The organism is Kitasatospora sp. NPDC048407 (assembly GCF_043200475.1).
In the GTDB taxonomy this organism is placed as follows: domain Bacteria; phylum Actinomycetota; class Actinomycetes; order Streptomycetales; family Streptomycetaceae; genus Kitasatospora.
This window is the reverse complement of sequence record NZ_JBICXW010000031.1, coordinates 1-55,024: the sequence shown is the minus strand read 5'-3', so window position 1 is coordinate 55,024 and position 55,024 is coordinate 1. Positions and strand designations below refer to the sequence as shown.

Sequence of the window (55,024 nt, the reverse complement as noted above, 5' to 3'; positions counted from 1 at the left end):
GGGCGGCACGTTCAACCACAACTGCGTGCAGGTGGTGGGGGAGGGGGAGTGCGAGCCGCGGCCGCACACCGATTCGCGGTCGCTGTGCCGGTACGCCGCCGTGCTGTACCTCAACCCGAACGTGCCGAAGCGGTGCGGGACGAGCTTCTACCGGCAGAGCCTGCCGGGGGGCCGGCTCGGCGGGAACACCGTGGTCGCCCCGCACAACAATCTGGTGGACGCGCTGGGCACCCGTTTCGTCCCGCCGGACTCGTTCACCGAGGATCTGGCCGTCCCGCACCGCTACAACCGGCTGCTGCTGTACACCGCCAACCTGATGCACACCGCGACCGGGTACTACGGCTCCACCCTGGACGAGAAGCGGATGACCTGCGTGTTCTTCTGGATGGCGTGACGCGCCGTCAGCCCGTCGGGCGGGCGTGATCTTCGACACCTGCGCGGTGTGACGCTCTTGCCGCCGGGTGGTGGCCGGATCTACGGTGGGCGGGCCGTGGTGTTCGGGAAGCCGGTGCACTGTGCTCGTCACAGGAGTCCGGAGCGGCCCTCGCCACTGTGATCGGGGAGTCGTCGGCTCCCACCTCGTGCCACTGGCCGCTCGCGGCCGGGAAGGCCGGGCGCCGACGCCGAACACCCCGTCAGCCAGGAGACCGGCCACGGCATCTCACGAAGTGATCCACGAGGTGCTGGAGCGTGATGCGCGGATGACCGCGTCCGATTCGACCATGCCCGGAAACGTCCCGGGCTCCCCTCTTCCTGCTTTCCGCTGGCGGCGCGAGGACACCTTGCGCACCGCCGGCCTGATGGCGGTGATCCTGGCCCTGCACGTGGCGGCGTTCGGGACACTGCTGTTCCTGGTGGTGCCGGAGAAGTACCAGGTGGGTACCCAGGTGTTCGGCGTGGGCCTGGGCATCACGGCCTACACGCTGGGCATGCGGCACGCCTTCGACGCCGACCACATCGCGGTGATCGACAACACCACCCGCAAGCTGATGGCGGACGGCCGCCGGCCGGTCTCGGTGGGCTTCTGGTTCGCGCTCGGGCACTCCTCGATGGTGGTGCTGATGGCTGCGCTGGTGGCCGGCGGGGCGGCGCTGGCGGGCACCCTGATGGACGAGGGTTCGACGACCCATCAGGTGCTGGGCACCATCGGCACCACCGCGTCGGGGGCGTTCCTGTACCTGATCGCGGCGCTCAACCTGGTGGCGCTGCTGGGCATCCTGCGGGTGTTCCGGGCGATGCGGGCCGGTGAGTACGACGAGGCCGAGCTGGAGAAGCACCTGGACTCGCGGGGCTTCCTGGCCCGGATCCTGGGCCGGGCGACCCGTTCGATCACCCGGCCCGGGCAGATGTTCCCGGTGGGCATGGTGCTGGGCCTGGGCTTCGACACCGCGACCGAGGTGACCCTGATGGTGATGGCGGGTTCGGGTGCGGCGTCCGGCCTGCCCTGGTACGCGATCGTCTGCCTGCCGCTGCTGTTCGCGGCCGGGATGAGCCTGTTCGACACGCTGGACGGCACGTTCATGAACTTCGCCTACCAGTGGGCGTTCTCCAACCCGGTCCGCAAGGTGTACTACAACCTGACCATCACGGGGCTGTCGATCGCGGTGGCCTTCGTGATCGGCACCATCGAGCTGGTCGCGGTGCTGCACGACAAGTTCGGCCTGGACGATCCGGTGTCCGACTGGATCGCCGGACTCAGTCTGGACAACGTCGGCTTCGTGATCGTCGGCCTGTTCGTGGTGGTGTGGGCGGCGGCGATCGGCTACTGGCGGATCGCCCGGCGGTCCAAGGCCTTCGCGGGGGCAGGGGCCTGAGAACGCGCGGCCTGACGGACAGTCAACCTGCGGCCAGGATCAGCGTTCCGGCGACGGCCAGTCCGGCGCCGACCACCTGGACCCGCAGCAGCCGTTCCTTGAGCAGGCCGCGCGCCATCAGCGCCGTCACCACGGGGTGGAGCGAGGCCGGCACCGCCGCCACCGCGACCGAGCCCAGGTGGGTGGCGGCGGCGTACAGGCCGTTCGCGGCCACGTCGGCGACGCCGACGGCGGTCAGTGAGGGCAACGAGCGGGCCGCGCCGCGCAGTTCGACCGGCTCCCGGCGGCCGGCGGCGGCCGGCAGGCCGATGCCGATCACCGCGTTGGCCAGTCGTTGCACGCACAGCGTCAGCAGCAGTCCGCCGACGGCGCCGGCGTGCGCGATCAGGGCGAGCACCGCGCCGAACGCGAACGCGGCGGAGAGGGTGAGGGCGAGGGCCCGGCGGCTCACGGCCGGTCCGCCGCGCTGCGGGCCGCCGGCCAGCGCGACCCCGGCGATCGCCACCAGGATCCCCCAACCCCTGGACGGCGCCCGGCCGTTCGCCGAGGAACAGTCCGACGCCGATCGGCACCAGCACGCCGACGGTGGCCAGCGGTGAGACCACGCCCATCGGCCCGAGCGCCAGTGCCTTGTAGAAGGCGAGCAGCGCGACCGGCCCGATCATGCCGGCCGCGACGGCGTACCAGAGCGCGGGGCCCGGGTCGGCCCAGCCGCCGGTGGCGGTGACGGCCAGGACGAGGACCAGGGCGGCGGCGGTCTGCGAGAGGACCACGACGCCGAGCGCGAACATGGACGCCCTCGCGGCCCGCTCCGGCGTCAGCCGCGGCACGGTGGTCCAGATCGAGCAGGCCCGCACCAACCCCGGTGTCGGCACCGTGGTCCGGCTCGCCGACGCCCTCGGCGTCTCGATCGCCCGGCTGCTCGACTACGACGAGACCTCGGTGGTGCGGATCATCCCCGCCGAGGACGCCGTGCGGCTGTGGAGCGGCCCGGACGGCGGCAGTGGCGTCCTGCTGACCGGCATCGGGGCCCCCGGCCCGCTGGAGCTGTGGACCTGGCACCTGCGCCCCGGCGAGACCCACGCCTCGGACCCGCACCCGGCCGGCAAGTGAGCGAAGGGCCCCGGGAAGCTCCCGGGGCCCTTCGCCGCATGTCTGTCAGAGGCCGTACCTGCGCCGGTACAGCTCCACCCGGCCCGCGGTGTCCAGCAGGCGGGCCTTGCCGGTGTAGAACGGGTGGCTCGCGGAGGACGTCTCGACGTCCACCACCGGGTACGCCCGCCCGTCCGTCCACTCGACCGTCCGGCCGCTGGTGGCCGTGGATCGGGTCAGGAACGACAGGCCGCCCGTCTTGTCCCGGAACACCACCGGACGGTACTCGGGGTGCACTCCCTGCTTCATCTGCTCCTCCTTCGCCATGCCCTCAACAGCCTTCGAACGCCTCAACTGCCCTGTGGTCAGCGGGTTTCGCGGAACTCCACGTGCCGCCCGGCCACCGGGTCGAACTTCCGCAGGACGATCCGGTCGGGGTTGTTCCGCCGGTTCTTGCGGGTCACGTAGCTGAAGCCCGTGCCCGCCGCCGACCGGAGCGTGATCACCGGTCGCAGCTCGCTGCGCGCCATCTCGAACCTCCACGCTCGGCAACGATTGCCGTTTTCATGTGGCCACAACACGCCCCTGCCCCGCCGCATTCCCGCCCCGATCGGGCCCGTTCCGACGGGCGGCCCCCGGGCCCCGTTCGTAGGCTCGGAGACATGTCCGACGCGTACGCCGCCCGACGCGAACGCCTCCGCGAGTACTGCAGCGCCTCCGGAGCCGACGCCGCGCTGATCACGCGCGCCGCCAACGTCCGCTACCTCACCGGCTGCCCGCCGTGCGGCGCCGCGCTGCTGCTCACCCGCGAACGCGCGGTGCTGGCGCTGCCGCAGGACGTGCCGCCCGAGGAGTCGGTGGAGCGCGAGGTGGACGAGGAGGTCATCCGGCTGACGGCGCCCGCCGAGACGGACGCCGCGGTGGCCGCCGCCGAGGCCGCCGCCCGGCTGCGGGTGCGGGACCTCGCCGTCGAGGAGCACGACCTGACGGTCGCCCGGCACCGCGCCGTCGCCGAGCAGGTCGAGCCGGCCCGGCTGCTCGACTTGGACCGGGCGGTGGAGCGGCTGCGGGTGGTCAAGGACGAGCACGAGCTCGCCGACCTGCGGATCGCCGCCGAGATCGCCGACCAGGCGCTCGGCGAGCTGCTCGAATCGATCCTGGTCGGCCGCACCGAACGCCACCTGGCGATGGAGCTGGAGCGCCGGATGATCGACCACGGCGCCGACCGGGCCGCCTTCCCGGTCTCCGTCGGCACCGGCAGCCACTCCGGCCTGGAGCGCCACCAGCCCACCGACCGCCGGGTCGAGGAGGGCGACTTCCTCACCGTCGCGCTGGGCGCGCAGTACCGCGGCTACGGCATCTCCACCGCCCGCACCTTCGTGATCGGGGCCGCCCCCGCCGCCTGGCAGGTCGAGCTGCACCGCCTGGTGTTCCGCGCCCAGCGGGCCGGCCGGGAGGCGCTCGGGCCGGGCGTCGAGCAGCACGTCCCGGACGACGCGGCCCGCTCGATCCTGCAGGCCGCGGGCCACGCCGAGCACGCCGTCCACCCGCTCGGGCACGGCATCGGCCTGGAGATCAGGGAGGCGCCGCGCCTCGGGTCCGCCGACATGGGTAAACTGGACAATCGCGTGCCGGTCACCGTCGGTCCAGGAGTGCATCTCCCGGGCCGGGGCGGCGTCCGGATCGAGGACACGCTCGTGGTGCGGCCTCCCGAGGAGGGCGGGCCCGAGCTGCTCACCATCACCACCAAGGAGCTCCTCGCGCTGTAGCCCGAACGGGCCGTGGCGGCGCACTGCTTGGTGTTCTTTGACAGCGGACATATCAGGAGTAAGTGCGCCCGTGGCTTCCACGAATGATCTCAAGAACGGCATGGTCCTCAAGCTGGACGGCGGCAAGCTCTGGTCCGTCGTCGAGTTCCAGCACGTCAAGCCCGGCAAGGGCCCGGCCTTCGTTCGCACCAAGCTGAAGGAGGTCCTCTCCGGCAAGGTCGTCGAGAAGACCTTCAACGCGGGCGTCAAGGTCGAGACCGCCAACGTCGACAAGCGGACGATGCAGTACTCGTACCGTGACGGCGAGACCTTCATCTTCATGGACATGGACACCTACGACCAGGTCCCGGTCGACGCCGCCACCGTCGGCGACGCCGCCAAGTACCTGCTCGAGGGCTTCGAGGCCCTGGTCGCGCAGAACGAGGGCGTCCCGCTGTACATCGAGCTCCCCGCCGCGGTCGAGCTGGTCATCTCCGAGACCGAGCCGGGCCTGCAGGGCGACCGCTCCACCGGTGGCACCAAGCCCGCCACCCTGGAGACCGGTGCCGAGATCCAGGTGCCGCTGTTCGTCACCACCGGCGAGAAGGTCAAGGTCGACACCCGCGACGGCAGCTACCTCGGCCGGGTCAAGTAATCGTGGCCTCTGCTCGCACCAAGGCCCGCACCCGGGCCTTTCAGATCCTGTTCGAGGCGGACCACCGCGGTGTGGCCCCCGAGCGGGTGCTCGCCGACTGGGTCGCGCGCTCGCGCGACCCCCGTCCGGACGAGGGCATTCCGCAGGTCGCGGAGTACACCATGCAGCTGGTCGAGGGCTACTCGCAGCACGCGCGCACCATCGACGACCTGATCTCCACCTACGCGGTGGGCTGGACGCTCGACCGGATGCCGATCGCGGACCGCAACGTGCTCCGGCTCGGTGCGTACGAGCTGATCTGGGAAGACGGCACCCCCGACGCGGTCGTCCTGGACGAGGCCGTCGAGATTGCCAAGGAGTACTCCACGGACGAGTCGCCGGCCTTCGTGAACGGCCTGCTCGCCCGCTTCCTGGAGCTCAAGCCGACCATTCGTCGCTGAGCTCGCACTGCCTGTTCGAAGGCCGTCGGACCTGTTGGTCCGGCGGCCTTCGCGCGTAAGCTACCGGCAAGTAATGTGTTTTGGCGTCTGCGCAGAAGGGCCTCAGCCATGCCGGAGACCACCAGCGAGTTCGACCGGGGCATCGCGCTCACCCCGCACCCGGACGAACCCGGCCGCTACGACGGCGAACTCGGCGACGGCTGGCAGATCGGCGGCGGCGTCAACGGCGGGCTGCTGCTCGCCTTCGCCGCACATGCCCTCGCCCTGGAGGTCGGGCCCGGCCACCCGCACCCGCTGACCGTCAGCGGCACCTACGTCTCGCCGTCCCGCCCCGGGCCGGCCACCGTCCGCACCGAGATCATGCGCCGCGGCCGCACCCTGGCCACCGGCAGCGCGATCCTCTCCCAGGACGGCGAGGAGCGGCTGCGGGTCACCGCCGCGTTCACCGACCTCGGCGCGCTCGACGACGAGGTCGCCACCACCGCGCTGCCGCCCGTGCTGCCCGCCCCCGATCAGTGCGTCGGCATCGAGCTCGCGCCCAAGGAACTCATCGCCCAGGCCGCCCTGTTGGAGCGCCTCGATCTGCGCCTGGACCCGGCCACCGTCGGCTGGGCGCTCGGCCAGCCGTCCAAGGAGGGCCGCATCCAGGGCTGGTTCCGGCTCGCCGACGGCCGCCCCGCCGACCCGCTCTCGCTGCTGCTCACCGCCGACGCGCTGCCCCCCGTCACCTTCGACCTGGGCCGCCCCGGCTGGGCCCCCACCATCGAACTGACCGTCCACCTGCGCGCCCTGCCCGCCGACGGCTGGCTGCGGGTCTCGCACGCCACCCGCAACCTGGCCGGCGGCTACTTCGAGGAGGACTGCGAGATCTGGGACGAGGACGGCCGGCTGGTCGCCCAGTCCCGTCAGCTCGCCAAGACCCCGCGCTGACCCGGCCCCGGATCGCCCGCGCAGGTCAGCGGCGCGGGTCGACCAGGATCTTGACGGCCGTCTCGTTGTGGTGGATGAGGGTCTCGAAGCCTTCGGTGACGAGGTGGTCCAGCCCGATCGTCTTCGTGATGAACGGCGCCAGGTCGATCCGTCCCTCCTGCACCAGCCTGATGGTCTGCGGGTGGGAGTTGACGTAGGCGATGGTGCCGCGCAGATCGACCTCCTTGAGGACGAGCCTCTGCATGTCGAGCGACGCCGGCTTGCCCCAGATCGAGATGACGGTGATCACCCCGCCCGGCTTGATCGCGTCGAACAGCGTGTCGAGGACGGCGTTGACGGACGTCGCCTCGAACGCGACGTCCGCGCCCCGGCCGGCGGTGAGGCGGCGGACCTCCTCGACGACGTCGGTGGCGGCCGGGTCGATGACGTGGTCGGCGGCCTTGGAATCCAGCGCCTTCTGCCGCCGCAGCGAGCTGAGTTCGGAGACCGCGACCTCGACGCCCATCGCCTTGAGCACCGCGCAGGTGAGCAGCCCGATCGGTCCGGCGCCGCCGACCAGGGCGAAGTCGCCGGCCTTCGCGCCCGAGCGCTGGAACGCGTGGTACCCGACCGACAGCGGCTCGATCAGGGCCGCCTGGTCGAGCGGGAGGTCGCCGACGGGGTGCACCCACCGGCGTTCGACGACGATCTTCTCGGCGAGTCCGCCGCCGCGCCCCGCGAGGCCGATGAAGTTCATGTCGGGCGACAGGTGGTAGACCGGGTTGTTCTCGCCGGTGTCGACGTCGGGGCGCAGGATGTAGGGCTCGACGACCACGCGGTCGCCCGGTTTCAGGTCGTCGACGCCCTCGCCCACCGCGTACACGACGCCGGACATCTCATGGCCGAGCGTCACGGGGGCACTCTCGCCCGAGATCGGGTGCGGGTGGCCGGCGGGCGGGACGAAGATCGGTCCGTCGAGGTATTCGTGCAGGTCGGTGCCGCAGATCCCGCAGTAGGCGACGTCGATGCCCACCGTGCCCGGCCGGACGGCGGGCTCCGCGATGTCCTCGATCCGGATGTCGCCGCGGTCGTAGTAGCGTGCAGCCTTCACTTGAAACCGCTCCTTCGGCTGGTTTCGGCTCACTGCCGCGGTCTCGCGCCCGGCCGTGAGCCGGGGCCTGCCGCAGCGCGGCCCCATGCGGTCAATAGTCAAAACCTTGCGCCATCGGGCCCGGATCGGCCTCCCGGGCCGCCCCGCGCCCGCCGAAGTCCCATCTCGGCGGGGCGCGCGCCGGACTTGACGGTCAGTTGCAGAGTTGTGACAGCCCGTGTGTGTGGGACGAGTGTGGGAGGGGAGAAGTCGGTCAGCAGTTGCTCGACCGAGATCCCCGGGAGCCACCGATGTCCAGGAACAGCCGTCGGCCGCGCCGTTGCGGTGCCGAGTCCTCGCGCCGCAGCGACGAGGCGTTCGTCACCGGGATCCTGACCGACGAGGCCGACTTCGCCCGGGCGCGGGAGTGGCAGCTCACCGACGCGCCGGACTACGAGACCTACCTGCGCGAGACCGCCGACCTGCTGGCCGAGGCCGTGGAGTGCTACGGGACGGTCCGGGCCCGGATGTTCCACCCCGCGGACTTCGCGGACTACTGCCTGCTGCACGGCGTCGACCCGGGGGAGCAGGCCGCCCGGGACGGTTACCTGGTCAACCCGCCGCTGCAGACCCAGCTGGTCACCTACCGCGGCGAAGAGCTCGCCGACTTCGTGCCCCGGCTGGTCCGGGCCCGCGAGGGCGGTCTGACGCTGCGGCACGCGGATCTGGTGATGGACGGCGCGCTGTGCGCCGCCGTGGGGGTACCTCCCAGCCCCCTGGGCTGGGGGAAGACGGCCGCCGATCCGCGGGTGCGCTGGACGTACCAGCAGGCGTCCGAGGTGTTCCGCCGGGTGATGGTCGGCGCCGGCTGCGGGGCGTACGAGTTCCGGGTCGCGGTGGACGCCCCCGGCGGGGCGCTTGAGGCGCACGCCCGGGTGCTGCACTGGGAGGACGGCGCCGTCCGGATCAACGACGAGGACCTCGACCTGATCACGGCGGTGCTCTGCGCGGGCCTGTACGGCGAACTGCCCGGCGTCGCGGTGCTGCACGGGACGCAGGGCTCCGGCTCGCTGTGCGGCGAGTACCGGCAGGTCGCCTGGGCCTGGCGCAGCACCGGCTTCGACTGGACGCCGGCGGAGGTGGCGATGCACGGTGTCCCGGCCGGTCCGGGCTTCAGCCTGGGCACCGTGGTCTGAGCGTGCGACAGCGGGGCGGGCGGCCGGAGAACCGGCCACCCGCCCCGCTGTGACGTTTCTTCAGTGCGAACGCTCAGGGAGCGGAGATCAGCTCGCGTCGTCCTCGCGGACGGCGCGCCGCGCGTCCGGGTTCAGCACGCCCCAGCTGATCAGCTGCTCGGTGAGGATCGAGGGGGACTGGTCGTAGATGACCGCGAGGGTGCGCAGGTCGTCCTGGCGGATCGAGAGGATCTTGCCGTTGTAGTCGCCGCGCTGCGACTGGATGGTCGCGGCGTAGCGCTGCAGCGGGCCGGCCTTCTCGGACGGGACCTGAGTCAGCCGCTCGAGGTCGAGCACCAGACGCGGCGGCGGCTCGGCCGCGCCGCCCGGGGTGCCGCCGGGCAGCAGCTCCTGCACCGGGACGCCGTAGAAATCGGCCAGCTCGGCGAGGCGCTGCACCGTCACGGCACGGTCGCCGCGCTCGTAGGAGCCGACCACGACGGCCTTCCAGCGGCCCGTGGACTTCTCCTCCACACCGTGCAGGGAGAGATTCTGCTGAGTGCGGATCGCCCGGAGCTTGGCCCCGAGCTGCTTTGCATAGTCGCTGGACATGGATCTCCCCGGACGAGATTGCTTCGCGTGCGCTGAATGGGACGCTGAATGGGAGCCACGAGGCCCGCAGTGGAGCACGTTCGTAACTCACTGTGAGGTTACGTAGAGTGAGGGTGGCGCGTCAAGCCGAATGGGGCACTCGTGCGAACGCGTGCCGAACGGGCCGAGATCAGCGCACTGCTACGATGAGCAAGGTTCTGGCTGCGGCCGGAAACCCTTCCCGACATCCTTTAAGACCCGTCCAGTGAGGCGGGGAAGGAGGTCCGCTTCGGCATGACCACACCCAGTTCTGCTCCCCGCGCCCCGCACCAGGTGCTGGACGCCACCGACGTCGCCCGGGTCGTCACCCGGATCGCCCACGAGATCGTGGAACGCGCCAAGGGCGCCGAGGACGTCGTACTCCTCGGCATCCACACCCGCGGCGTCCACCTGGCCCGCCGGCTGCGCGCCAAGCTCACCCAGATCACCAGCCGGGAGATCCCGTTCGGCACGCTGGACATCACCATGTACCGGGACGACCTGCGGCTGAAGCCCGCCCGGGCCCTGGAACACACCGAGATCCCCGCCGACGGCATCGACGGCAAGCTGGTGATCCTGGTCGACGACGTGCTGTTCTCCGGCCGCACCATCCGGGCCGCCCTCGACGCGCTCGGCGACATCGGCCGCCCGCGCGCCGTGCAGCTGGCCGTCATGGTCGACCGCGGACACCGCGAACTCCCGATCCGCGCCGACTACGTGGGCAAGAACCTGCCCACCTCGCTGCGCGAGGCCGTGCAGGTCCAGCTCTCCGAGACCGACGGCCGCGACGCCGTCCTGCTCGGCGACCGCGACTACGCCGCCCGCAGTTCCCAGGCTCTTGCCGCCGATCCCCAGCTCCCGGAGTAAAACCGCGTGAAGCGCCACCTCGTCTCCGCCGCCGACCTCAGCCGCGACGACGCGCTGCTGATCCTGGACACCGCCGAGGAGCTCGCCCAGCTCTCCGGACGGGCCGTCAAGAAGCTCCCCACGCTGCGCGGCCGCACCGTCGTCAACCTGTTCTTCGAGGACTCCACCCGCACCAAGACCTCCTTCGAGGTCGCCGAGAAGCGGCTGTCCGCCGACGTCATCAACTTCTCCGCCAAGGGCTCCTCGGTCTCCAAGGGCGAGAGCCTCAAGGACACCGCGCTGACCCTGCAGGCGATGGGCGCCGACGCCGTGGTGATCCGCCACCACGCCTCCGGCGCCGCCGCCCGGCTGGCCGGCTCCGACTGGCTGCACGGCAGCGTCATCAACGCCGGTGACGGCACCCACGAGCACCCCACCCAGGCGCTGCTCGACGCGTTCACCATGCGCCGCCACCTCAACCCCGGCCCCGGCCGCGACCTGGCCGGCCGGAAGATCGCCATCGTCGGCGACATCCTGCACAGCCGGGTCGCCCGCTCCAACGTGCACCTGCTGACCACGCTCGGCGCCGAGGTCACCTTCGTCGCCCCGCCGACGCTGCTGCCGATCGGCATCGAGACCTGGCCCTGCCAGGTCTCCTACGACCTGGACGCCGTGCTGCCGAAGGTCGACGCCGTGATGATGCTGCGGGTGCAGCGCGAGCGGATGAACGCCGCGTTCTTCCCCACCGAGCGCGAGTACTCGCGCCGCTACGGCCTGGACGGGCTGCGCCTCGCCACCATGCCGGAGCACGCCATCGTGATGCACCCCGGCCCGATGGTCCGCGGCATGGAGATCACCGCCGACGTCGCCGACTCGCCGCGCTGCACCGTGGTCGAGCAGGTCGCCAACGGCGTCTCGGTCCGGATGGCCGTCCTTTACCTGCTGCTCGGCGGCGCCGTTTTCGCCGATGGCCCAGCCGACGCAGCCCGCACCACCGAAACCCCGGAGGCCGCCCAGTGACCACCTACCTGATCCGCAACGCCCAGATCCTCGGCGGCGCCCCCCAGGACATCCACCTCGTGGACGGCGTCTTCGCCGCCATCGGCGAGCACCTCGACGTGCAGGCCGACATCGAGATCGACGCCACCGGCCTGATCGCCCTGCCCGGCCTGGTCGACCTGCACACCCACCTGCGCGAGCCCGGCCGCGAGGACGCCGAGACCGTGCTGACCGGCACCCAGTCCGCCGCCATGGGTGGCTACACCGCGGTGCACGCGATGGCCAACACCTTCCCGGTCGCCGACACCGCCGGCGTCGTCGAGCAGGTCTGGCGGCTCGGCCAGGAGTACGGCTACTGCGACGTGCAGCCGGTCGGCGCCGTCACCGTCGGCCTGGAGGGCAAGCAGCTCGCCGAGCTCGGCGCGATGCACGACTCCGCCGCCGGGGTGCGGGTGTTCTCCGACGACGGCAAGTGCGTGGACGACGCGGTCATCATGCGCCGCGCGCTGGAGTACGTGAAGGCCTTCGACGGCGTCGTCGCCCAGCACGCCCAGGAGCCGCGGCTGACTGCCGGCGCCCAGATGAACGAGGGCCTGGTCTCCGGCGAGCTCGGCCTCGGCGGCTGGCCCGCCGTCGCCGAGGAGTCGATCATCGCCCGGGACGTGCTGCTGGCCGCGCACGTCGGCTCCCGGGTGCACATCTGCCACCTGTCCACGGCCGGCTCGGTGGAGATCGTCCGCTGGGCCAAGGGCAAGGGCTGGAACGTCACCGCCGAGGTCACCCCGCACCACCTGCTGCTCACCGACGAACTCGTCCGCAGCTACGACCCGGTGTACAAGGTCAACCCGCCGCTGCGCACCGCCGCGGACGTCGAGGCGCTGCGCGGCGCGCTGGCCGACGGCACCATCGACGCCGTCGCCACCGACCACGCCCCGCACCCGGCGGAGGACAAGGACTGCGAGTGGGCGGTCGCCGCGATGGGCATGGTCGGCCTGGAGACCGCGCTGTCGGTCGTGCAGCAGACCATGGTCGAGACCGGCCTGCTGAACTGGGAGGGCGTCGCGGACCGGATGTCGCACCGCCCGGCCCGGATCGGGCGGCTGACCGGCCACGGACGTCCGGTCTCGGTGGGTGAGCCCGCGAACCTGGTGCTCTTCGATCCCGCGTACCGTGGTGTCGTGAACCCCGACACCTTCGCCACCCGCTCCCGCAACAGCCCCTTCAAGGGCATGGACCTGCCCGGACGGGTGCACGCCACCTTCCTGCGCGGCGAGGCCACCGTCCTCGCGGGCGAACTGGTCGAGCGCTGATGCTGCTCGCCACCGAGAAGGGCCATGTGACCAACTGGCCCGGGTACATCGGTGCGACGGTCGGCCTGCTGATCCTGGTCGCGCTGGTCTACTGGCTGATGCGCCAGGGCTGGAACTGGCGCCGGACCCTGCAGTCCGACCTGCCGGAACTGCCCGCGGTGCCCGCGCAGCCGGGTGAGACCCTGCTGGCCGCCCCCGGCCGGTACCACGGCTCCACCACCGCCGGGAACTGGCTGGACCGGGTCGTCGCGCACGGCCTGGGCACCCGCAGCCTGGCCGAGCTCACCCTCACCGAGCACGGCCTGCTGGCCCGCCGCCCCGGCGCGGACGACCTGTGGATCCCCGCCGAAGCCCTCACCGGCGCCCGCACCGACTCCGGCATCGCCGGCAAGGTGGTCCCCTCGGGCCTGCTGGTGGTCGGCTGGACGATCGGGGAGCGGGAGTTGGAAAGCGGCTTCCGGCTGGACGCCGCCGCCGAGCACGACGCCTGGGTCGAGGCCGTCGAGGCACTGGTAACACGTACGAGCACGAAGAAGACGGAAGAGGCCGCGAAATGACCGCACCTGCCCCCACCACCACGCGCACCAGGCGGGAGCGAGTGCCTGCCGTGCTCGTCCTGGAGGACGGCCGGACGTTCCGCGGCCAGGCCTACGGCGCGGTCGGCGAGACCTTCGGCGAGGCGGTTTTCAACACCGGCATGTCCGGCTACCAGGAGACCCTGACCGACCCGTCGTACCACCGCCAGGTGGTCGTCATGACGGCCCCGCAGATCGGCAACACCGGCTGGAACGACGAGGACGACGAGTCGCAGCAGATCTGGGTGGCCGGCTACGTGGTTCGCGACCCCTCCCGGGTCGCCTCCAACTGGCGCGCCAAGCGCTCGCTGGACGAGGAGCTGGAGCGCCAAGGCGTCGTCGGCATCAGCGGCATCGACACCCGCGCGCTCACCCGCCACCTGCGCGAGCGCGGCGCGATGCGGGTCGGCATCTTCTCCGGCCCGGCCGTCGAGGACCAGGCCGCGCTGCTGGCCAAGGTGCAGCATGCCCCCGAGATGAAGGGCGCCGATCTGTGCGCCGAGGTCGCCACCAAGGAGACCTACGTCGTCCCCGCGATCGGTGAGAAGAAGTTCACCGTCGCCGCCCTCGACCTCGGCATCAAGGGCATGACCCCGCAGCGGATGGCCGAGCGCGGCATCGAGGTGCACGTGCTGCCGGCCAACTCCACCGCCGAGGACATCTACGCGGTGCAGCCCGACGGCGTGTTCTTCTCCAACGGCCCGGGCGACCCGGCCACCGCCGACCGGCAGGTCGAGGTGCTGCGCGAGGTGCTGGCCAAGAAGACCCCGTTCTTCGGCATCTGCTTCGGCAACCAGATCCTCGGCCGGGCCCTCGGGTTCGGCACCTACAAGCTCAAGTACGGCCACCGCGGCATCAACCAGCCGGTGCAGGACCGCACCACCGGCAAGGTCGAGGTGACCGCCCACAACCACGGCTTCGCCGTGAACGCGCCGCTGGACAAGGTGAGCGACACCCCCTTCGGGCGGGTCGAGGTCTCCCACGTCTGCCTCAACGACGACGTGGTCGAGGGCCTGCAGGCACTCGACATCCCCGCCTTCAGCGTGCAGTACCACCCCGAAGCGGCAGCCGGCCCGCACGACGCCGCCTACCTCTTCGACCGTTTCGTCGAGCTCATGCGAGACGACAATCAGCACAGCGTGAAGCTCATGGAGGCCCAGCGTGCCTAAGCGCACCGACATCAAGTCCGTCCTGGTGATCGGCTCCGGCCCCATCGTCATCGGCCAGGCGGCGGAGTTCGACTACTCGGGTACGCAGGCCTGCCGGGTGCTCAAGGCCGAGGGCCTGCGGGTCATCCTGGTCAACTCCAACCCGGCGACCATCATGACCGACCCGGAGATCGCCGACGCCACCTACGTCGAGCCGATCACCCCGGAGTTCGTCGAGAAGATCATCGCCAAGGAGCGCCCCGACGCGCTGCTGCCGACCCTCGGCGGCCAGACCGCGCTGAACACCGCGATCTCCCTGCACAGCGCCGGCACCCTCGACAAGTACGACGTCGAGCTGATCGGCGCCGACGTCGAGGCGATCAACAAGGGCGAGGACCGCGAGCTGTTCAAGGGCGTGGTCGAGGCCGTCAACGCCAAGATCGGCCACGGCGAGTCCGCCCGCTCGGTGATCTGCCACTCCATGGAGGACGTGCTCGCCGGCGTCGACACCCTCGGCGGCTACCCGGTCGTGGTCCGTCCGTCCTTCACCATGGGCGGCGCCGGCTCCGGCTTCGCGCACGACGAGGAGGACCTGCGCCGCATCGCCGGCCAGGGCCTGACCCTCTCGCCGACCACCGAGGTGCTCCTGGAGGAGTCCATCCTCGGCTGGAAGGAGTACGAGCTCGAGCTGATGCGCGACAAGAACGACAACGTCGTGGTCGTCTGCTCGATCGAGAACTTCGACCCGATGGGCGTGCACACCGGTGACTCGATCACCGTCGCCCCGGCGATGACCCTCACCGACCGCGAGTACCAGATCCTGCGCGACATCGGCATTGCCGTGATCCGCGAGGTCGGCGTCGACACCGGCGGCTGCAACATCCAGTTCGCCGTCAACCCCGTCGACGGCCGGGTCATCGTCATCGAGATGAACCCGCGTGTGTCGAGGTCGTCGGCGCTGGCGTCGAAGGCCACCGGCTTCCCGATCGCCAAGATCGCCGCCAAGCTGGCCGTCGGCTACACGCTGGACGAGATCCCCAACGACATCACCGAGCAGACCCCGGCCTCCTTCGAGCCGACCCTGGACTACGTGGTCGTCAAGGTGCCGCGGTTCGCGTTCGAGAAGTTCCCGTCCGCCGACGCCACGCTGACCACCACCATGAAGTCGGTCGGCGAGGCCATGGCGATGGGCCGCAACTTCCCCGAGGCGCTGAACAAGGCGCTGCGCTCGCTGGAGAAGAAGGGCTCGCAGTTCAGCTTCGTCGGCGAGGTGGGGGAGAAGGACGAGCTGCTGGAGAAGGCTCAGATCCCCACCGACGGCCGGATCAACACCGTCATGGAGGCGATCCGGGCCGGCGCCACCCCCGAGGAGGTGTTCGAGGCCACCAAGATCGACCCGTGGTTCGTCGACCAGCTCTTCCTGATCCACGAGATCGCCGTCGAGCTCGCCGAGGGCGACAAGCTCGACCCGGAGCTGCTGCGCCACGCCAAGCAGCACGGCTTCTCCGACCAGCAGATCGGTGAGATCCGCGGCCTGAAGACCGACGTGGTCCGCGAGGTGCGGCACGCGCTCGGCATCCGCCCGGTGTTCAAGACCGTCGACACCTGCGCCGCCGAGTTCGCGGCCAAGACCCCGTACTTCTACTCGTCCTACGACGAGGAGAACGAGGTCGCGCCGCGCACCAAGCCCGCCGTGATCATCCTGGGCTCCGGCCCGAACCGGATCGGTCAGGGCATCGAGTTCGACTACTCCTGCGTGCACGCGTCCTTCGCGCTCGCCGACGCCGGGTACGAGACCGTGATGGTCAACTGCAACCCGGAGACCGTCTCCACCGACTACGACACCTCCGACCGGCTGTACTTCGAGCCGCTCACCCTGGAGGACGTGCTCGAGATCGTCCACGCCGAGCAGCAGGCCGGCCCGCTGGCCGGCGTCATCGTGCAGCTCGGCGGCCAGACCCCGCTGGGCCTGGCGCAGGCGCTCAAGGACAACGGCGTGCCGGTCGTCGGCACCTCGCCCGAGGCGATCCACCTCGCCGAGGAGCGCGGCGCGTTCGGCCGGGTGCTGAAGGACGCGGGCCTGCCCGCCCCCAAGCACGGCACCGCCTTCTCCTTCGACGAGGCCAAGGCCATCGCCGACGAGATCGGCTACCCCGTCCTCGCCCGCCCGTCCTACGTGCTCGGCGGCCGCGGCATGGAGATCGTCTACGACGAGGCCTCGCTCGCCTCCTACCTGGAGCGGCACGCCGGCCTGATCTCCGAGCACCCCGTGCTGATCGACCGCTTCCTCGACGACGCCGTCGAGATCGACGTGGACGCCCTGTACGACGGCGAGGAGCTGTACCTCGGCGGCGTCATGGAGCACATCGAGGAGGCCGGCATCCACTCCGGTGACTCGGCGTGCGCGCTGCCGCCGATCACCCTCGGCGGGTACGACATCAAGCGGCTGCGCTCCGCAACCGAGGGCATCGCCAAGGGAGTTGGCGTCCGCGGACTGATCAACATCCAGTTCGCGCTGTCCGGCGACATCCTGTACGTGCTGGAGGCCAACCCGCGCGCCTCCCGCACCGTGCCGTTCACCTCCAAGGCGACCGCCGTGCCGCTGGCCAAGGCCGCCGCCCGGATCTCGCTCGGCGCCACCATCGCCGAACTGCGCGCCGAGGGCCTGCTGCCGCGCGAGGGCGACGGCGGCACGCTGCCCGCCGACGCGCCGATCTCCGTCAAGGAGGCCGTGATGCCGTGGTCGCGCTTCCGCGACGTGCACGGCCGCGGCGTGGACACCGTGCTCGGCCCGGAGATGCGCTCCACCGGCGAGGTCATGGGCATCGACCGGGTCTTCGGCACCGCCTACGCGAAGTCCCAGACCGGCGCGTACGGCGCCCTACCCACCAGCGGCAAGGTGTTCGTCTCGGTCGCCAACCGCGACAAGCGCAACCTGGTCTTCCCGGCCCGCGCGCTGGTCGAGCTCGGCTTCGAACTGCTCGCCACCACCGGCACCGCCGAGGTCCTGCAGCGGGCCGGCATCCCCGCCACCGTGGTGCGCAAGCACTCCGAGGGCGAGGGCCCGAACGGCGAGAAGACCATCGTCCAGCTGATCCACGAGGGCGGCATCGACCTCATCATCAACACCCCGTACGGCACCGGCGGCCGGATGGACGGCTACGAGATCCGCACCGCCGCGGTCTCCCGCGCCGTCCCCTGCCTGACCACCGTGCAGGCGATGGGCGCGGCCGTGCAGGGCATCGACGCGCTGCACCGCGGCGAGGTCGGCGTGATGTCGCTGCAGGAACACGCGGCGCTGATCAACTCCGGCCGCCAGTAGGTCGACAACCGTGGGGGGCACACCGCACGCCGGGTGCCCCCCACGTCCATGCCCGAGCCCAGCCAGCCGTCGGAGGCCCCACGTGTACAAGCTGCTGTTCAACCTGCTGTTCAAGAAGATGGACCCGGAGAAGGCCCACCACCTGGCGTTCTTCTGGATCAGGCTGGCCAGCTCGGTGCCCGGCCTGCGCTCGCTGGTGCGGGCCGTGCTCGCCCCGCGCGACCCCAAGCTGCGCACCACCGCCCTCGGCCTGGACCTGCCCGGCCCGTTCGGCCTCGGCGCGGGCTTCGACAAGAACGGCATCGGCATCGACGGCCTGTCGATGCTCGGCTTCGACTACGTCGAGATCGGCACCATCACCGGCGAGCCCCAGCCCGGCAACCCCGCGCCGCGCCTGTTCCGCCTGATCGAGGACCGCGCGCTGATCAACCGGATGGGCTTCAACAACCAGGGCTCCGCCCGGGTCGCCGCCCGCCTGGCCGGCCGCGCGCGCACCAGCAGTACCCCCGTGGTCGGCATCAACATCGGCAAGACCAAGGTCGTTCCCGAGGACCAGGCGACGCCCGACTACCTGAAGAGCGCCAAGGCGCTGGCGCCCTACGCCGACTACCTGGTCGTCAACGTCTCCTCGCCGAACACCCCCGGGCTGCGCAACCTGCAGGCCGTGCAGATCCTCGGCCCGCTGCTGTGGGACGTCCGCAAGGCCGCCGACGAGGTCACCACCCACCACGTGCCGCTGCTGGTGAAGATCGCCCCCGACCTCGCCGACGAGGACATCGACGAGATCGCCGACATGGCGCTGCACCTCGGCCTGGACGGCATCATCGCCACCAACACCACCATCGGCCGCGAAGGCTTGAAGACCCCCGCCGCGCGGATCGAGGAGATCGGCATGGGCGGCCTGTCCGGCGCCCCGCTGAAGGCCCGCTCGCTGGAGGTGCTGGAGCGGCTGCGCAAGCGCACCGAGGGCCGGCTCGCGATCATCTCGGTCGGCGGCATCGAGACCGCCGAGGACGCCTGGCAGCGCATCCTGGCCGGCGCCGACCTGGTCCAGGGCTACTCCGCGTTCATCTACGAAGGCCCGTTCTGGATGCGCAAGGTCCACAAGGGCCTGTCCGCGCGCCTGCGCGCCGCCGGCTACGCGTCCATCGGCGAGGCGGTCGGCAAGGGCATCCGCTGAGCCCGTTCCTCGAAACGGGCAGCCGACCACATTCTTGAGACTGAGGAAAGACACCGATGACTGACATCACGCCGTTCGGCACCCGCCTGCGGACCGCCCTGGACACCCGCGGCCAGCTCTGCGTCGGCATCGACCCGCACGGCTCGCTGCTCACCGCCTGGGGCCTGAACGACGACCTCGCCGGCCTGGAGAGCTTCTCGCGCACCGTGGTGGAGGCGCTGGCCGACCGGGTCGCCGTGCTGAAGCCGCAGTCGGCGTTCTTCGAGCGCTTCGGCAGCCGCGGCATCGCGGTGCTGGAGCGCACCGTCACCGAGGCCCGGGAGGCGGGCGCGCTGGTGCTGATGGACGCCAAGCGCGGCGACATCGGCTCCACCATGGCCGCCTACGCGGAGACCTTCCTGTCGCCGGACAGCCCGCTGTTCTCCGACGCGCTCACCGTCAGCCCGTACCTGGGCTTCGGTTCGCTGCAGCCGGCCGTCGACCTGGCGCACGCCAACGGCTGCGGTCTGTTCGCGCTGGCGCTGACCTCCAACCCCGAGGGCCACGAGGTGCAGCGGGCGATCGGCGCGGACGGCGAGAGCGTCGCGCAGGCCGTGCTGCGGCGGCTCGCGGCGGAGAACTCCGGTGCGGCGCCGCTGGGTTCGTTCGGTGCGGTGGTCGGCGCGACGCTCGCCGACGCGGGCGTGGACCTGGCGATCAACGGCCCGCTGCTGGCCCCCGGCGTGGGTGCGCAGGGCGCCACCGCGCAGGACCTGCCGCGGGTGTTCGGCGACCAGGTGCGCAACGTGGTGCCCAGTGTGAGCCGCGATGTGCTGAAGCACGGACCGTCGGTCGCCGCACTGCGACAGGCCGCGCAGGTGTTCGTCGATGATGTGAGGGCCGTCACAAACGCGTGACCCGGAGGTGGCCAACTCGGCTGATTTGCCCGGAAAAGTCCCGGGTCGGCCCCTGCTGACCTGGACTTTTCGTGTTCTTTTCCTGACGTGGCGGCCCAAGTTGGGTAGTGTCCGGCGGTAGGACGCCAGTTGGCGGTGGTTCCGGCCACCGTCGCAGGTCAGAGCCTGTGGCGTCCGGGCACAACCCAGTCATGGAACATCCCTTCCATCCACACCTGAGGTGAACGGCGTGGCTCTTCCGCCCCTTACTCCCGAACAGCGCACCGCCGCGCTCGCCAAGGCCGCCGAGGCTCGCCGGAAGCGTGCCGACGTCAAGAACCGGCTGAAGCACTCGGGCGCCTCGCTGCACGACGTCATCAAGGCCGGCAAGTCCGACGACGAGGTCATCGGCAAGATGAAGGTCTCCGCTCTGCTGGAGTCCCTGCCGGGTGTCGGCAAGGTCCGCGCCAAGCAGATCATGGAGCGCCTCGGCATCTCCGAGAGCCGTCGTGTGCGGGGCCTCGGTACGAACCAGATCGCGTCCCTGGAGCGGGAGTTCGGCGGCGCCGCCTCCTGAGCGGAGGCCGGTGTCGGCGGAACCTCCGCGATCCGGGATAATCGGTACATGAGTGAGCGTCCGCGGCTGACCGTGCTCTCCGGCCCCTCCGGGGTCGGCAAGAGCACGGTCGTCGCTCATATGAGGAAGCAGTTCCCCGAGGTCTGGCTGTCGGTGTCGGCGACGACCCGCCACCCGCGCCCGGGTGAGCGCGACGGAGTGCAGTACCACTTCGTCGACAACGAGCAGTTCGACAAGCTGGTCGCCAACGGCGAACTGCTGGAGTGGGCAGTGTTCGCCGGCAACCGGTACGGGACCCCCCGGCAGGCCGTCGTCGACAAGCTCGACAAGGGCGAGCCGGTGCTGCTGGAGATCGACCTCCAGGGTGCCCGGCAGGTCAAGGAGTCGATGCCCGAGGCCCAGTTGGTCTTCCTGGCCCCGCCGAGCTGGGACGAGCTGGTGCGCCGGCTCACCGGCCGCGGCACCGAGTCGCAGGCCGTCATCGACGAGCGGCTGGCAGCGGCCCGGATCGAGCTCGCCGCCGAGGCGGAGTTCGACACGACGCTTGTCAATACCTCCGTCGAGCAGGTAGCGGCCGAACTGCTAGCCTTGCTCGGTGTAGCCTGACCGGATCGGCTGCATCCAGCCAATCCATGAAAACCACTTCGGAAGGTTCAGCGTGTCCTCTTCGATGACCGCGCCCGAGGGCATCATCAACCCGCCGATCGACGAGCTGCTCGAGGCCACCGACTCCAAGTACAGCCTGGTGATCTACGCGGCCAAGCGTGCCCGCCAGATCAACGCGTACTACTCCCAGCTCGGCGAGGGCCTGCTGGAGTACGTCGGCCCGCTGGTCGACACCCACGTGCACGAGAAGCCGCTGTCGATCGCGCTCCGCGAGATCAACGCCGGCCTGCTCACCGCCGAGGCGATCGAGGGCGCCTGAGCCCCCAGCATTTCCTTCGAGGGCCCGTCCGATGCCATGGGCGTCGGGCGGGCCCTCGGCATGTGCGCGGGCGGGCCGGTGGTGTCTGGGTGGCCGGGGCGGAGTTGGTCTATGCGCAGATAATCTCCGCGTAGACAATCTCCGGCGCGTGATCACTTATGACCGGGCGCGATCACTTGCGAACAGCCGCCACCTCCCCCGGGGTGTGCGCGGGTGGGCCGGTGGTGTGCGCGGAGACACGTCGCAGCGGTCCGGCGGCGGGTCGTAAGGTGGGCTGGTTGACCCGTCGTTAGGAGAATCGACCGCCATGACCGCGCCCCGTGTCGTCCTCGGTGTCAGCGGCGGGATCGCCGCGTACAAGGCCTGCGAACTGCTGCGCCGGTTCACCGAGTCCGGGCACCAGGTGCAGGTGGTGCCGACCGCCGCCGCGCTGCACTTCGTCGGCGAGGCGACCTGGGCGGCGCTGTCCGGGCGGCCCGCCGCCACCGAGACCTGGGAGCGGGTGCACGAGGTCCCGCACGTGCGGATCGGGCAGCAGGCCGACCTGGTGGTGGTCGCCCCGGCCACCGCCGACCTGCTCGCCAAGGCCGCCCACGGCCTCGCCGACGACCTGCTCACCAACACCCTGCTGACCGCCCGCTGTCCGGTGGTGTTCGCGCCCGCCATGCACACCGAGATGTGGGAGCACCCGGCCACCCAGGAGAACGTGGCCACGCTGCGCCGCCGCGGCGCGATCGTCATCGAGCCCGCCGTGGGCCGGCTGACCGGCGTGGACACCGGCAAGGGCCGGCTGCCCGACCCGGGCGAGATCTTCGCCGCCTGCCGGCGGGTGCTGGCCCGCGGTTCGCTGGAGCAGGACCTGGCCGGCCGGCACGTGGTGGTCTCCGCCGGCGGCACCCGGGAGCCGCTGGACCCGGTGCGCTTCCTCGGCAACCGCTCGTCCGGCAAGCAGGGTTACGCGCTGGCCGCCACCGCCGCCGCCCGCGGCGCCCGGGTCACCCTGATCGCCGCGAACACCGCGCTGCCCGACCCGGCGGGGGTGGACGTGGTCCGGGCCGGCACCGCGCTGCAGCTGCGCGACGCCGTGCTGAAGGCCGCCGCCGGGGCCGACGCCGTGGTGATGGCCGCCGCGGTCGCCGACTTCCGGCCCGCCGAGTACGTCACCGGCAAGATCAAGAAGGTGGACGGGGTCGAGCCCGCGCCGATCGTGCTGGTCCGCAACCCCGACATCCTGGCCGAGATCTCCGCCGACCGGGCCCGCCCCGGACAGCTGGTGGTCGGCTTCGCCGCCGAGACCGACGACGTGCTCGCCAACGGCCGCGCCAAGCTCGCCCGCAAGGGCTGCGATCTGCTGGTGGTCAACGAGGTCGGCGACGGCAAGGCGTTCGGCCAGGACACCAACAGCGCGGTGCTGCTCGGCGCGGACGGTTCGGAGGTCCACATCGCGGATGGTCCGAAGGAGGTGCTGGCCGACGCGATCTGGGACCAGGTCGCCGTCCGGCTCGCCGACTGACTTCCGCAAAACCCCGAGCGGCCCGGGCAGTTGGGGATCGGCCCGGGGTGTTCCGGGAGTGTTTCCGCCGGTTTCAACCGAATGTGATTCACATCGCGGACATGTTCGGGGCGCACAGAGAGTGTCCGTGATCGGTAGCCGACCGTTACACTCCACAGCAGGAATCAAGTCTTTCCGGATGCCTCGGGACTTCCGAGCGCATTCAGTCAGCAGCCGCTGCAACCCCAGGGAGCGCTGTGTCTCGCCGCCTGTTCACCTCGGAGTCCGTCACCGAGGGCCACCCCGACAAGATCGCTGACCAGATCAGCGACACGATTCTGGACGCCCTCCTCAAGGACGACCCGACCTCCCGCGTCGCCGTGGAGACCCTGATCACCACCGGCCTGGTGCACATCGCCGGTGAGGTCACCACCAAGGCGTACGCGCCGATCGCCCAGCTCGTCCGCGAGAAGATCCTGGAGATCGGCTACGACTCGTCGAAGAAGGGCTTCGACGGCGCCTCCTGCGGCGTGTCGGTGTCCATCGGCTCGCAGTCCCCGGACATCGCGCAGGGCGTCGACACCGCCCACGAGCACCGGGTCGAGGGCGATGTCGAGGACGAGCTGGACCGGCAGGGCGCCGGCGACCAGGGCCTGATGTTCGGCTACGCCTGCGACGACACCCCCGAGCTGATGCCGCTGCCGATCACCCTGGCGCACCGGCTCTCCCGCCGCCTGACCGAGGTCCGCAAGAACGGGACCATCCCGTACCTGCGCCCCGACGGCAAGACCCAGGTCACCATCGAGTACGACGGCGACCGCGCCGTGCGCCTGGACACCGTCGTGGTCTCCTCGCAGCACGCCTCGGACATCGACCTGGAGTCGCTGCTCACCCCGGACATCCGCGAGTTCGTGGTCGAGCCGGAGCTCAAGGCGCTCGCCGACGAGGGCATCAAGCTCACCACCGAGGGCTACCGCCTGCTGGTCAACCCGACCGGCCGCTTCGAGATCGGCGGCCCGATGGGCGACGCCGGCCTCACCGGTCGCAAGATCATCATCGACACCTACGGCGGCATGGCCCGCCACGGTGGCGGCGCGTTCTCCGGCAAGGACCCGTCCAAGGTCGACCGCTCCGCCGCGTACGCGATGCGCTGGGTGGCGAAGAACATCGTCGCCGCCGGCCTCGCCGGCCGCGCCGAGGTGCAGGTCGCGTACGCGATCGGCAAGGCCGAGCCGGTCGGCCTGTTCGTGGAGACCTTCGGCACCGAGACCGTTCCGGTGCAGAAGATCCAGGAAGCCGTCAGCAAGGTCTTCGACCTCCGCCCGGCCGCGATCATCCGCGACCTGGACCTGCTGCGGCCGATCTACGCGCAGACCGCCGCGTACGGCCACTTCGGCCGTGAGCTGCCGGACTTCACCTGGGAGCGCACCGACCGCGTGGACGCGCTGAAGGCCGCTGTCGCCGCCTGAGCTCGCTGTTGACGCTGCCGCCCGTCGAGGGATTCTCCTCGGCGGGCGGCTTTGTCGTCATGTCGGTGCGGTCCGCTAGGTTTGGGGGCGTGAGCAGCGCGGACGGGGCCGGAGAGCAGTTGGCGTTCATCCGGGAGACAGTGCGCCGGGCGAAGCCTCGGGCCGCGCGCGGCGTCGTCCTGGCGGAGCGGAAGCCGGTGGCCCGGGTGCTGGTCGACAAGGGCGTGCTGAGCCTCGACCAGTACTTCGACTACGCGGTGCCCGAAGCGATGTCCGAGGACGCCCGGCCCGGCGTCCGGGTCCGGGTCCGCTTCGGGGGGCGGGTCGGCGCGCACGGGCGGCGCGAGGGCGGGGCGCTGCACGACGGGTTCATCGTCGAACGGCGGGACGACTCCGACTACGCGGGCCCGCTGGCGCCGCTGGCCCGGGTGCTCTCGCCCGAGGTGGTGCTGACGCCCGGGCTGCTTCGGCTGTGCCGGGCCGTCGCCGACCGGTACGCGGGCACCCTTGCCGATGTGCTGCAGCTGGCGATCCCGCCGCGGCACGCCGGGGCCGAGGGCGAGGACTCGCCGCGGCCGCTGCCGCCGCCCGGCACTCCGGCGGTGGGCAGCTGGGAGCGGTACGCGCACGGGCCGGACTTCCTGGCCTCGCTGGCGGGCGGCCACGCGCCGCGTGCGGTGTGGACGGCGCTGCCCGGCCCCGAGTGGCCGTTCGAGATCGCGCGGGCGGTGGCGGCGACGCTCGCCTCCGGGCGCGGTGCGCTGGTGGTGCTGCCCGACGGGCGCTCGGTCGCCCGGGTCGACGCCGCGCTGCGGGGCGTGCTCGGGGAGGGCCGGCACGCGGTGCTGGCCGCCGAGGCGGGCCCGCAGGAACGGTACCGGCGGTGGCTGGCCGTCAGCCGGGGCTCGGTGCACGCCGCGATCGGGACCCGCGCGGCGGTGTTCGCGCCGGTCCGTGACCTGGGGTTGGTGGTGGTGTGGTCGGACGGCGACAGCAGCCACAGCGATCCCAACGCGCCGTACCCGCACGTGCGGGAGGTGGCGCTGCTGCGGGCCGCCGAGGAGGGCGCCGCGATGCTGCTCGGCGGCGTCTCGATGACCGTCGAGGCCGCGCAGCTGCTGCGCAGTGGGTGGGCGCGGCCGTTGGCCGCTCCGCGCGAGGTCGTCCGGCAGGTCGCGCCGCGGGTGCGGACGGTGACCGAGCACGACCAGGGCCGGGACGCGGCGGCGCAGGCCGCGCGGCTGCCCTCGGTGGCGTGGGAGACGGCGCGCGAGGCGCTTTCGCGCGGTCCGGTGCTGATTCAGGTCCCGCGGCGGGGTTACGCGCCCCGGCTGGCGTGCGGGCGCTGCCGCGAGCCGGTGCGGTGTCGTGCGTGCGGGGGGCCGCTGGAGTCTCCGGCGGCGGACGCGGCGCTGGTGTGCGCGTGGTGCGGGACGGAGGAGCACGACTGGCACTGCCTGGAGTGCGGGTCGTTCCGGCTGCGGGCGCAGGTGGTGGGCGTGCGGCGGACGGCGGAGGAGCTCGGGAAGGCGTTCCCGCGGGTGCCGGTGCGGACGTCCGGGCGGGACGCGATCCTTGCTTCCGTCCCTTCGTCCCCGGCGCTGGTGATTTCGACGCCGGGCGCGGAGCCGGTGGCGGAGGGGCCCGGTTACGCGGCGGCGCTGCTGCTGGACGGGTGGGCGCTGCTGAACCGGCCCGACCTGCGGGCCGGCGAGGAGACGGTGCGGCGGTGGCTGACGGCCGCCTCGCTGGTCCGTCCGGCCGGGGACGGCGGGACGGTGGTGGTGGTCGCCGAGGCGGCCGCGAGGCCCGTGCAGGCGCTGGTGCGATGGGATCCCGCCGGGCACGCCGGGGTGGAACTCGACGAGCGGGAGGAACTCCGGTTCCCGCCGGTGTCCCGGATGGCCGCGGTGACGGGACCCCCACAGGCCGTGGAGGACCTGCTGGGGTTGGTGCGGCTGCCCGAGGGCGCGGACGTGCTCGGGCCGGTGCCGGTGTACGGCGGGCCCAAGGGCGAGACCGCCGAGCGGGCGCTGGTGCGGGTCGCGCCCGGGCAGGGCGCCGCGCTGGCTTCGGCACTGAAGGCGGCGCAGATCGCCCGGCTGGCGCTGCGAGGGGCGGAGACGGTGCGGATTCGGGTGGACCCGACAGACATCGGTTGAGTCGGGTCCGTGGCTCGCGGGGTGTCGACGTCAGCTCGCGAAGCCGCCCTTGGGCTGGATGATCTCCAGGTTGGTGCCGTCCGGGTCGTTGAAGTAGGCGACCTTGGTGCCCAGCGCCGACTCCGGGGTGACCTCGCCGGCCAGGAAGGTGTAGTCGTCGCCGAGGAAGCCGTACCCCGCCTCCTTCATCCGGCCGAGGACGGCGTCGAAGTCGTCGACCCGGAAGCACAGGTGCATCGAGCCCGGGCGGTTGGCCGCGCCGTTGGTGCGGTAGCCGATCGGCTGCTGGAACTCGATCAGGTCGATGCCGAGGCTGTTGTCCAGGTTGATGGTGGCGTAGCGGAGCTTCGCCGACGGCAGGCCCTGGGAGAGGCCGAACGGGACGCTGTGCATGGTCTCGTCGGCGACGACCGGCTCCCGGCCGGTCAGGGCGCGGTAGAACTCGATCGAGGTGTCCAGGTCGGAGACGGAGATGCCGACATGGGCGGCACGGGTCAGGTTCATCGGGGTATTGGCCACGGCCATGGGATCGATCCCTCTCGTCGGCGCAGGATGGCGTGCGAGATCGATTCTTGGACGGGAGGGGGAGGGGGACCACCGGGGTGGGGGGAATGGGTACGAAATTTTTGGGCGCGGGAGAGCTGGGCGACAAGCGCAAGCCGGTCCGTGAGGTCGCGAGCACGTGCCAGTCATTGTCGTGCGTCGCGATCTTGCCGGCGGGTGCGTTCCCCTTCGCGCAGTTCCCCGCGCCGCTGCTTCCTTACCGGGTGCGTTGGGGCAACAAGGGGCTGGCCTGGCGGGCCTGGGGGATCGGGGGGCGGGGGGTGGGGGGTGCCGGGGGCGCCGGCTCGGTTTCGCGGGGGGCGGGGAGGAGTTCGGTGGTGGGGCGGCGGACGCCGTAGCGGCGGTGGACGGCCTGCTTGGTGACGCCGAGGGCGGAGCCGACGGAGTCCCAGGAGAAGCCGAGGGCGCGGTCGAACTCGACGGCGGCGGCGACCAGGGTTTCGACGCTTTCGCGCAGTTCCTGGGCGAGCCGGACGGTGGGGGCGGGGGCCCGGCCGTAGACCACGAAGCCGGCGGAGGTGCTGGGGCGGCGCGGGCGGTAGACGTTGCCCAGCTGGGCGGTGAGCGTGCGGAGGGCGTCGACCTGGCGACGGACCCGTTCGATGTCCCGCACCAGCAGGTGAAGGGACGCCCTGGCCCGGGCGTCGTGGTTGATCTGCTCGGCCATGGCCTGGTTGCCACCTCTCGGTCGGGTCGCGTGCTCGGGGCGCTCGCGCGTCCCGGTCAATTCGCATTGACCAACGCACGTCGGGTCGTTGGGTCACGCCCGGAGTGCGAGTCGGGATTTGTCGGTGACCGCTCCGAACAGGTGACGGGGATTGCATAGACTTCCCGGTAGGTCGTCGTTCACATCCCGTTCCGGGTGCAGAGGGAGTCGCAGTCTTGGCAGTTCAGCCGATCCGGATCTTCGGTGACCCCGTGCTGCGGTCTGCCGCGAAGCCGGTGGTCACCTTCGACAAGGAGCTGCGGAGGCTGGTGAAGGACCTCACGGACACCATGCTGGAGGCGCCGGGCGCGGGCCTCGCGGCGCCGCAACTGGGCGTCTCGTTGCGGGTGTTCACGTACAACGTGGACGGTGTGGTGGGGCATCTGATCAACCCCGACCTGTCGTTGACCGAGGAGGAGCAGGACGGCCCCGAGGGCTGCCTGTCGCTGCCCGGGCTGCGGTTCGACACCAAGCGGGCGTTCGGCGTGGTGGCGAAGGGCTTCAACATGTACGGGGACCCGGTGACGGTGGAGGGCACCGAGCTGCTGTCGCGGTGCATCCAGCACGAGACCGACCACCTGGACGGGATCATCTTCATCGACCGGCTGGACCGGGAGACCCGGAAGGCGGCGATGAAGGCGATCCGGGAGGCGGACTGGGGCGGGGCTCCGGCGCCGACGGTGAAGATCTCGCCGCATTCCACGTTCGGCGTCATTCGCTGACGGGTTCGGCGCCGAGCGCCCGTTGGTGCCCCGCGTTTCGACGGATTTCCACGTGTTTCGACGTGTTTCGACGGGATTGCGGGATTGTCGCAGGGGTCGATGAGTCGAAGGCCCGATGAGCCGGAGGCCCGATCAAGTGACGATCATTTTCCGGCAATCCGATGTTCTGACCAGTGGGACTTCCTGCTGGTCGGTGTGACTTCAAGAAAGGCCCATGCCCGTGCGTCTCGTCTTCGCCGGCACCCCCGAGGTAGCCGTTCCCGCCCTGGACGCCCTGCTGGCCTCCCGGCACGAGGTGGTCGCCGTGGTGACCCGCCCCGACGCGCCGGCCGGGCGCGGGCGCAAGCTGGTGGCCAGCCCCGTCGCGCAGCGCGCCGAGGAGGCGGGCATCGAGGTGCTCAAGCCGGCCCGTCCCAGTGAGCCGGAGTTCATGGCCCGGCTGGCCGAGATCGCCCCCGACTGCTGCCCGGTGGTCGCGTACGGCGCGCTGATCCGTCCCGGCGCGCTGGAGATCCCGGTGCACGGCTGGGTGAACCTGCACTTCTCGCTGCTGCCCGCGTGGCGCGGCGCGGCCCCCGTCCAGCACTCGATCATGGCGGGCGACGAGGTGACCGGCGCGTCCACCTTCCGGATCCAGGAGGGCCTGGACGACGGCCCCGTGTTCGGCGTCCTGACCGAGACGGTCAAGCCCACCGACACCAGCGGCGACCTGCTCGGCCGGCTCGCGCAGCCGGGCGCGGACCTGCTGGTGCGCACCATGGACGCGATCGAGGACGGCCAGGCCCGCCCCGAGCCGCAGCCCGTGGACGGGGTGTCGCTGGCGCCGAAGATCACCGTCGAGGACGCCCGGATCGAGTGGACCCACCCCGCGCTGCGGGTCGACCGGGTGGTGCGCGGCTGCGCGCCCGCGCCCGGCGCGTGGACCACGTTCCGTGGCGAGCGGCTCAAGGTGACCGGCCCCGTGCGGCTGCTGCCCGGTGAAGTCGGCCTGGCGGCAGGGGAGTTGGCCGTCAGCAAGAACAGCGTGCGGGTCGGTACCGGCAGCCACGAGGTGGAGCTCGGCGAGGTCCGCCCGCAGGGCAAGAAGGCGATGCCGGCCGCCGACTGGGCGCGCGGCGCGCGGATCGAGTCCGGCGAGCGCTTCGAGGGCTGACGCCGGTTGATGTCCGGTTCGGCCGGGTCGCGCCCTAGACTTCGGGGTGAGGCCCGGCCGCGCTGCCGGGTCGGACCTGATCCGCAGCACTTTGTTTCGAGGCACCCGTTGAGCACCCCCGCCGGCGCCAAGCGCGCCCCCCGTCCGCACCGCCGCCCCAAGAAGGACCCGGCCCGGATCGTCGCGTTCCGCGCGCTGCGCGCCGTCGACGAGCGCGACGCGTACGCCAACCTGATCCTGCCGTCGCTGCTCCGCGAGGCCGAGCGCAAGGGCATGGAGCGCCGCGACGCCGCGCTCGCCACTGAGCTGGTCTACGGCACGCTGCGCGGCCAGGGCACCTACGACGCGATCATCGCCGCCTGCGTGGACCGCCCGCTGCGCGAGGTCGACCCGCCGGTGCTGGACGTCCTCTCGCTCGGCGCGCACCAGCTGCTCGGCACCCGCATCCCCAGCCACGCCGCCGTCTCCGCGACCGTCGAACTCGCCCGCGTGGTGCTGGGCGACGGCCGCGCCAAGTTCGTCAACGCCGTGCTGCGCAAGATCAGTGCACAGGACCTGGAAGGCTGGGTCGCCCAGGTCGCCCCGCCGTACGAGGACGACGCCGAGGACCACCTCGCCGTCGTGCACTCGCACCCGCGCTGGGTGGTCTCCTCGCTGTGGGACGCGCTCGGCCGCTGGCAGCCCGAGGACGCCGGCCGCGCCGCGATGGAGCGCCTGCTGGAGGCAGACAACGCCCGCCCCGAGGTGACGCTGGTCGCCCGCCCCGGCCGCTCCGACGTCGCAGAACTGCGCGAGGCGCTGCCGGAGGCCGAGGACGGCCGCTGGTCCCCGTACGCGCTGCGGCTCGCCGAGGGCGGCGACCCCGCCGGGCTGGACGCCGTCCGCGAGAACCGGGCCGGCGTGCAGGACGAGGGCAGCCAGCTGGTCGCGCTCGCACTCGCCAACGCCCCCGTGGACGGCCCCGACCGGCTCTGGCTGGACGGCTGCGCCGGCCCCGGCGGCAAGGCCGCGCTGCTCGGTGCGATCGCCGCTTCGCGCGGGGCGGCCCTGGTCGCCTCCGAGAAGCAGCCGCACCGCGCCCGGCTGGTGGCGCGTGCGTTGAACGGGAATCCCGGGCCGTATGCGGTCATCACGGCGGACGGTACGCAAGGGGCTTGGCAGGAAGGGGCGTTCGACCGGGTGCTGGTGGACGTGCCGTGCTCGGGCCTTGGTGCGCTGCGACGTCGGCCGGAGGCGCGGTGGCGTCGTCGGCCGGAGGACATTGCCGGATTCGGGCCGCTGCAGCGGGAGTTGCTGCGGAACGCGCTGGACGCGGCGCGGGTCGGCGGCGTGGTCGGCTACGCGACGTGCTCGCCGCACCTGGCCGAGACGCGCGCCGTGGTGGACGACGTGCTGCGCGGCCGCGAGGACGTGGAGTGGGTCGACGCCCGGCCGCTGCTGCCGGGCGTGCCGGAGCTGGGGGACGGGCCGGACGTTCAGCTGTGGCCGCACCTGCATGGGACGGACGCGATGTATCTGGCGTTGCTGCGGCGGACTGCCTGAGGGGCGGGGCTGCGCGAGCGCTCACCGGTCCGTGAGGTCGCGCGCACGTGCAAGTGATTGTCGTGCGTCGCGATCTTGCGGTGGGGTGCGTTCCCCTTCGCGCAGTTCCGCCCCCTCGCTTCGCTGGGGGTACCCCCAGCGCCCCTAGCCCTCGATCAGGGCCGTGAGGAGGCGTTGGAGGCCGCGTTCGAAGGTGGCGTCGGTGTCGGGTGGGGTGGCGCTCTCGGCGAGGGTGGCGGCGAGGTGGGGGTACTGGCCGGTGGCGGTGGCGGTCTGGAGGTAGCGGACCAGGTCGGTGAGCCAGCGGTGGCCGGCGGCGGTGGAGCGGTGTTGCCAGTCGGTGAATTGGCAGACGTAGCCGGTCAGTTGGGAGAAGGCTTCCATTTTGGCGGTGCCGTCGAGGGGCGTTCCGGCGAGTGCGGCGAGGTGGTACTCGGTGACGCGGAGGCCGTTCGGGCCGAGGCCGGGGCGGTGGGCGATCAGGGTGGTGGCCCAGGTGTGCCGGGTGAGGACGGTGCGCAACTGGTGGGCGAGCAGGGTGAGATCGGTTCGCCAGTCGCCGGTGGGGTGTTCAGGTAGGTCGTATTCGGCGGCGAGCACGTCGACCATCAGGTCGAAGAGGTGCTCCTTTTTCGGCACGTAGTTGTACAACGACATGGTGCCGGCGCCGAGTTCGGCGGCGATCCGGCGCATCGTCACCGCGTCCAGGCCCTCGCGGTCGGCGAGGTCGACCGCTGCCCGGGCGATCGAAGTCCGGCTGTGTGCCGGGCGGGGCCCGCGGCCGGAGTGTTCCGGGCGCAGCCAGATCAGCTCGGGTTCCTCGCCGGACGACATTGTTGGATCACCTCGGCGGTCAGTCTACGCAAGTGACGGACGTATTCCGCTGCGGGCGTGGGCGGCGGCGGCCTACCGTGGTGCCCGCCGAAGTGGCAGGACGTGAGAAGGGGTTGGGCATGGACATTCCGCTGGTGGATGCGGTGGCGGCGGTGCGGGACGAGTTGTTGGCGGCGGCCCGGGTCGGGGGCGAGCACCCGGATCTGGTGTTCGCGGTGGGGCCGGTGGAGATGGAGTTCGAGGTCGAACTGCGGGCCGACACCAAGGCGAAGGGCGGGTTCAAGATTTTCGCGGTCGGCGCGGAGGTCGAGGCGGGCGCTTCGCGCGGCCGGACGCACCGGGTCTCGTTCACGCTGACCCCGCGCGCCGCGAACGGTGGTGACCTGCTGGTGCACGGCGACCCGACCCGTCCGTCGGGTCCGGGTGAGACCTCGGACCGCATCCCGGAGTAACGGGCCGTCGGGCAGGGCTGCGTTCGCCGGTCCCGTCCGGGGCCGGCGGCACACGGCGGGCGAGGGGAGGGGCCGGGTGGATCGGTGACGGGTGGTGGGGGTGGACGCGCCGGCCGGGCGGGCGTCCGGCTGTGCGATCGGCGGGCGGCTGGTGCTGACGTCGGCGCACGCGGTGGCGGGGCCGTCGGGTGGGGGCGCGGCGGCCGTCGGGGTGCGGGTGCGGGTGTTCCGGCCGGGGGAGGCGGGGACGTTCGGGGCGGTCGTGGTGTGGTGCGGCCGGGACGACGCGGCGCTGCTGCGGGTGGACGACGGCCCGGGCTGGGCCGAGCCGCAGCCGGTGCGCTGGGGGCGGCTGGTCACCGACCGGACCGGGGTGGACTGCCAGGCGTGGGGCCTGCCGGAGCACGCGCAGCGCGAGGGCTGGGCGGCGCAGGTGGAGCAGTCGTCCGGGTGGCTGAACCCGGGCAGCGGGTACGTCGCCGACCGGTACGTGATGACGGTGCGCGGGAGTGCGCCGGGCTGGGACCGGCCGGTGCCGGTGTGGGGCGGGATGTCGGGCGGCGCGGTGTTCTGCGGGCCGCTGCTGACCGGCGTGGTGACGGCCGAGCGCGCGTACACCGGCAACGGTCGGCTGGTGCTGTCGCCCGCGTAGGCGCTGCACCGCGATCCGGCGTTCGGGGCCGCGCTGGCCGCCCACGGCCTCCTGGTCGCCGGTCTGGAGGCCGTGGAACTGCACGAACTGGCGCACCAGGCGGCCCTTCCCGAGCGGTACGGCGCGCCGGCGCGTTCGCCTGCGGCGCTGCTGGACGCCACCCGCCGGATCGTCCCGCTCCACGGCCGGGACGCTCTGCTGGGGCAGCTGCGGAACTGGTCCGAACCGGCCGGGTTCGGCGGGCTCGGCGGGAAGCGGGCCGGGTTCGGCGGGCTCGGCGGGAAGCGGTACAGCAACCCTCTCACCCGGCATGACCGCACTGGCGGACCTGCTGGACGCCGCCCGCCCGGGCACGTACCGGGGCGGCGCGCAGCGGGTCGGGGCCCGTCGCCATCGGGGACTCGGTGAGGGGCGCCGGCCGAGGATGCCGTTGCTCCGCCCGTAGTCGGGATCGTCGCGCGCGCCCCACCGGCGTCGGCGCGGACGCCGCCCGAGGACTGCCCGGTCCAACTCGCCGTCACTGTCTGGCATCCGCCGGTGTGTCCGCCGACCCGAAGGCTTTACTCCGTACGTCGTACCCAGTAATCTCCTGCGCAGCAACACTACGTACGTTGTACCTAGAAAGGGCCTGCCATGAGCGACCCGGTCATTGCCGTTCGCGGCCTGGGCAAGACCTTCGGCGCCACACGCGCGCTGGACGGACTCGAACTCGATGTCCCGGAAGGGGCGGTGTGCGGTCTGCTCGGGCCCAACGGGGCGGGGAAGACCACGTTGGTGCGGATCCTGGCCACTCTGGTGCGGCCGGATCGGGGGGAGGCCCGGGTGTGCGGGCACGAGGTGCGGCGGGAGGCTGCGGCGGTGCGGCGGGTGATCGGGCTGGCCGGGCAGTATGCGGCGGTCGAGGAGGGGATCACCGGCCGGGAGAACCTCGAACTGCTGGGCAGGCTGCACCACTTGGGAGCGGCGAAGGCCCGGGCGCGGGCGGCGGAGCTGCTCACGGAGTTTGCACTGGAGGAGGCCGCCGATCGGCTGGTGCGCGGCTATTCGGGCGGGATGCGCCGCCGGCTGGACCTGGCGGCGAGCCTGATCACCCGGCCGCGGGTGCTGTTCCTGGACGAGCCGACCACCGGGCTCGACCCGCGTAGCCGACGGGAAATCTGGTCTGCGGTACGGGAGTTGGCCGCACAGGGCTCCACCGTCCTGCTGACCACCCAGTACCTGGACGAGGCGGACCGGCTGGCCGACCGGATCACCGTGCTGGACCGCGGGCGGGCCGTCGCCGACGACACCCCGCAGCGGCTCAAGGCCGCGATCGGCACCCTGGTCGAACTCACCCTGCCCGAGGGCGCCGACCTGGAACGGGCCCGCGCCGTGCTGGCCGTGCTCACCGGTGGCGCACCGGAGGTGGACGCGGCGCAGTACCGCGTCAGTGCCGTCTCCGACCCGGCCCGGCCGCTCGTCCTGCCTTACCTGGTACGGGAGTTGGATGCCGCGGGGGTGGTCGCGCGGGACGTCGCGCTGCGCACCCCCTCGCTGGACGACGTGTTCCTCGCGCTGACCGGCGCGGGCGCCGTGACGGAGACGGAGACGGCCGCATGAGTGCGCTGACGATGCCCGTGGACGCCGCTGCGTCCGCCCGGCGGATCCTGCTGATCTACCGGCACTCGCCCGGTCTGCTGCTGTCCTCGCTGATGGTGCCGGTCGCGATGGTCGGGGTGTTCGGGTACGTGTTCGGCAGTGCGATGAACGTGCCGGGCGGCGGTTACCGCGAGTACCTGATGCCCGGCCTGTTCGCGATGGTCGCGGTGAACGCCGTGATGCCCGCCATGGTCGGCGGCGCGCGGGACGCCGGACGGGGCGTCACCGACCGGCTGCGGTCGATGTCGGTGTCCCGGCTCGGCCTGCTCACCGGGCAGGCGCTGGCCGACCTGCTGGTGGCCGCCGTCGTCCTGGTGCCGACCGCGCTGGTCGGCCTGGCCGCCGGCTGGCGGATCCGGCACGGACTGGGCCCGGCGCTCGGCGCGTTCGGCCTGCTGCTGCTGTTCCGGTTCGCCTGCGGCTGGCTGGGCACCGCGCTCGGCCTGGCCGTCGGCAAGGAGGAGACGGCCGGTCAACTCGCCGTCCTCGCCATCCCGTTGTCGATGTTGACCAGCGCGTTCGTGCCCACCGGCGGGATGCCCGGCTGGCTGGCCGCGATCGCCGAGTGGAACCCGGTCAGCTCCGTGGTGGAGGCCGGCCGGCAACTGTTCGGCAACCCGTCCGCGCCCGGCGACGCCTGGCCCGCGCAGCACCCGGTGGCCGCCGCGCTCGGCTGGTGCGCGCTGCTGCTGGCGCTCGCGGTGCCGCTCGCCGTGCGGAACTTCGCCCGCGCCGGACGCTGAGGATGCGTCAATCCTGGTAAGGGCGTTGCGCACTGGACAACCGGGCCGGGGCGGCAGAGGGTTGGGGTCATGGAGTACACCCACCTCGGCCGCACCGGCCTGTCCGTCTCCCCGCTGTGCCTCGGCACCATGAACTTCGGCGTGCACACCGAAGAGGCCGACGCGCACCGGATCATGGACGCCGCGCACGGGCACGGCATCAACTTCTTCGACACCGCCAACGTCTACGGCTGGGGCGAGAACAAGGGCCTCACCGAGACGATCATCGGCAACTGGTTCGCCAAGGGCGGCGGCCGGCGCGAGAAGACCGTGATCGCCACCAAGCTCTACGGCGACATGGGCGACTGGCCCAACGAAGGCCGGCTCTCCGCGCTCAACATCCGCCGCGCCGTGGACGCCAGCCTGCGCCGCCTGCAGACCGACCACATCGACCTGTACCAGATGCACCACATCGACCGGGCCACCCCCTGGGACGAGATCTGGCAGGCGATGGAGGTGCTCACCCTCCAGGGCAAGATCATCTACGTCGGTTCCTCCAACTTCGCCGGCTGGCACCTCGCCCAGGCCCAAGAGGCCGCCCGGGCCCGGCACTTCCTCGGCCTGACGAGTGAGCAGTCGCTGTACAACCTGATCGAGCGCAGCGTCGAACTGGAGGTCGTCCCCGCCGCCCAGCACTACGGCCTCGGCCTGATCGCCTGGTCGCCGCTGCACGGCGGCCTGCTCGGCGGCGTGCTGCGCAAGGAACGCGAGGGCGTGCGCCGCACCCAGGGCCGGGCCGTCGACACCCTCAACGAGCGGCGCGAGCAGATCCAGGCGTACGAGGACCTGTGCGACGAACTCGGCCACCGGCCCGGCGACATCGCGCTCGCCTGGCTGCACAGCCGCCCCGCCGTCACCGCGCCGATCATCGGCCCCCGCACCGAGGAGCAACTGACCGCCGCCGTACGCTCGTTGGACGTCGAGCTGGACGCCAAGACGCTGGAGCGGCTGGACGAGATCTTCCCCGGCCACCGCACCGCCCCCGAGCACTACGCCTGGTGATCCTGGGCCCCCGGGGCGGTTCTGCGCTCCCGGGGGTCAGTACCAGACCGTGCAGCCGCGCCGTTCGAGCCGCTCCACCAGTCGCGGGTCCGGTGCGGACGGTGTCCACCGCAGGTCGAGCTTCTCCAGGGCGGGCAGCTCGGCCAGCCAGTCGGGAAGCGGCCCCAACGGGTTGCCGCGCAGGTCGAGTTCGCGCAGCAGCGGCAGGGCGGCGAGGGCGCGGGGGAGGCTGGTCAGGGCATTGCCGCGCAGTTCGAGGCAGCGCAGTTGGAGGAGTGAGGCGAGCGAATCCGGGAGCGTGGTAAGGGAGTTGGCCTCCAGGCGTAGCTCGCGGAGTCGGGAGAGTGCGCCGAGGGTCTCCGGGAGCTTGGTCAACTGGCATCGCTGCGCCCGGAGTTCGATGAGCTCGGCCAAGTCGCCGATGGCGTCCGGGAGTTCGGTGAGCGGGTTGTCGCCGACGTTCAGGTAGCGCAGGCGGTGGAGCCGGCCGAGAGTGGCCGGCAGCCGGGTGAGCCGGTTGTCGTGCAGATAGAGGAACCCGTGCAGGCCGGTGAGGTCGCCGAGCCGCTCGGGGACGGCGGTGAACGCGTTGTGGCCCAGGTCGAGGGTGCGCAGCGCGGTGAACTCGCCGATGGTGTCCGGGAGTTCGGTCAGAGCGTTCTCGGCGAGGATCAGCACCTCGGCGTCGGTGCGCTGCCACACGTGGTCCGGCACGGCGGTGAGCCCCGCCCGCCACAGGCTGACGACGGGCCCGGTCACAGCGCCTTCTCGAACCGGCGCCGGGGGCCCGAGTTCGAGGTTCGGTGGGGCTTCGTTCACTGCCGGCTCCGTCCGGTGGGGAGCAACGATCATCGCACGGCGAGGAGTTGGGCGGGCGGTGACTCGGCTGGGTGCGGGTGAGCAGGTGCGGGGTGCCGCTGTTCGGGTGGTGGAGGGGTTCTGAGGTGTCGCGGGCGAGGGTGCGCCGGATCGGGATGAAAGTACGTCAGGATGACCGGGTGAAGCCGATCATCCATGCCGTGCCCTACTACTCCCAGTGGGAGTCGCCCGAACTCGTGCCCGACATCCTCGACGGCACACTGCGGGCCGCCGACGACCCGCTGTGGGAACGCTCGGGTGCGGCCGACGAGGGCGAGTACGAGTACTGGTCCTGGCGGCTGTGCGGAATGGCCTGCCTGCGGATGGTCCTCGACCACTGGTGGGGCGTCGCCCCCGCGTCCGTGCGGCTGGCCGAGGAGTGCGAACTGGCCGGCGCGTACATCCGGCACCCCGACGGGCGGCTCGACGGGCTGATCCACTCGCCCTTCGCCGACTACGTCCGCACCCGCTGGGGCCTGGACGCGCAGGCGATCAGCCCGCTGCCCGTCGACCGGCTGCCGGAGGAACTCGCCCGGGGCGTCCTCCCGATGATCTCCGTCCACCCCGCCATCCGGACCCTCGCCCCCGAGGTCCCCCGCCCCGGCGGCCACCTGGTGCTGGCCGTCGGCGCCGACGACGACGCGCTGTACATCCACAACCCGTCCGGCTTCCCCGACGAATCCCAGCGCGCCGCCCGGGTGCCCTGGGCCGACTTCGACCGGTTCTACGCGGGCCGCGGCGTTCTGCTCGGGCCGCCGCCGTACTGACACTCGAACGGCGGCGGCCCGAGACGGGTGGTCAGGAGGCGTTCGGCAGGCCGATCGGGGTGGTCGGCGGCAGGTCGGCGCGACACGCGGTGGAGATCGGGCGGAGCGCGTCGGCGAGTTCGTCGAGCTCGGTGCGGTGGAAGTGCGCCCAGACCCGGGACGCGGCCAGGTCGGTGGCGGCCTCCAGCGCGAGGTGGCGGCGGCGGCCCTCGGTGGTCAGCGAACCGTCCGCCGCCAGCCACTGACGTCCGATCAGGCGCTCCGTCGCCTCGTCCCACTCGGCGTCCGTCCAACCGCGGTGCGGCTGCATGGTCTCCCGGCGGGTGTCCAGCGCGCAGCGCACCACCAGCGCCTCGCAGCCGTCCAGCCCCTCGGCGACCAGCGCCGCCACGTGTCCGTCGCCGCGGTGCTCGCGCAGCACCGTGGTGGCCTGCCACAGCCGGGCCAGCCGCCCGTCCTGTGCCGGGAGCGCGGCGTTCGCGGCGGCCAGCACCCGCCCCGCGCAGTCCAGGCCCTCGACGGCACGCTCCAGCAGCTCCACCGAACGGTCGATCAGATCCGGCTTCACCTCCGCCAGCACCCGCCCGAGCGCACCGGTCGCACCCTCCACCCGGGCCTCCAGCGCCCGCTCGGGCGTCGCCCGCCCCCAGATCTCCGGCAGCGCCCGCTCCACCATCTGCGGCGCGAAGTTGAAAAACGCGGCCACCACCGGCGCCGCCTCCACCGCACCGAGCGGCGCCGACCGCCCACCGAAGTATCCGCGCCAGTACCCCCGCAGCCCCGCCGCCTCGTACGCGGCGCGGGCCTCCGGCGAGAAGTACGTGAGCGCGTGAACGGGTTCGAACAGCCACCACAGGGCACGTGCGGGGTGGACGACCTGGGTCATCGGACGCCTTTCGGTGAGGGTCGAGCTGTGCGGGTCCAGCTGCTTCGTGAGCCTGCCAGAGCGGGTCGGCGGCGGGAAGGGCATGTGTTGCCGCCGTGTGAACTTCTGTGTGCCGCGGCCGGGTTGCCTGGGTGCCGGGGCGTCGGTGTTCGGTCGGGTCAGTGGTCCGCCGGTGTTCGGTCGGGGCGGGGCGCCGGTGTTCGGTCGGGTCAGTGGTTCGCCGGTGGCATCGCGAGCGGGTTGACCGGCATCCGATCGCGACAGATCGCCGCGATCGGCTTCAAGTCGGCTTTCAGGCGGTCGAGTTCGTCCTGCGGCATGCTCTCCCAGACGCGGCCGGCGGCGAGGTCGGTGGCGGCCTCGATGGACCGGTGCTGGATGCGGCCGAGCTCGGTGACCGTCCCCTGCGCCGTCAGCCAGCCCCGTTCGACCAGTCGCGCCGCTGCCGCCTCCCACTCGGTGTCCGTCCACCCGCGCATCGGCTGGAGCACCTCGCGGCTGGCGTCCAGCGCGCAGTGCAGCACCGGGGCCTCGCAGCCGTCCAGCCCCGCCGCGACCAGTGCCGCCACATGGCTGTCGCCGCGGTGCTCGCGCAGCACGGTCGCGGCCTGCCACAGTCGCCCGTAGACGTTCGTCGGCCGGGGGAGTGCGGCGTTGGCGGCTGCCAACACCCGGCCCGCACAGTCGAGTTGGGCCACCGCCTCGTCCAGCGCGGTCGCCGCCGCGTCGATCTGTTCCGGTTTCACCGGCTCCAGCAGCCGGGCCAGCACCGCCTCCGAGCTCTGGAGCCGGGCGGCCAGCGCCTGTTCGGGGCTCGTGTGCGTCCACACGTCCGGTACGGCCTGCTCGACCATCGTCGGGGAGAAGCTGAAGAACGCGGCGATCACCTGTGGCGCGTCCACCGCACCCAACGGGGCCGCGCGGCCGGCGAAGTAGCCGCGCCAACTGCCGTCCAGCCCCACCGCCTCGAAGGCCGCGCGGCTCTCGGGCTGGAGGAAGGTGACGGCGTACACCGGCTCGTAGAGCCGCCACAGTGCGCGGGCTGGGTGGGCGGCGGCGGTAGCGGACATGGGGGAGGCCTTCCTCGGGCTCTGTCGGATTGATGGGTATTGATGGGTATTGACGGGTGGGGTGGGGCTGGGGGTTGGTACAGGGGGCTGATGGCCGCAGTGGCCGCCACGGTAACCTCGGCCGGGGTGTGATGACGGTCACCCGGGGGTTGCGGTGTGCGGTTGCGGGTGACGGGGCGCGGGATGATGGGGCCGAAGTACCCGTTTCCCGCGGCGTTCCAGCCCCCGCACGAAGGTGGTCGATCATGGCCCAGATCAGCCCCAGCATCCTGTCCGCGGACTTTGCCCGCCTCGCCGAGGAAGCCGAGGCGGTGCGCGGCGCGGACTGGCTGCACGTCGACGTGATGGACAACCACTTCGTCCCCAACCTCACGCTGGGCGTGCCGATCGTCGAATCCCTGGCCCGGGCCACCGACATCCCGCTCGACTGCCACCTGATGATCGAACAACCCGACCGCTGGGCCCCGCAGTACGTGGAGGCCGGCGCCGGCTCCGTCACCTTCCATGTGGAAGCCGCCGCCGCACCCGTCCGCCTCGCCCGCGAGATCCGCGCCAAGGGCGCCCGGGCCTCGATGGCGCTCAAGCCCGCCACCCCGATCGAGCCCTACGAGGACCTGCTCCCCGAACTCGACATGCTGCTGATCATGACGGTGGAACCCGGCTTCGGCGGCCAGGCCTTCCTCGACATCATGCTGCCCAAGATCCGCCGCACCCGGCAGCTCATCGACAAGCACGGCCTCGACCTGTGGCTCCAGGTGGACGGCGGCGTCGCCCCCGCCACCATCGAGGCCTGCGCGGAGGCGGGCGCGGACGTCTTCGTCGCGGGCTCGGCGGTGTACGGCGCGGCGGACCCGGCCGCCGCCATCAGCGCCCTGCGGGCCCAGGCCGAGACGGCGACGGCGGCGGCCGGGTGGGGCTGCCGGCACTGACGGTGCTGACGGTACGGACGGCACGGACGGCACGGACGGTACTGACGGCACGGACGGTACTGACGGCACTGCCGGCATGGCACGGGCTGAGGGGCGGGCGGGCCTGCTGGCGTTGGCCGTTGGGGTCGGACGGCGACGGTGATGGGTGGGTCGGCCTGCCGATGCTCGGTGTTCGGGCCGGTGGGCCGGGGCCGGGGTCGGGGCCGGGGCCGAGACGGCGGACCCGGTCGCGGAGACCGGCGCAGGCGTCCGTGACTGGCGCCTGCGCCACGCGAGTTCCGGCGGTGGTTGCCGGGGCGGTCAACGCAGCATCCACCACGCACAGCTTTCCGGCTCGCGACCTGTCCGCGCATCGCAGGCGCAGCGCACTGCCGGCACTCGCCCCGCTGCGGCCCGATCCCGTGAAACCGGACCGTGGTTGTCCGGCGTCCCGTGATGCGGCGTCCGGTCAATTGGCGGGTGTCAGGTCGATGGTGGGGCGGGGGCAAGGGTGCGGGTGGCGGCGGAAGTTGACGGGGTGACGGCGGTGCCGAGTTTGGGGCGGCGGCGGTTGTTGGGGGCGCTGGCTGTTGCGGTGGTCGGGGCGGGTGCGGTTGGTGGGGGGATGGTCGAGGATGTGCTGCCCGGGGGTGCCCGGGTTCGGCGGGCGCTCGGGATGACCGGGCGGGACGGGGTGGTGCCCGGGGTCGCGGGTGGGCGGGTGCGCAGCGAGAGCGAGGTTTCGCGGGCCCGGGGCCGCGAGGTGCGGATCGTCGTGATGGACCCGCCGGGGGCGGACCAGGCCGATCTGCCGGTCTGTTTGGCGTTGCACGGGCACGGGAGCGGTGCGGCGTCGTTCGTCGATCTCGGGGTGCCGCAGTTCCTGGCGGCTGCGGTCGCGGCCGGTGTCCCACCGTTCCGGGTGGTGGCGGTGGACGGTGGCGACAGTTACTGGCATGCGCGCAGTCCCGGCGACGATCCGATGGCGATGCTCACCGGGGAGTTGCCCGGCTGGTTGGCGAGCCGTCAACTACATGAGCCCACACGGGTGTTGGGGATATCGATGGGTGGTTCCGGCGCGCTCCAGTACGCGCGCGCCCGTCGGGGCGGGTTGTCGGCGGTCGCGCTGCTCGGCCCGGCGCTGTTCCGGGGTTGGGGCGACGCCCGGACCGTCGGCGCGTACCGGGACGAGGCCGACTGGCAGGAGCACGAGCCGTTGCAGCACCTCGGTGAGCTCGGCGAAGTCGACCGGACCGGGGTCTGGTGCGGCACCGAGGACCCGTTCTGCCCCGCCGCCCGCAAGCTCACCGGCGTGCGGGGCGTCCAGGCGCACTTCCCGCGCGGCGAGCACACCGATGGGTTCTGGCGACGCGTCATGCCGGACGCGATGGCGCTGCTCGGGGCCCGCTGACGAGTCGCTGCGGAGGGCGGCGGGGACGGCGGCCGATACTGGCCGCCATGAGCAACCTCGATCTCAAGCCCGCCCCCGCGGTGTGCGGGCAGCAGGCCGTGACCGGCCCCGTCCAGGAGTTGCTGACCGGCCGCCAGGTGCCGCTGGGGGAGTCCACCGTGGTGCGCCGACTGCTGCCGAACCTCGGCCGGCGGATGGTCGGCGCCTGGTGCTTCGTCGACCACTACGGCCCCGACGACATCGCCGACGAGCCCGGCATGCAAGTGCCTCCGCACCCGCACATGGGCCTGCAGACCGTCAGTTGGCTGCACGAGGGGAGCATCCTGCACCGCGACAGCCTTGGCAGCCTGCAGACCGTCCGCCCGCGCGAGCTGGGCCTGATGACCTCCGGACGGGCCATCGCGCACTCCGAGGAGTCGCCGCGCGACCACGCCCGCCTCCTGCACGGCGCCCAGCTCTGGGTGGCCCTGCCGGACGCCTACCGGCACACCGCCCCCTCGTTCGAACACCACCCCGAGCTCCCCGTCGTCACCGCGGACGGCCTCGCGGCCCACCTGATCCTCGGCACCCTCGACGACGCGACCTCGCCCGGCACCACGTACACCCCGATCACCGGCGCCGACCTGACGCTGCGCGAGGGCGCCGCCCACCGCCTGCCCGTCGAGGAGGGCTTCGAGTACGCCGTCCTCGCGATGTCCGGCAGCGCCGAGATCGACGGCGTGCCGGTCGAGCCGGGGTCGATCCTGTACCTGGGGTGCGGGCGCCGCGAACTCTCCGTCCGGGCCCGCACCGACGCTGCCGTGCTGCTGCTGGGTGGCGAGCCGTTCGAGGAACGCCTGGTGATGTGGTGGAACTTCGTCGGCCGCACCGGCGAGGAGATCGCGCAGGCGCGGGCCGATTGGGAGAAGGGGGCCCGGTTCGGGGAGGTGCACGGCTACGACGGGGCTCGGTTGCGGGCTCCGGAGCTTCCCGACACGCCGCTGAAGGCGCGGGGGCGGGCGCGCTGACCTGCGGAGACGCCTGTTGTGGACTCGGGTGCAGCGGTTGGGCGCCGATTGGTCACGGCGTCGGTTCGGCCGGTCCTTCGGGGTGGGGAGCCGTGGCGGCGCTGTGGACGTAGACGGTGCTGCGCCCGCGTTGGCGTTCAACCATGGTGCCCGCGTTGAGGGTTCGCTTGATCCACGTCTCCTCCTCGCGCCAGCCGAGCTTGGCGAGCATGGGCAGCAGGGTTTTCTTGGGGAGCCCGGCGGTGCCTGCTTCGCGGAGGGTGGCCAGGATTTCTGCTTCGGCGCGCTGGATGAAGAGCTGGCTGGCGGTCGGCATGTCCTGGATGCGGACGGTTGCCGGGTCCGGGTCGATTCCGTTCCTTGTGGCCCAGTCTGCGATGTAGGCCTCGGCGGCGGGCTCGTCGGTGCCCAGGACCTGGCTGAGGCATTCCAGGAAGACGTCGTCCTGCGCGGCCTTGAGGTGATGGGCCATGTCCGCCTGGAAGTTGTAGTTGCCGCCCCACTCGGCGGCGGCGTGCGAGGCGCGGTGTGCCTCGAGGCGCAGGTGGACGGCCCGTTCTGCGATCGCGTCGGCGGCGTCGGCGGGCGGGGCGAAGGTGTCGGTCATGGTCGTCACCGTACCGAAGGCGCGATTGGCGGGGAGGGGGAGGTCAAATGTTGCTGAAGGGGACGGAGTTGAGCCGGCCCTCCCCCGCCTGCGGCGGGGCCACCGACGACGGCCGTGCCGTGATCATCGCGGTGACCGGAGTCCTGGCCGATGAGGCGGTCAGGTCGTCGATGTTGCCGGTGGGGATGTCGTAGACCCAGCCGTGGAGGGTGACGGTGCCGGCGGCGAGGGCGCGGGCGACGGAGGGGTGGGTGGCGAGGTTGGCGAGTTGGGTGCGGACGTTCTCGCGGACCAGGGCGTCGACGTCGCCGGCCTTGGTGGTGCGGGCGATCGAGGCGTCGGCGTGGCGGAGCCAGGAGGCGACGGCGGGGGCGGCGGTGAGGTCGTGGCCTTCGGCGAGGGCGGTCATGGCGCCGCAGGCGGAGTGACCGCAGACGATGATGTCCTTCACGTTCAGGGCGGCCACCGCGTATTCGATGCTGGCGGAGATGCCGTCGGCTTCGGGGGTGTGGGCGGGGACGAGGTTGCCGGCGGTGCGGATGACGAAGAGGTCGCCGGGCTCGGTGCCGGTGATCAGTTCGGGGACGACGCGAGCGTCGGAGCAGCTGATGAACAGCGTGTCGGGGGTGTGGTGGGTGGCGAGGTGGGCGAAGAGCTCCGCCTTGGCCGGGAAGACGTCCCGCTGGAAGCGGGCGACGCCCTCGGTGAGGTTCTGCATGGGTCACTCCTCTCGGTGGCGATCGGCCCTTGTGGGCTGGTGAGATCCACCATGCATGACCAGCGCGCATAGCGTCCAGGAGTTGCTAGCCATGGAAGCCATTGGTCGTGTCTATGCCGAGCGCTGCGACGTGCGGGACGTCATCCGAGCTGAACCGCTCCCGGGCTTAGCAGGCCTTAGGTCGAGCCCGATCGCGCCCCAACGCCCGTGGCCCGGAAGGTACATGACACCCTTGCGGGAGCAGGGCACCGGTGGGAGCCGGGCCGGTCGACGTGAACAGGAATGAGGCAACCGTGCGACTCTCCGACGAATTCGCCGTGGTGGTCGAGGCGGCGATTCCCGCCCCGCCGGAGCGGGTCTGGGAGCTGGTGGCGGACATCTCCACCTCCGCCCGCTTCAGCCCGGAACTCCAGCGCACCGAGTGGCTCCAGGACGCGGACGGGCCCGCCGTGGGCGCCCACTTCGCCGGGCACAATGCCCGGCCGGACGGGTATGAATGGCAGGTGGTCAACCGGATCACCGAATTCACTCCGAACGAGCGCTTCGGCTGGTCGGTCCTGCCGGAGATCGGTACCGCCCAGGGCGACGCGTTCGCCCGCTGGTACTACGAGCTGACCCCCGAGGGCGCCGGCACCCGGGTGCGGCACGGCATGCGGATGGGCAACCTGCGCACTCCACTGCACGCCTTCATCGAGGCCAACCCGGACCAGGAGGAGGCGATCGTCGGCGCCCGTCTCACCGCCCTCCGCACCGGTATCGAGGCGGTCCTGGCGGGCATCGCCGAGGACGTCACCCGTTCCTGACCGACTGGTCAGCGGGGGGTGTCGTCGGCGGCGGCGCGCAGGTGGTGGACGACGTCGGGGCTCCAGTGCGGGATTTCGGGCCAGTCGCCGTTGTCGTCCTCCACCGGGAGGGACTTGAGGACGGCGGCCAGGCGCGGGGGGAGGCGCGGGGACATGCCCTGCTTGCAGAGGGCGAGTATCTCGGCGCGGACGCTGCGGGACACCAGGGGGCGGTCGGGGGAGGTCAACTGCCAGTCGGGTTGCGGGAGTTCGGCCAGGGCCTCGGCCTGGAGGCGCCAGAAGTTGGCGTCCGTGGGCTCGCCGCGCGACTGGTGCAGGAACCACAGGCAGGAGGCGGCGAGGTGGCTGCCGCCGCCGGCCGCGAACTCCCACCAGAAGCGGGCACCCTCCTCGTAGTCGGCGAGGTTCAGCAGGACGCCCAGGACCAGCGCGCCGTCCGGGCGTTCGACCTCGCTGTCGACGAGCTTGGCCAGCGAACTCGCCGCCGCCGGGTTGGCGAGGATCAGCGAGCACAGCATGCCGAGCTCGTGCCGGGCCTGACGGTGTGCCAGACGCAGCGGCGCCGGGGCGGCTCCCCGGCTGCGTTCCAGCATCACTTCGGTTGCCGCGGATCTACCACTCACGCGTTCCTCCGGGCGAGCTTCTCCTTGAGGCGGTCCTCGGCGTGGCGGGCGTTGGAGCGCACCGTCCCCACCGTCGAGCCCAGGTACTCCGCGACCGTTTCGTCCCGGAGATCGAGAGCGTAGCGGAGGATGATCACGTCCTGCTGTCGCTCGGGCAGTGACAGGATCGCCTCGTAGGTGCCGTGCACGTCCGGGGTGAATTCCATCCGCATGCGGTGCATGGCCGTGCGTATCGCCACCCGCCACTGGTCGTGGGGCCAGTGCTCGTCGCCGGTGGCCGTCGCCGCCAGGCCCGCCTTGGCGATCTCGTCCTTGAGTACCTTCCACGCGGAGGCCGCGGGGGCCGCCTCGCGCAGCAGCATCTGCCAGTCGCCCCACAGCCAGTCGCGTACCGCGTCGACCACTGCGTGGGCCTGCTCGTCGGACAGCCGGCAGGCCCGCGCGGCACCGAGCCACGCCTGTTCGTGGGTCTCGCAGAACGCGTCGAAGGTCAGCTGATCGCGCCGTTGCGGTACCGCCAATCCGAACTCCGGGTCCACCGTCACCCCTCCCAGCGGGAGAGTCTCTCCCGCACCGATCGGATCGTGGCCCGCGCCCCCTTCGCGCCAGACGCCGATGCCTCGACGAGGGGATTGTCGCTCCCCTCACACCACCATTTCAGCGTATCGGGATCCCTGTGGTGAAAACGGAACTCCACGAACATCAGGGGCACAGAAGTGAAAGCCGGGCGGCCAGTTGGGGGCTCGACATGGGTCGTACCCGGTCGTTCGGCCTCGGTGGGGGTTGGCCGGGGCCGGGGTGGGCATGCAGTCGGCAGGGTGCGACCTGGCCGGTTGCCCGGCTGTTCCATGGGCATGATCTTATGAGTTCCGCGCTGGGTGGCGCGTCCTGCCGCGTCACCCGAGCGCTGACGAAGACTCAGCGACCAGGGGGGACGCGCGATGGCTGACGAAACCGCTCACCAGACGCCGCAGATCGGCATCAATCTGAACATCCACCAGGCCCATTCGGCCCGAATGTACGACTACTACCTCGGCGGTGTGACCAACTTCCCCGCCGACCGGGAGGCCGCCGGCCGGGCGCTCGACGCCTTCCCCAACGCCCGGCTCGCCGCGGGCGCCAACCGGGCGTTCATGCGGCGCGCCACCAGGACCATCGCCGAACTCGGCATCGACCAGTTCCTGGACATCGGCACCGGCATCCCGACCTCGCCCAACCTGCACGAGGTCGCCCAGGGCGTCAACGCCGCGGCCCGCGTGGTCTACGCGGACAACGACCCGATCGTCCTGACGCATGCCGAGGCGCTGCTGGAGGGCACCCCCGAGGGGCGCACCGCGTACGTTCAGGGCGACGTCCGGGACGCCGGGGCGATACTCGACGCCGCGGCCGACACGCTGGACCTGGAGCGCCCCGTCGCGCTCAGCATGGTCGCGCTGCTGCACTTCGTCGCGGACCGGCCGGGCGAGAGTGCCGCCGATGTGGTCGAGTCGTTCATCTCGCGTCTCGCACGGGGGAGTTACCTCGTCATCAGCCACTTCACCGCGGACTTCGACCCCGAGGCCACCGCCCGGATGGAGAACGTCTACCGCAGCTCCGGCACCGACCTGCAGGCCCGCACCCAGGCGGAGATCGTCGGGCTGTTCCAGGACTGGCGGCTGCTCACGCCGGGCGTCGTCGCCAGCCCCCGGTGGCGCCCCGACAGCGCCGGGGACGCGGCCGTCACGGACGCGCAGGCGGGCTGCTACGGCGGGGTCGCGCAACTCGTGTGACGCCGGCGGTGGCTACCGGTGGGCGGCGGCCGCCGCCCACCGGACAGGCCCTGACGGGTGCGGAAGTGGCGGAACAGGTTGCGCGCCCCGTACACCCCGGGGCCGCCGAAGCCGACCAGGTCGACCGGTCCGCCGGCGGTGGTCGCCTTGACGGCCGACTCGCCTGCCGCGTACGTCCCGTCCTCGCCCCGGGCGGTCAGGTGAACGCCGTCGCCGGTGGAGGTTCGGAGTTCTCCTGGGCGGTGCTCATCGTGGTCCCTTCGCCTGATTTCAGGAAGTTGCAGGGGGTCGGGCCGGCGAGATCGCTACCGGGTGGCGCGCGTTGACGGTCAGGCGAGCGCCAGGAGGGTGGCGAGGGCGGAGACCGCGGTCAGCAGCAGGAACAGGTGGGGGTAGCCGCCGACCGGTCCGGCGAGGGCGGAGCCGACCCACGGGGCGAGGGCGCCGGCGACGGTGGCGGGGGCGACGAGCAGGGCGCTGAGGCGGCCGTAGGCGGCGGTCCCCCAGCGGTCGGCGACGGCGGTGGCCTGGAGGAGGGTCAGGTTGCCGCGGACGGTGCCGCCGAGGACGGCCAGCGCGACAAGTAGGGCTGCCGGTCCGGGAGTTGCGGCGAGAGCGAGGGTGGTGGCGCCGCCGCCGGCGATCAGGACGGCGGTGCGGGCCCGGACGGGTATGCGGCTGGCGAATGGGGCGTACAGGGTGCGGCCCAGGGTCTGGCCGAGGCCGCCGAGGCCGAGCGCCCAGGCGGCGAGGGTGGGGCCGGCGCCGCGTGCGGTCAGCAGCGGGACGAGGCCGAAGATCACGGTGAACATGGCGAGGGCGGAGAAGGCGAAGGCCGCGGAGAGCCGCCAGAAGGCGGGGTCGCGCTCGACCGCCCTGCCCTGAACGGGAGTTGCGGACGTCTCGGGAGGTGGTGGCCAGGGGTGGCGCAGCCCGAGTGCGTGCAGCGGGACGGTGACGGCGGCCAGCAGCAGGGCGAGCGTCAGGTAGGTGGAACGCCAGGACAGGTGGCCGGCCAGGGCGGCGGTGAGGGGCGCGAAGGCGGTGGAGGCGAGACCTCCCGCGAGCGTCACGGTGGTCAACGCGCGCACCCGGTCCGGGCCGTACCAGCGGGTCAGGGCGGCGAACGCGGGCTGGTAGAAGGTGGCGGCCATCGCGGTGCCGACGGCGAACCAGGCGAGGAAGAAGACCGGCAGGTTCGGCGCCAGGGCGACCCCGGCCAGGGCGGCGGCGCCGAGTACGGAGCCCGCGGTCATCACGGTGCGTGGGCCGCGGCGGTCGAGGAGCCGGCCGACGGGGATGCCCGCGAGGGCGGAGGTGAGCAGGGCGGCCGAGAACGCGGCGGTGGTGGCCTGGGTGGACCAGCCGGTGGAGCGGGTGATGTGCGAGAGCAGGACGGGAAAGGCGTAGTAGAGGATGCCCCAGCCGGTGATCTGGGTGATGCACAGGGCGGGCAGCGCGGCGCGGGGCCGCGACCGGAGGGGCGTTCCGGTCGCTGCCCCGTGCGTGGTGGTGTGGGTGGTGTTCGCCACGGTCAGCAGCAACTGCCGCTAGGGGAGCCGGAGTTGGTGGAGTTGTTGGACTCCTGGGCTCCGAGGGGGATCGGCTTCGGCTTGCTGCCGAGAGTGAGGAGCTCGGGCGCGGCCGTCGTCGAGCAGCAGCCACCGGCGTCGGTCTGGGTGGTGGCGGGCTTGGAGTCGGCGGGGGTGGGGCAACAGCCGCTTTCGGGCTGGGCGGTGACGGTCTCGGGCTCGGCGGCGGGGGTGGAGCAGCAGCCGCCTGCGCCCTGGGTGGCGTCGGGGTCGTCGAAGAGGCCGGCGCCGCCGCAGACGCCGGTCTCGGGGAGGGTCAACTCGACGCGGGCGGCGGCCTCGTGGTCGCCGGCGAGGGCGGCGGCGATGGAGCGGACCTGCTCGTAGCCGGTCAGGGCGAGGAAGGTGGGGGCGCGGCCGTAGGACTTCATGCCGACCAGGTAGAGGTCCTGCTCGGGGTGCGCCAACTCGCGTGCGCCGTGCGGGTAGACGGTGCCGCAGGAGTGCTGGTTGGGGTCGATCAGCTCGGCGAGGAAGACAGGGGCCTGGAGGCGTTCGTCGAGGTTGAGGCGGAGTTCGTCGAGGAAGGAGAGGTCGGGGCGGAAGCCGGTCAGCACGATGATCTCGTCGACGGGCCGGCTGCGGTGGCCGTCCTCGTCGACCAGGACGAGCTGCTCGCCGTCGGCCTCGATCGCGGCGGTGCGGAAGCCGGTGAGCACGCTGGCGTGGCCGTCCTCGACGGCCTTCTTGGCGCGCAGGCCGAGCGCGCCGCGCTCGGGCAACTGGTCGGCGGTGCCGCCGCCGTAGGTGGAGCCGGAGATGCCCCGGCGCAGGATCCACTCGGCGTGGGTGCCGGGGGCGTCCTTGGCGAGGTCGGCGAGCATGGCGAGCGCGGTGAACGCGGACGCGCCCGCGCCGACGACCGCTGTCCGCTTGCCGGCGTACCGCTTGCGGGTGGCGGGGTCGGTGAAGTCCGGGACGTAGTACGAGATCTTCGCGCTCGCGGCGCGCTCGCCGAGGGCGGGCAGGCCGTTGCCGCCGGCCGGGCCGGGGGTGGACCAGGTGCCGGAGGCGTCGATGACGGCGCGGGCCAGGATGCGTTCCTCGGAGCCGTCGGCGTGCCGGAGGTGGACGGTGAACGGCTGTGCCGCGCGGTCGGCGTCGACGATGCGGTCCCGTCCGGCGCGGGCGACGCCGGTGACGCGGGCACCGTAGCGGACCCGGTCGCCGAGCACGTCGGCCAGCGGCTGGAGGTACTGCGAGACCCAGTCGCCGCCCGAGGGGTAGGCGTCGGCGTCGGGGCGGACCCAGCCGGTGGGGGCGAGGAGCTTCTCGGCGGCGGGGTCGACGACCTCGGACCACTGCGAGAACAGTCGCACGTGCGACCACTCGCGCACCGCGGTGGCGGCGCTGGGCCCGGCCTCCAGGACGACGGGTTCGATGCCGCGCTCGATCAGGCGGGCGGCGGCGGCCAGGCCGACCGGTCCGGCGCCGATGACGGCTACGGGGAGCTGGGGGACGGGAGTGTTCTCGCTCATCTCGGTTCTCCGGGTGGTGCGGTCGCGTGAGGGATGAGCGCTGATTCCACGCTCGTCGATACAGCCGAGCTTGCCCACTGATTCGACGGATGTCAACATAGACGTATGTCGAACTTGATTTCCGTGGAGCTGCCGATCGTTGACGGGTCGGCCGTGCCCTGCTGCCCGCCGGTCACCTCGGCCGCGCTGTCGGAGGCGGACGCGGAGCGGATGGCCGCGATGTTCAAGGCGCTGTCCGACCCGGTGCGGCTGCGGCTGTTCTCCCGGGTCGCCTCGCACGAGGGCGGCGAGGCGTGCGTGTGCGACATCCAGGACGTGGGCGTGTCCCAGCCGACCGTCTCCCACCACTTGAAGAAGCTCCGCGAGGCCGGCCTGCTGACCTCCGAGCGGCGCGGCACGTGGGTGTACTACCGCGTCGCGCCCGGCGTGCTGGCCGCCATGGCCGGGCTGCTCGCCGCCACCTGCTGACCGCTCCTTCAACAGCGCGTCGATCTGCTGGACGGCGGTGCGGGCGGTGCGGGCGGTGCGGCCGACGCCGAGAGGTACGCCTCGGGCCGGGAGGAGTCCGGCCGGGCCGGGCTCACGTCCCATCGGGTGGTCGCGGTGGTCGCGGTCTTCGCGTCGGGCGCGGTGCTGGGCCGGGTGGCGGCGGCGGGCGCGGTCTCTGGGCCGGTGCGCGTACGTAGGGTGGGTCGAGCGCTCCGCTCACGTCCTGAGCCGGCGTCGGATTGTGCGGGTCGTCAGCCCAGCAGCGTCTTGATCTCCTGGACGGCGCTGCGCGCGGTGCGGCCGACGCCGATCAGGGTGGCGGAGGCGGGGCCGGTCCAGTCGCCGTAGCCGAGCAGGTGGATGCGGGGGTCGGCGAGGGTGCGGGTGCCGTCGGTGGGGATGTGCCCGTTGACGCGGCTGAGGTCGAGCGGGCGGGTGGCGGCGAGGTCGGGGCGGAAGCCCGTGCACCAGATGATCGTGTCGCAGTCGAAGGTGCTGCCGTCGCCCCAGACGGGGCCGCTCGGGGTGAGTCGTTCGAACATCGGGTGGGCGGCGAGCAGCCCGCTGTCCCGGGCCCGGCGGACGGGGCCGGTGGCGACGATGTCGCCCAGCGAGGCGACGCCGCCGTGCTGTTCGCCGTGTTCGGCGGCGTTGACGCGGCGGGTGGCGAGCTCGAACAGGGCCCGGCCGTCGATCGCGTCGGGCAGGAAGTGCGGCGGGCGGCGGGTGACCCAGCGGACGGTGGCCACGTCGGCGAGGTCGGCGGCGATCTGGGCGCCGGAGTTGCCGCCGCCGACGACCAGCACCCGCTGCCCGGCGAACCCGCTGGCCGTGCGGTAGTGGTGGGTGTGGAGCTGGCGGCCGGCGAAGTCGCGTTGGCCGGGGACGTACGGGGTGAAGGGGCGCTGCCAGGAGCCGGTGGCGAAGATCACCGCGTCCGCTCGCCAAGTCCCGTGGCTGGTAAGGGCGATGAGCCCGTCGGGGGCGCTCTCGACGCCGGTCACGTCGACCGGGCGGTGCACGGGCAGTTCGTAGCGCTCCTCGTACTCGGCGAGGTAGCGCACCACGTGGGCGGCGTCCGGGTACTCGTGTCCCGGCTGGTGGGGCATCGGGCGGCCGGGCAGGGAAGAGAAGGCGGCGGGGGAGAACAGGCGCAGGCTCTCCCAGTAGTGCTGCCAGGCGCCGCCGGGGTGCCGGGCGGCGTCGAGGATCGCGAAGTCGAGTCCGGCGCGGCGCAGGTAGTACCCGGCCGCGAGACCGGCCTGGCCGCCACCCACCACCAGGACCCGGGTGTGGCGGTCGGGGAAGGTCATCGCTGTTGCTCCAGGGGTGCGGCGGGGCGGGTCGCCCGCGCCGGAAAGGGCGTGCGGGCGACCTGCGGGGCTTCAGCGCGACGATTCCACAGAAGTGGTGGTCCTGACGGCGAACTTCTTGCGCCAGGCGAGGGAGACATACACCAGGGCGATCAGGACGGGGACCTCGATCAGCGGGCCGACGACGCCGGAGAGGGCCTGGCCGGAGGTGACGCCGAAGGTGGCGATGGCGACGGCGATGGCGAGTTCGAAGTTGTTGCCCGCCGCCGTGAACGCCAGCGTCGCGGTGCGGTCGTAGGCCAGGCCGAGGCCCTTGCCGAGCGCGAACGAGCCGAACCACATGATCGCGAAGTAGGCCAGCAGCGGCAGGGCGATCCGGGCGACGTCGAGCGGCTGGGAGGTGATGGTCTTCCCCTGGAGGGCGAACAGGATCACGATCGTGAACAGCAGCCCGTACAGCGCCCAGGGGCCGATCTTCGGCAGGAACGTCGACTCGTAGCGCTCGCGGCCCAGCTTCTGCTCGCCGATGCGGCGGGTGAGGAAGCCGGCGACCAGCGGGATGCCGAGGAAGACCAGGACGTTGACGACGATCTTCGCGACGGAGAAGTGCAGGTTGTCCTGGGACAGGCCGAGCCAGCCCGGCAGCACGTCGAGGTAGAACCAGCCCAGCACGCCGAACATCACGACCTGGAAGACGCTGTTCAGCGCGACCAGGACGGCGGCGGCCTCGCGGTCGCCGCAGGACAGGTCGTTCCAGATGATCACCATGGCGATGCAGCGGGCCAGGCCGACGATGATCAGACCGGTGCGGTACTCGGGCAGGTCCGGCAGGAAGATCCAGGCGAGGGCGAACATCACGGCCGGGCCGAGCAGCCAGTTGATCACCAGCGAGGAGACCATCAGCTTCCGGTCGCCGGTGACGGTGTGCAGGCGGTCGTAGCGGACCTTCGCGAGGACCGGGTACATCATGACCAGCAGGCCGAGGCCGATCGGCAGCGAGACGCCGCCGACCTCGACCTTGCTCAGCGCGTCGTTCAGGCCGGGGATCGCCCGGCCCAGGCCCAGGCCGAGGCCCATGGCGAGCAGGATCCACACCGCGAGGTAGCGGTCCAGGAAGGAGAGCTTGCCGACCGGTCCGGCCTCGGGGTGATCCGGGGGAGCGGTGGTTCTGGTCGGGGTCACGGGCAGGACCTCTTGGTGTCGGCGCTCGCGGTGGCGCGGGCGGTGGCGGCGAGATCGCCGAGCAGGCCGGCGAGGGCCCCCAGGGCGTCGGGGCGGAGCTTGTAGTAGGTGAAGCGGCCGCAGGGCTCGGTGTCGACCAATCCGGCCTCGCGCAGGATCTTCAGGTGGTTGGACAGGTTGGTCTGCTTGGCGCCGGTCTCCTCGACGAGGTGGCTGGTGCAGAGCGCCTCGTGCGCGAGCAGCGTCAGGATCCGCATGCGCAGGGGGTCGGCCAGGGCCTTCAGCAGGTCCACCGTGCCGTTCACATCACTCTCGACTGACATCACCATGTGCTGATACTATCGCATCAGTCCTGGCTGATATCAGTGGCAGCTGAGCTGTTGTGTGATCCTGCCCTCGTTGCCGCGTATCGGCCCGGACACCGCCGTCCGAAGGGCCCGCTCCGGCCCGCGACTTCCGATCGAACGAAGGAACCGCCCACCCATGACCGCCGCGCCGCTCGCCTCCGTGCTGTTCGTCTGCGTGCACAACGCCGGCCGCTCCCAGATGGCCGCCGGGTTCCTCACCCACCTTGCCGGGGACCGCGTCGAGGTCCGCTCCGCCGGCTCCGCCCCCGGTCGCGAGGTCAACCCCGCTGCCGCCGCGGCGATGGCCGAGGTCGGCATCGACATCTCCGACCAGCGGCCGAAGATCCTCACCACCGAGGCCGTCCAGGCGTCCGACTACGTGATCACCATGGGCTGCGGCGACGCCTGCCCCTACTTCCCCGGCAAGCAGTACCTCGACTGGAAGCTCGACGACCCGGCCGGGCAGGGCGTCGAGGCCGTCCGTCCGATCCGCGACGCGATCCGCACCCTGATCGAGGGGCTGATCGCTGATATCGACGCCAACGCCACCCAGAACAAGGAGAGTTGATTCCCGTGTCCTTTGCCACTGACGTCCGTGACGTGATCATCATCGGTTCCGGTCCGTCCGGATACACCGCTGCGCTGTACACCGCGCGTGCCTCCCTCCAGCCGCTGGTGTTCGAGGGCGCGGTCACGGCCGGCGGCGCGCTGATGAA

Annotated in this window: 57 protein-coding genes, 3 pseudogenes and 1 riboswitch (1 of these 61 cut by a window edge); of the genes and pseudogenes, 39 read left to right on the top strand and 21 right to left on the bottom strand. The window is 72.1% G+C overall.

Annotated elements, in window-relative coordinates:
• Both ACGFWJ_RS33705 and ACGFWJ_RS33700 read left to right on the top strand, forming a co-directional pair.
• Positions 1-394 carry the 3' portion of a DUF6445 family protein gene (locus ACGFWJ_RS33705; protein WP_392956285.1) on the top strand. 299 nt of this gene lie to the left of the window's left edge, so 394 of the gene's 693 nt are visible here — the last part of the coding sequence; its start codon lies off the left edge, out of view; the stop codon is at positions 392-394.
• Positions 395-474: 80 nt separating this feature from the next.
• Positions 475-671, top strand: a riboswitch (cobalamin riboswitch).
• A 30-nt stretch (positions 672-701) separates the two neighbouring features.
• Positions 702-1,814 carry a HoxN/HupN/NixA family nickel/cobalt transporter gene (locus ACGFWJ_RS33700; protein ID WP_392956282.1) on the top strand — a complete coding sequence of 371 codons (1,113 nt, stop codon included), beginning with the start codon at positions 702-704 and terminating at the stop codon, positions 1,812-1,814.
• 22 nt (positions 1,815-1,836) lie between these two features.
• Here ACGFWJ_RS33700 and ACGFWJ_RS33695 read toward each other — a convergent pair.
• Positions 1,837-2,599, bottom strand: a pseudogene (locus tag ACGFWJ_RS33695) (EamA family transporter); the annotation flags it as partial.
• Between the two features lie 4 nt (positions 2,600-2,603).
• On the opposite strand from ACGFWJ_RS33695, the gene ACGFWJ_RS33690 reads away from it, so the two are divergent.
• Positions 2,604-2,927, top strand: coding sequence for a helix-turn-helix domain-containing protein (locus ACGFWJ_RS33690; protein WP_392956280.1), 324 nt, complete (start codon positions 2,604-2,606; stop codon positions 2,925-2,927).
• A gap of 45 nt (positions 2,928-2,972) precedes the next feature.
• Here the strand turns inward: ACGFWJ_RS33690 and ACGFWJ_RS33685 are convergent, their stop codons facing one another.
• Both ACGFWJ_RS33685 and rpmG read right to left on the bottom strand, forming a co-directional pair.
• Positions 2,973-3,215, bottom strand: coding sequence for a type B 50S ribosomal protein L31 (locus ACGFWJ_RS33685; RefSeq protein WP_387642897.1), 243 nt, complete (start codon positions 3,213-3,215; stop codon positions 2,973-2,975).
• A 56-nt stretch (positions 3,216-3,271) separates the two neighbouring features.
• Positions 3,272-3,436 (bottom strand): 50S ribosomal protein L33, encoded by a 165-nt coding sequence (rpmG, locus tag ACGFWJ_RS33680; RefSeq protein ID WP_387642896.1) that lies wholly within the window; start codon positions 3,434-3,436, stop codon positions 3,272-3,274.
• A 132-nt stretch (positions 3,437-3,568) separates the two neighbouring features.
• Between rpmG and ACGFWJ_RS33675 the strand changes: the two genes are divergently transcribed.
• The 4 genes from ACGFWJ_RS33675 to ACGFWJ_RS33660 all read left to right on the top strand — a co-directional run bounded on the left by ACGFWJ_RS33675 (position 3,569) and on the right by ACGFWJ_RS33660 (position 6,679).
• A complete protein-coding gene (locus ACGFWJ_RS33675) occupies positions 3,569-4,675 on the top strand; it encodes a M24 family metallopeptidase (RefSeq protein WP_392956276.1) in 1,107 nt (368 codons plus the stop codon).
• Positions 4,676-4,745: 70 nt separating this feature from the next.
• Complete coding sequence (gene efp, locus ACGFWJ_RS33670) at positions 4,746-5,309, top strand: elongation factor P (protein WP_387642894.1); 564 nt, start codon at positions 4,746-4,748, stop codon at positions 5,307-5,309.
• A 2-nt stretch (positions 5,310-5,311) separates the two neighbouring features.
• Positions 5,312-5,749, top strand: coding sequence for a transcription antitermination factor NusB (gene nusB / locus ACGFWJ_RS33665; RefSeq protein ID WP_387642893.1), 438 nt, complete (start codon positions 5,312-5,314; stop codon positions 5,747-5,749).
• A gap of 108 nt (positions 5,750-5,857) precedes the next feature.
• Positions 5,858-6,679, top strand: coding sequence for a thioesterase family protein (locus tag ACGFWJ_RS33660; protein WP_392956272.1), 822 nt, complete (start codon positions 5,858-5,860; stop codon positions 6,677-6,679).
• 25 nt (positions 6,680-6,704) lie between these two features.
• Here ACGFWJ_RS33660 and ACGFWJ_RS33655 read toward each other — a convergent pair whose 3' ends face one another.
• Positions 6,705-7,769 carry a 2,3-butanediol dehydrogenase gene (locus tag ACGFWJ_RS33655; protein ID WP_392956269.1) on the bottom strand — a complete coding sequence of 355 codons (1,065 nt, stop codon included), beginning with the start codon at positions 7,767-7,769 and terminating at the stop codon, positions 6,705-6,707.
• Positions 7,770-8,059: 290 nt separating this feature from the next.
• Between ACGFWJ_RS33655 and ACGFWJ_RS33650 the strand changes: the two genes are divergently transcribed.
• On the top strand, positions 8,060-8,944 hold the full coding sequence (locus ACGFWJ_RS33650; RefSeq protein ID WP_392956266.1) for a hypothetical protein: 885 nt from the start codon (positions 8,060-8,062) through the stop codon (positions 8,942-8,944).
• Positions 8,945-9,031: 87 nt separating this feature from the next.
• On the opposite strand, the gene ACGFWJ_RS33645 is transcribed toward ACGFWJ_RS33650, so the two are convergent.
• Positions 9,032-9,535, bottom strand: coding sequence for a transcriptional regulator (locus tag ACGFWJ_RS33645; RefSeq protein WP_380488108.1), 504 nt, complete (start codon positions 9,533-9,535; stop codon positions 9,032-9,034).
• 273 nt (positions 9,536-9,808) lie between these two features.
• On the opposite strand from ACGFWJ_RS33645, the gene pyrR reads away from it, so the two are divergent.
• The 14 genes from pyrR (at position 9,809) to ACGFWJ_RS33575 (ending at position 26,433) form a co-directional block, all read left to right on the top strand.
• Positions 9,809-10,420, top strand: coding sequence for a bifunctional pyr operon transcriptional regulator/uracil phosphoribosyltransferase PyrR (gene pyrR / locus ACGFWJ_RS33640; RefSeq protein ID WP_392956263.1), 612 nt, complete (start codon positions 9,809-9,811; stop codon positions 10,418-10,420).
• A gap of 6 nt (positions 10,421-10,426) precedes the next feature.
• The gene (locus ACGFWJ_RS33635) at positions 10,427-11,419 is read left to right on the top strand and encodes an aspartate carbamoyltransferase catalytic subunit (RefSeq protein WP_392956261.1); all 993 of its coding nucleotides are present in this window, start codon (positions 10,427-10,429) and stop codon (positions 11,417-11,419) included.
• Positions 11,416-12,708: a dihydroorotase gene (locus ACGFWJ_RS33630; RefSeq protein ID WP_387642888.1), complete on the top strand. Its 1,293-nt coding sequence runs from the start codon at positions 11,416-11,418 to the stop codon at positions 12,706-12,708. The genes ACGFWJ_RS33635 and ACGFWJ_RS33630 overlap by 4 nt, the downstream gene beginning before the upstream one ends.
• A complete protein-coding gene (locus ACGFWJ_RS33625; protein WP_392956258.1) occupies positions 12,708-13,265 on the top strand; it encodes a hypothetical protein in 558 nt (185 codons plus the stop codon). The genes ACGFWJ_RS33630 and ACGFWJ_RS33625 overlap by 1 nt, the downstream gene beginning before the upstream one ends.
• A complete protein-coding gene (gene carA, locus ACGFWJ_RS33620) occupies positions 13,262-14,452 on the top strand; it encodes a glutamine-hydrolyzing carbamoyl-phosphate synthase small subunit (protein WP_392956255.1) in 1,191 nt (396 codons plus the stop codon). The genes ACGFWJ_RS33625 and carA overlap by 4 nt, the downstream gene beginning before the upstream one ends.
• Complete coding sequence (gene carB / locus ACGFWJ_RS33615; protein WP_392956252.1) at positions 14,445-17,753, top strand: carbamoyl-phosphate synthase large subunit; 3,309 nt, start codon at positions 14,445-14,447, stop codon at positions 17,751-17,753. Before carA ends, carB begins: the two co-directional genes overlap by 8 nt.
• Positions 17,754-17,835: 82 nt before the next feature.
• Positions 17,836-18,933, top strand: a complete 1,098-nt coding sequence (locus ACGFWJ_RS33610; protein WP_387642884.1) for a quinone-dependent dihydroorotate dehydrogenase — start codon at positions 17,836-17,838, stop codon at positions 18,931-18,933.
• Positions 18,934-18,989: 56 nt separating this feature from the next.
• Entirely contained in the window at positions 18,990-19,829 is an 840-nt protein-coding gene (gene pyrF, locus ACGFWJ_RS33605) for an orotidine-5'-phosphate decarboxylase (protein ID WP_392956249.1), read from the top strand.
• Positions 19,830-20,058: 229 nt separating this feature from the next.
• Positions 20,059-20,385 (top strand): integration host factor, actinobacterial type, encoded by a 327-nt coding sequence (mihF, locus tag ACGFWJ_RS33600; RefSeq protein ID WP_030459182.1) that lies wholly within the window; start codon positions 20,059-20,061, stop codon positions 20,383-20,385.
• 48 nt (positions 20,386-20,433) lie between these two features.
• Entirely contained in the window at positions 20,434-20,991 is a 558-nt protein-coding gene (gene gmk / locus ACGFWJ_RS33595) for a guanylate kinase (RefSeq protein WP_387642882.1), read from the top strand.
• A 52-nt stretch (positions 20,992-21,043) separates the two neighbouring features.
• Entirely contained in the window at positions 21,044-21,310 is a 267-nt protein-coding gene (rpoZ, locus tag ACGFWJ_RS33590; protein WP_100835243.1) for a DNA-directed RNA polymerase subunit omega, read from the top strand.
• A gap of 307 nt (positions 21,311-21,617) precedes the next feature.
• Positions 21,618-22,823 (top strand): bifunctional phosphopantothenoylcysteine decarboxylase/phosphopantothenate--cysteine ligase CoaBC, encoded by a 1,206-nt coding sequence (gene coaBC / locus ACGFWJ_RS33585; protein ID WP_392956244.1) that lies wholly within the window; start codon positions 21,618-21,620, stop codon positions 22,821-22,823.
• 236 nt (positions 22,824-23,059) lie between these two features.
• Positions 23,060-24,271, top strand: a complete 1,212-nt coding sequence (gene metK, locus ACGFWJ_RS33580) for a methionine adenosyltransferase (RefSeq protein ID WP_387642880.1) — start codon at positions 23,060-23,062, stop codon at positions 24,269-24,271.
• Between the two features lie 59 nt (positions 24,272-24,330).
• Positions 24,331-26,433 (top strand): primosomal protein N', encoded by a 2,103-nt coding sequence (locus tag ACGFWJ_RS33575; protein WP_392956323.1) that lies wholly within the window; start codon positions 24,331-24,333, stop codon positions 26,431-26,433.
• Positions 26,434-26,463: 30 nt separating this feature from the next.
• Here the strand turns inward: ACGFWJ_RS33575 and ACGFWJ_RS33570 are convergent, their stop codons facing one another.
• Complete coding sequence (locus ACGFWJ_RS33570) at positions 26,464-26,958, bottom strand: VOC family protein (RefSeq protein ID WP_387861649.1); 495 nt, start codon at positions 26,956-26,958, stop codon at positions 26,464-26,466.
• Positions 26,959-27,193: 235 nt separating this feature from the next.
• Entirely contained in the window at positions 27,194-27,664 is a 471-nt protein-coding gene (locus ACGFWJ_RS33565; protein WP_392956241.1) for a hypothetical protein, read from the bottom strand.
• A 215-nt stretch (positions 27,665-27,879) separates the two neighbouring features.
• Here ACGFWJ_RS33565 and def point away from each other — a divergent pair, with 215 nt between their 5' ends.
• From def to ACGFWJ_RS33550, 3 genes are all read left to right on the top strand, one after another.
• Positions 27,880-28,425 (top strand): peptide deformylase, encoded by a 546-nt coding sequence (gene def / locus ACGFWJ_RS33560; RefSeq protein ID WP_387642877.1) that lies wholly within the window; start codon positions 27,880-27,882, stop codon positions 28,423-28,425.
• Between the two features lie 220 nt (positions 28,426-28,645).
• Complete coding sequence (fmt, locus tag ACGFWJ_RS33555; protein WP_392956320.1) at positions 28,646-29,578, top strand: methionyl-tRNA formyltransferase; 933 nt, start codon at positions 28,646-28,648, stop codon at positions 29,576-29,578.
• A 108-nt stretch (positions 29,579-29,686) separates the two neighbouring features.
• Positions 29,687-31,120, top strand: coding sequence for an RsmB/NOP family class I SAM-dependent RNA methyltransferase (locus tag ACGFWJ_RS33550; RefSeq protein ID WP_392956238.1), 1,434 nt, complete (start codon positions 29,687-29,689; stop codon positions 31,118-31,120).
• A 144-nt stretch (positions 31,121-31,264) separates the two neighbouring features.
• Here ACGFWJ_RS33550 and ACGFWJ_RS33545 read toward each other — a convergent pair whose 3' ends face one another.
• Positions 31,265-31,954, bottom strand: a complete 690-nt coding sequence (locus ACGFWJ_RS33545) for a TetR/AcrR family transcriptional regulator (protein ID WP_392956236.1) — start codon at positions 31,952-31,954, stop codon at positions 31,265-31,267.
• 119 nt (positions 31,955-32,073) lie between these two features.
• Between ACGFWJ_RS33545 and ACGFWJ_RS33540 the strand changes: the two genes are divergently transcribed.
• From ACGFWJ_RS33540 to ACGFWJ_RS33520, 5 genes are all read left to right on the top strand, one after another.
• Positions 32,074-32,406 carry a trypco2 family protein gene (locus tag ACGFWJ_RS33540; protein WP_392956234.1) on the top strand — a complete coding sequence of 111 codons (333 nt, stop codon included), beginning with the start codon at positions 32,074-32,076 and terminating at the stop codon, positions 32,404-32,406.
• A 91-nt stretch (positions 32,407-32,497) separates the two neighbouring features.
• A complete protein-coding gene (locus ACGFWJ_RS33535; RefSeq protein ID WP_392956232.1) occupies positions 32,498-33,058 on the top strand; it encodes a trypsin-like peptidase domain-containing protein in 561 nt (186 codons plus the stop codon).
• Positions 33,059-33,691: 633 nt separating this feature from the next.
• Positions 33,692-34,657, top strand: a complete 966-nt coding sequence (locus tag ACGFWJ_RS33530) for an ATP-binding cassette domain-containing protein (RefSeq protein ID WP_392956229.1) — start codon at positions 33,692-33,694, stop codon at positions 34,655-34,657.
• Positions 34,654-35,439 (top strand): ABC transporter permease, encoded by a 786-nt coding sequence (locus ACGFWJ_RS33525; protein WP_392956226.1) that lies wholly within the window; start codon positions 34,654-34,656, stop codon positions 35,437-35,439. Before ACGFWJ_RS33530 ends, ACGFWJ_RS33525 begins: the two co-directional genes overlap by 4 nt.
• A 69-nt stretch (positions 35,440-35,508) precedes the next feature.
• Positions 35,509-36,480, top strand: a complete 972-nt coding sequence (locus ACGFWJ_RS33520) for an aldo/keto reductase (RefSeq protein ID WP_392956224.1) — start codon at positions 35,509-35,511, stop codon at positions 36,478-36,480.
• A 36-nt stretch (positions 36,481-36,516) separates the two neighbouring features.
• Here the strand turns inward: ACGFWJ_RS33520 and ACGFWJ_RS33515 are convergent, their stop codons facing one another.
• Positions 36,517-37,239 (bottom strand): leucine-rich repeat domain-containing protein, encoded by a 723-nt coding sequence (locus ACGFWJ_RS33515; protein WP_392956222.1) that lies wholly within the window; start codon positions 37,237-37,239, stop codon positions 36,517-36,519.
• Positions 37,240-37,454: 215 nt separating this feature from the next.
• Between ACGFWJ_RS33515 and ACGFWJ_RS33510 the strand changes: the two genes are divergently transcribed.
• Positions 37,455-38,105 (top strand): C39 family peptidase, encoded by a 651-nt coding sequence (locus ACGFWJ_RS33510; RefSeq protein ID WP_392956219.1) that lies wholly within the window; start codon positions 37,455-37,457, stop codon positions 38,103-38,105.
• 31 nt (positions 38,106-38,136) lie between these two features.
• On the opposite strand, the gene ACGFWJ_RS33505 is transcribed toward ACGFWJ_RS33510, so the two are convergent.
• Positions 38,137-38,991 (bottom strand): hypothetical protein, encoded by an 855-nt coding sequence (locus ACGFWJ_RS33505; protein ID WP_387642866.1) that lies wholly within the window; start codon positions 38,989-38,991, stop codon positions 38,137-38,139.
• Between the two features lie 209 nt (positions 38,992-39,200).
• A complete protein-coding gene (locus ACGFWJ_RS33500; RefSeq protein ID WP_392956217.1) occupies positions 39,201-40,061 on the bottom strand; it encodes a hypothetical protein in 861 nt (286 codons plus the stop codon).
• A gap of 242 nt (positions 40,062-40,303) precedes the next feature.
• Between ACGFWJ_RS33500 and rpe the strand changes: the two genes are divergently transcribed.
• The 3 genes from rpe (at position 40,304) to ACGFWJ_RS33485 (ending at position 43,387) form a co-directional block, all read left to right on the top strand.
• Entirely contained in the window at positions 40,304-40,990 is a 687-nt protein-coding gene (gene rpe / locus ACGFWJ_RS33495) for a ribulose-phosphate 3-epimerase (RefSeq protein ID WP_387861936.1), read from the top strand.
• Between the two features lie 604 nt (positions 40,991-41,594).
• Positions 41,595-42,380 carry an alpha/beta hydrolase gene (locus tag ACGFWJ_RS33490; RefSeq protein WP_392956214.1) on the top strand — a complete coding sequence of 262 codons (786 nt, stop codon included), beginning with the start codon at positions 41,595-41,597 and terminating at the stop codon, positions 42,378-42,380.
• Between the two features lie 47 nt (positions 42,381-42,427).
• Complete coding sequence (locus ACGFWJ_RS33485) at positions 42,428-43,387, top strand: pirin family protein (RefSeq protein WP_392956212.1); 960 nt, start codon at positions 42,428-42,430, stop codon at positions 43,385-43,387.
• 52 nt (positions 43,388-43,439) lie between these two features.
• Here ACGFWJ_RS33485 and ACGFWJ_RS33480 read toward each other — a convergent pair whose 3' ends face one another.
• Complete coding sequence (locus ACGFWJ_RS33480; protein ID WP_392956210.1) at positions 43,440-43,994, bottom strand: hypothetical protein; 555 nt, start codon at positions 43,992-43,994, stop codon at positions 43,440-43,442.
• A gap of 43 nt (positions 43,995-44,037) precedes the next feature.
• Positions 44,038-44,712, bottom strand: coding sequence for a carbonic anhydrase (locus ACGFWJ_RS33475; protein ID WP_392956207.1), 675 nt, complete (start codon positions 44,710-44,712; stop codon positions 44,038-44,040).
• Positions 44,713-45,005: 293 nt separating this feature from the next.
• Between ACGFWJ_RS33475 and ACGFWJ_RS33470 the strand changes: the two genes are divergently transcribed.
• A complete protein-coding gene (locus ACGFWJ_RS33470; RefSeq protein WP_392956204.1) occupies positions 45,006-45,515 on the top strand; it encodes an SRPBCC family protein in 510 nt (169 codons plus the stop codon).
• Between the two features lie 8 nt (positions 45,516-45,523).
• Here ACGFWJ_RS33470 and ACGFWJ_RS33465 read toward each other — a convergent pair whose 3' ends face one another.
• Together ACGFWJ_RS33465 and ACGFWJ_RS33460 are read right to left on the bottom strand one after the other, a co-directional pair.
• Positions 45,524-46,138: a hypothetical protein gene (locus ACGFWJ_RS33465; protein ID WP_392956202.1), complete on the bottom strand. Its 615-nt coding sequence runs from the start codon at positions 46,136-46,138 to the stop codon at positions 45,524-45,526.
• Positions 46,135-46,677, bottom strand: a complete 543-nt coding sequence (locus ACGFWJ_RS33460; RefSeq protein ID WP_387642857.1) for an RNA polymerase sigma factor — start codon at positions 46,675-46,677, stop codon at positions 46,135-46,137. The genes ACGFWJ_RS33465 and ACGFWJ_RS33460 overlap by 4 nt, the downstream gene beginning before the upstream one ends.
• 402 nt (positions 46,678-47,079) lie before the next feature.
• Here ACGFWJ_RS33460 and ACGFWJ_RS33455 point away from each other — a divergent pair, with 402 nt between their 5' ends.
• A complete protein-coding gene (locus tag ACGFWJ_RS33455) occupies positions 47,080-47,907 on the top strand; it encodes an SAM-dependent methyltransferase (protein ID WP_392956199.1) in 828 nt (275 codons plus the stop codon).
• Positions 47,908-47,960: 53 nt separating this feature from the next.
• Here the strand turns inward: ACGFWJ_RS33455 and ACGFWJ_RS33450 are convergent.
• From ACGFWJ_RS33450 to ACGFWJ_RS33440, 3 genes and pseudogenes are all read right to left on the bottom strand, one after another.
• Positions 47,961-48,047 (bottom strand): annotated as a pseudogene (locus ACGFWJ_RS33450) (VCBS repeat-containing protein); the annotation flags it as partial.
• 189 nt (positions 48,048-48,236) lie between these two features.
• Positions 48,237-49,439 (bottom strand): MFS transporter, encoded by a 1,203-nt coding sequence (locus ACGFWJ_RS33445; protein WP_392956196.1) that lies wholly within the window; start codon positions 49,437-49,439, stop codon positions 48,237-48,239.
• A 182-nt stretch (positions 49,440-49,621) separates the two neighbouring features.
• Positions 49,622-50,977 (bottom strand): annotated as a pseudogene (locus ACGFWJ_RS33440) (NAD(P)-binding domain-containing protein); the annotation flags it as partial.
• A gap of 105 nt (positions 50,978-51,082) precedes the next feature.
• On the opposite strand from ACGFWJ_RS33440, the gene ACGFWJ_RS33435 reads away from it, so the two are divergent.
• Positions 51,083-51,445 carry an ArsR/SmtB family transcription factor gene (locus ACGFWJ_RS33435; protein ID WP_392956194.1) on the top strand — a complete coding sequence of 121 codons (363 nt, stop codon included), beginning with the start codon at positions 51,083-51,085 and terminating at the stop codon, positions 51,443-51,445.
• A gap of 272 nt (positions 51,446-51,717) precedes the next feature.
• Here ACGFWJ_RS33435 and ACGFWJ_RS33430 read toward each other — a convergent pair whose 3' ends face one another.
• The 3 genes from ACGFWJ_RS33430 to ACGFWJ_RS33420 form a co-directional block, all read right to left on the bottom strand.
• Positions 51,718-52,779, bottom strand: coding sequence for an ArsO family NAD(P)H-dependent flavin-containing monooxygenase (locus tag ACGFWJ_RS33430; RefSeq protein WP_392956192.1), 1,062 nt, complete (start codon positions 52,777-52,779; stop codon positions 51,718-51,720).
• Between the two features lie 72 nt (positions 52,780-52,851).
• Positions 52,852-53,967 carry an ACR3 family arsenite efflux transporter gene (gene arsB / locus ACGFWJ_RS33425; RefSeq protein WP_392956317.1) on the bottom strand — a complete coding sequence of 372 codons (1,116 nt, stop codon included), beginning with the start codon at positions 53,965-53,967 and terminating at the stop codon, positions 52,852-52,854.
• Positions 53,958-54,290, bottom strand: coding sequence for an ArsR/SmtB family transcription factor (locus tag ACGFWJ_RS33420; RefSeq protein WP_392956189.1), 333 nt, complete (start codon positions 54,288-54,290; stop codon positions 53,958-53,960). Before ACGFWJ_RS33420 ends, arsB begins: the two co-directional genes overlap by 10 nt.
• A gap of 154 nt (positions 54,291-54,444) precedes the next feature.
• On the opposite strand from ACGFWJ_RS33420, the gene ACGFWJ_RS33415 reads away from it, so the two are divergent.
• Positions 54,445-54,876 (top strand): arsenate reductase ArsC, encoded by a 432-nt coding sequence (locus ACGFWJ_RS33415; RefSeq protein ID WP_392956186.1) that lies wholly within the window; start codon positions 54,445-54,447, stop codon positions 54,874-54,876.
• A gap of 5 nt (positions 54,877-54,881) precedes the next feature.
• On the top strand, positions 54,882-55,024 hold a 143-nt coding region (locus ACGFWJ_RS33410), incomplete at its 3' end, for an FAD-binding protein (RefSeq protein ID WP_392956314.1).

Bases quoted from the DNA above. Each gene is read 5' to 3' on its own strand.
- ACGFWJ_RS33700 (WP_392956282.1), top strand. From the start codon at position 702: ATGACCGCGTCCGATTCGACCATGCCCGGAAACGTCCCGGGCTCCCCT.
- ACGFWJ_RS33690 (WP_392956280.1), top strand. From the start codon at position 2,604: ATGGACGCCCTCGCGGCCCGCTCCGGCGTCAGCCGCGGCACGGTGGTC.
- ACGFWJ_RS33685 (WP_387642897.1), bottom strand. From the start codon at position 3,215: ATGAAGCAGGGAGTGCACCCCGAGTACCGTCCGGTGGTGTTCCGGGAC.
- rpmG (WP_387642896.1), bottom strand. From the start codon at position 3,436: ATGGCGCGCAGCGAGCTGCGACCGGTGATCACGCTCCGGTCGGCGGCG.
- ACGFWJ_RS33675 (WP_392956276.1), top strand. From the start codon at position 3,569: ATGTCCGACGCGTACGCCGCCCGACGCGAACGCCTCCGCGAGTACTGC.
- ACGFWJ_RS33660 (WP_392956272.1), top strand. From the start codon at position 5,858: ATGCCGGAGACCACCAGCGAGTTCGACCGGGGCATCGCGCTCACCCCG.
- ACGFWJ_RS33650 (WP_392956266.1), top strand. From the start codon at position 8,060: ATGTCCAGGAACAGCCGTCGGCCGCGCCGTTGCGGTGCCGAGTCCTCG.
- ACGFWJ_RS33645 (WP_380488108.1), bottom strand. From the start codon at position 9,535: ATGTCCAGCGACTATGCAAAGCAGCTCGGGGCCAAGCTCCGGGCGATC.
- pyrR (WP_392956263.1), top strand. From the start codon at position 9,809: ATGACCACACCCAGTTCTGCTCCCCGCGCCCCGCACCAGGTGCTGGAC.
- ACGFWJ_RS33625 (WP_392956258.1), top strand. From the start codon at position 12,708: ATGCTGCTCGCCACCGAGAAGGGCCATGTGACCAACTGGCCCGGGTAC.
- carA (WP_392956255.1), top strand. From the start codon at position 13,262: ATGACCGCACCTGCCCCCACCACCACGCGCACCAGGCGGGAGCGAGTG.
- pyrF (WP_392956249.1), top strand. From the start codon at position 18,990: ATGACTGACATCACGCCGTTCGGCACCCGCCTGCGGACCGCCCTGGAC.
- gmk (WP_387642882.1), top strand. From the start codon at position 20,434: ATGAGTGAGCGTCCGCGGCTGACCGTGCTCTCCGGCCCCTCCGGGGTC.
- coaBC (WP_392956244.1), top strand. From the start codon at position 21,618: ATGACCGCGCCCCGTGTCGTCCTCGGTGTCAGCGGCGGGATCGCCGCG.
- ACGFWJ_RS33575 (WP_392956323.1), top strand. From the start codon at position 24,331: ATGTCGGTGCGGTCCGCTAGGTTTGGGGGCGTGAGCAGCGCGGACGGG.
- ACGFWJ_RS33570 (WP_387861649.1), bottom strand. From the start codon at position 26,958: ATGGCCGTGGCCAATACCCCGATGAACCTGACCCGTGCCGCCCATGTC.
- ACGFWJ_RS33565 (WP_392956241.1), bottom strand. From the start codon at position 27,664: ATGGCCGAGCAGATCAACCACGACGCCCGGGCCAGGGCGTCCCTTCAC.
- ACGFWJ_RS33545 (WP_392956236.1), bottom strand. From the start codon at position 31,954: ATGTCGTCCGGCGAGGAACCCGAGCTGATCTGGCTGCGCCCGGAACAC.
- ACGFWJ_RS33540 (WP_392956234.1), top strand. From the start codon at position 32,074: ATGGACATTCCGCTGGTGGATGCGGTGGCGGCGGTGCGGGACGAGTTG.
- ACGFWJ_RS33530 (WP_392956229.1), top strand. From the start codon at position 33,692: ATGAGCGACCCGGTCATTGCCGTTCGCGGCCTGGGCAAGACCTTCGGC.
- ACGFWJ_RS33525 (WP_392956226.1), top strand. From the start codon at position 34,654: ATGAGTGCGCTGACGATGCCCGTGGACGCCGCTGCGTCCGCCCGGCGG.
- ACGFWJ_RS33520 (WP_392956224.1), top strand. From the start codon at position 35,509: ATGGAGTACACCCACCTCGGCCGCACCGGCCTGTCCGTCTCCCCGCTG.
- ACGFWJ_RS33510 (WP_392956219.1), top strand. From the start codon at position 37,455: ATGAAAGTACGTCAGGATGACCGGGTGAAGCCGATCATCCATGCCGTG.
- ACGFWJ_RS33505 (WP_387642866.1), bottom strand. From the start codon at position 38,991: ATGACCCAGGTCGTCCACCCCGCACGTGCCCTGTGGTGGCTGTTCGAA.
- ACGFWJ_RS33500 (WP_392956217.1), bottom strand. From the start codon at position 40,061: ATGTCCGCTACCGCCGCCGCCCACCCAGCCCGCGCACTGTGGCGGCTC.
- ACGFWJ_RS33490 (WP_392956214.1), top strand. From the start codon at position 41,595: ATGGTCGAGGATGTGCTGCCCGGGGGTGCCCGGGTTCGGCGGGCGCTC.
- ACGFWJ_RS33485 (WP_392956212.1), top strand. From the start codon at position 42,428: ATGAGCAACCTCGATCTCAAGCCCGCCCCCGCGGTGTGCGGGCAGCAG.
- ACGFWJ_RS33480 (WP_392956210.1), bottom strand. From the start codon at position 43,994: ATGACCGACACCTTCGCCCCGCCCGCCGACGCCGCCGACGCGATCGCA.
- ACGFWJ_RS33475 (WP_392956207.1), bottom strand. From the start codon at position 44,712: ATGCAGAACCTCACCGAGGGCGTCGCCCGCTTCCAGCGGGACGTCTTC.
- ACGFWJ_RS33455 (WP_392956199.1), top strand. From the start codon at position 47,080: ATGGCTGACGAAACCGCTCACCAGACGCCGCAGATCGGCATCAATCTG.
- ACGFWJ_RS33435 (WP_392956194.1), top strand. From the start codon at position 51,083: ATGTCGAACTTGATTTCCGTGGAGCTGCCGATCGTTGACGGGTCGGCC.
- ACGFWJ_RS33430 (WP_392956192.1), bottom strand. From the start codon at position 52,779: ATGACCTTCCCCGACCGCCACACCCGGGTCCTGGTGGTGGGTGGCGGC.
- ACGFWJ_RS33420 (WP_392956189.1), bottom strand. From the start codon at position 54,290: ATGGTGATGTCAGTCGAGAGTGATGTGAACGGCACGGTGGACCTGCTG.
- ACGFWJ_RS33415 (WP_392956186.1), top strand. From the start codon at position 54,445: ATGACCGCCGCGCCGCTCGCCTCCGTGCTGTTCGTCTGCGTGCACAAC.